A 57671-nucleotide genomic window follows, 5' to 3' on the forward strand; every position below is an offset into this window, starting at 1 on the left:
AAGCCTACTATAAACGGATTTTCAACTATATCGGCTATCGTGTGAGTAGCATTCATACGGTCGAGGATCTGACGAGTGTGGTATTTGAAAAGATATTAAGCAAGCTGGAGACGTATTCGCAGAATAAAGCTCCTTTTGAAGTATGGATGTTCGCCATCGCCAGAAATGTAGTGAATGACTACTACAGAAGGCAAAAAAGACAGCAGTTCTTCTCGCTGGAAGCAATCAAGGAGCTGGTATCAAGCAAAAAAGACCCGGAAAGCCTAATCCTGCGGGAAGAGCAGAGCGACAAACTGATTGGTGCGCTTAACAAACTGGATGAAAGAGAGCGGAATCTGGTGGCGCTAAAATTCGGAGCCTGTCTCCGGAACACGGAAATTGCCCAGATTACCGGGTTGTCCGAAAGCAATATCGGAGTGATTCTCTACCGTGCCATGAAAAAACTGAAAGCTGAACTTGGGAGTGTGGATCAGTTATGAAAGTCAAAGGCAATAACGATAAGTTTTTGCGCGATATAGAGGCTTGTGAGCACGGTGCGGCTCCGGGGGGGCTGGCCGGTACAGAGGAAAACCGTGAACTGCTGGAGCTCGGCCAAGCGCTGTCCGGCAAAGATTTCAGCCAATATTCCAACCGCAGCGCCGTGCTGTTTAAAGTACGGGCCATGAACAATAAACAGGAGGCAAACACAATGAAAAATAAACGCGGATTCAAACGTCCTGCCATCGCGCTGAGCGCTGTACTGGCTGGCGGAGTGCTGAGCATAACCATTGCCCAGCCTTCCTTTGCACAGGATATAGTAGATAAAGTGCTGGCTTCGTTCAATCTGGGACATATTGAGGTGGCGCAGATAGAACCTCAGGCTCAACCGACGGAATCAACGGGCAAGCAGTCTTACAAAGCTGCCAAAGAGGGAGAGCAGTCTTACATAGCTGCCAAAGAGGGAGAGCAGGACCCGGACATCGCGGAGCATATACTCAGCATAAAGGACACAACAAAGCTGGCCGACTATGCCGACTTTCCGGTAAAGCTCCCGCAGTATTTGCCAGAGGGATACGCCTTTGACAGAGCGGAATTCTATCGTGACGTGGAGGAGGTAAGCGGCAAATATGTCAATCTCCATTTTACAAACAAGGAGACAAAAGGCAGTATCTACATGCAGCAGCGGCTACCTGATGAAGAGAGTGCGTTCGAAACGGGTACAGACGGCAAGATTGAGGAATTGCAGTTGAACGGTGTTAAAGCGATCCTGATGGATGACAGAACGCTGCTTTGGGAAACCAAGGACGCACTGTATTCCCTCTCCAGTGGTAGTGTGAACAGAAGTGAAATCATCCGCATTGCCGAGTCGATCCGCTAATTGTAAGATTCGCGGTATACTATCTTATATTTCTACGAGAAACGGGAGCCGTCTGTAAAGGACGGCTTTGCCGTTTCTTTTTGCGTCCAGCCCATTTCAGCCTCGTAAGGGAACTGCTTCAAAAGAAGGCGGAATATACCAGTAAAAGGGGGCGATGAGTATATCTAAACTCTATTTGTTTTCTTATAAACCTAAAAATGAAGGATGGACTGAGGAGTGTATAAACTTTCATCTTGATAATCTATTTGAGGTCAAACATCTTCATGACAGAGTGTATTTAATTAAAACAGCCGATGATATTGATTTGTTAGATAAGTACCTTCTTGAGTGCCTACGTACGCGATCGTTAAAATCTTTCTGAAATGCATTTGCGATTATAGCAAATGCAAAGGTATGCGGCAGCACTGAAATATGAGATAAACTCCTGATCTAAAACAAATTGGTGAAGTGGTCAAGACGCCGGAGAGTAGCATATTACTTAAAATTAGACAGACACAGTTAATACCTAGTCACTTGACTGGGTATTTTTTGTTTGATTAACGAACATATATTTGAGGGGCCTGAGAGAAATCGGATAGAAGCGGTTTTCGTTATAGTAAAGAGCTTTTGTACATAATATAGAATTTAACATTTAGGGGATGGGTGGCAATGGAACTGTCGAGGGACAAGAACATGGTCCCTTTAAAGTCGCTATTTTAGCGGCTTTTTTATTTTATCGGTACAAGTTCTTGTCCCAAGCCAAGGACAAGAACTTGTACCGATTACCGTAATGGACAAGAACATCGTCCGATTGCCGATTAGATGTGTACTTAAGTAAAAAGTACATAAGCCCTCATTAGTACCAAATAATTTTATATAAGAACATTCACATTAAAATATATTACTTATGTAACATTTCTCAAAGAAAGACTTTTAAATTATAGTTCTCTTTTTTGTCTCAGACTCTCAATAAAAACAGGTAGTTATCTGGATAAGCTTAATTGAGCGAGTAAATGAAATAATAATTGCTTCTCGATCGTGTATGCGATATATTGCATATAAGAATAATTGTAATGAGGATGAAAACAATGCCAATACCTAAAGATTTTTCCTTACCAGTCCGTATGTCCGCAAAAGAAAGAGCGTTTTCTCAGATTCAGCGATGGATCATTGATGGAACACTGCAACCAGGTGAAAAGCTTATTGATGCGGAAATGGCTGAATCGCTTGGAGTCAGCCGGACACCGATTCGGGAGGCATTTCAGTTACTCGAAGTTCAAGGCCTCGTGTCCATGCATCCAGGAAAAGAAACAAAAGTAACGAATATTGAGAAAAACGATATTTTTAAGATGTATTCAACGATGGCTGCTCTTCAGGCCTTAGCTGCTGAAATCACCGCCCAAACTATTGTTCCAGAACAGATCGAGAAACTAAGATCCATAAATTTGGAATTCGCAAGTTCTATTAAAAATGGACAAGTTTATCAGGCTATGGAGGTGGACGAGCAATTTCATAATTATATTGTGGAGCTCTCAGATAATCCTTATGTAGCTACATTTAATACATCTCTTCAGATTCACATTAGGCGATTTAAATACGTATTTTTAAAACAACCTATTACGGCTACACTAGCTTCAGTTGAAGAACATGATCAGATTATTAAAGCTTTTGAAGGCAAAAATAGCAACGATGCCCATAATTTAATGAAACAAAATTTTATTCGACCGATGCAGGAACTGAACGAAATACTTTGAAATGAGGGAAGAAACATGGAAAATAAAAAAGATCTTCGCATTCGTAGCAAGGTAATCAGTGAAGGTGCTAACCGGGTACCGAACAGAGCGATGCTGCGTGCAGTTGGATTTCAAGATGAGGATTTTAAAAAGCCAATGATCGGAATAGCAAGTACGTGGAGTGAAGTAACACCGTGTAATATGCACATCAATGATTTAGCGGTGCAAGCTAAGCGGGGAGCACGTAATAACGGCGGTGCTCCACTAATTTTTAATACGATTACCGTTTCTGATGGGATCTCGATGGGGCATGGCGGGATGTTGTTCTCGCTACCAAGTCGGGAAGCTATAGCTGATTCGATTGAAATTGTGACCGGAGCCGAGCGTTTTGACGGCGTTGTTGCAATCGGTGGGTGTGACAAGAATACGCCTGCATGTTTGATGGCTATTGGACGGATGAATATTCCTTCTGTTTATGTATATGGAGGAACCATTCAACCTGGTAATCTCGACGGTAAAAAAGTGGATATCGTTTCAGCTTTTGAAGCCGTTGGGCAATATCAAGATGGAAAAATAACAGATGAACAATTGCATAAGGTCGAATGCAGTGTTTGTCCAGGTCCAGGGGCTTGTGGGGGGATGTATACCGCTAATACGATGGCCGCAGCTGCAGAAGCAATGGGTATGTGTTTGCCTGGTTCTTCTTCGACATCAGCTATCTCAGCGGATAAAGCATTGGAATGCGAAGCAGCCGGTAAGCAGGTCATCTCACTTCTTGAACAGGAAATCTACCCAAGAGACATTATGACGAAGAAAGCATTTGAGAATGCGATCACCGTTGTTATGGCTCTAGGGGGATCAACCAACGCATTTCTCCATCTGCTAGCTATTGCGCACTCCGTAGAAGTGGATTTAACCTTGGATGATTTTGAACGAATTCGCTTGCGTGTTCCTCATTTGGCAGATCTGAGGCCAAGTGGTCAGTATGTCATGCAGGATTTGAATGATATTGGTGGTGTTTCCGGGGTAATGAAGCTATTGCTCGCTGAGGGATTACTTCATGGGGATTGCCTCACCGTAACTGGTAAAACGTTGGCGGAGAATTTAGCGGAAGCTGCTCCACTCCAGAATGATCAAGAGATTATACGTCCACTCAATAATCCGCTTAAACCAAATGGACCACTGGTTGTGCTTCGAGGAAACCTAGCTCCTGAAGGCGCTGTTGCCAAAATGTCAGGCATGAAGATACAACAGTTTTCCGGACCGACAAAGGTGTACGATAGCGAAGATGAAGCGACAGAAGCGATCATGAATGATGAAATTCAAGAAGGGGACGTATTGGTCATACGCTATTGTGGACCGAAGGGTGGACCAGGTATGCCTGAGATGCTTTCCGTTACAGCACTCATTGTAGGAAAAGGTCTCGGGGGAAAAGTTGCTCTCATAACAGATGGTAGGTTCTCGGGTGGCTCGCATGGATTTGTAGTCGGCCATGTATCCCCTGAGGCACAAGTAGGTGGACCGATCTCTTTGCTCCAAAATGGAGATATTATCACCATTGATAGCGACATTCAGGAAATTAAGGTTGAAGTGCCAGAAGAAGAGTTGGCCGCTCGAGCGCAAGCTTGGGTACAACCGCCACTGAAAGTGAAATCCGGTGTACTTGCCAAATATGCTAAATTAGTTTCCTCTGCTTCAAGAGGTGCAGTAACAGATTTGATGGAATAGACAATTAAACATTGATGCTACATATAAAATGGGAGGGGAGAAGCTACTACAACGAATGCATGAAGCGTGCTAAACAAAAAAAACGCCAGCTTTAGAGATCAAGAATGTCGCAAGAAAAAGATGAAGAATTTAATTTCATCATTTGAAAATGAAGTGCACCCCCTAGAATAGACATTGGAAAAACCCCTGAGTTTAGCCGATGAAATTCTAGGGGGTGTATTTTTGCTTGTACCGTTTCTCGACTTTCATTAATTGGGGGTTCGCTACGAATAGCAGGCAGGTTCCGGCTAGTGCAGGAATGTTTGGATGGTCTAAATCTCGAATGAGTAAATATTGCCAATGCAAGTCGCTAGCCCGTTGTCGAGGGACAAGAACATGGTCCCATTGAAGTCGCTATTTTAGCGGCTTTTTTATTTATTCGGTACAAGTTCTTGTCCCGAGCCAAGGACAAGAACTTGTACCGATTGCCGAGAGGGACATGAACAAACGACTCATTCCCACGCCGATAGGTGACCAATGGAGAGAGTTGTACTTTGTTTACCTAGATAAAGATCTTAATCCAGCGGAAGCTTGGAAAATCAAACCTACTTATAGGGCTGCTTTTTTAACCTACCTTAGTGGAGTCACAAGTAGGAAAATCACAATCCAAGAACCAGGTAAGAAGCAATCAGGAACACGGGAATTGCTTGTAAATAAAGTTCGATATGCAACAGATATTACTACCGAGCTTCTAAAGTTAATGTAAGTGGAGTGAGTTAGAGAACCACAAGAAGGGGCTGTCTTAAACAGGTAGCCGTATTTTTATTTTCACCGAGCGTGGTTCTTGTCGGTTCTTGCTTTCGGGGCAGGAGTTAAGTCCCTCTCTGGTGAATATTTAAATATGCTATTGCATGTGAATTCAACGTATGGAGTGATCGTATGACATCGAAGATTAATTGTCCGCTTTGCGGTAATGAAGCAGGACAAATGAGAGACAGGTCAGATGTTTACCTGATAAACTGCCCGAATTGTGGTGACTTCCAGATCACCCACGAGTGCTTAGAGGATTTGCCTGCTGAACGAAAACTTCTACCACAGTTGATGAGGGTATCAGCATTCACTCGATACCGCACAATCAACAAAGAGCCGGTAGCAACACTATTCATCGGTAATCCTAACGGCTATACAGAGGGGTATACGATTCATCAAATCGTTGATCAGTTCCCTTCAGTACCGGAACGTAAATTAAAAGCTCTGCAGAACCTTAAGGCTCTTTCGAAATATTGGGGTGATGCAGTGGCGATTGAGCGCAAGGACTACTCCATATTCTTCCCTGAGGTAAACGAAGAACAGCCGAGCTTGATGATGATGCGTACTTTGGTCGAAGAAGGCTTAGTCACAGGTGAGGTGAAGTTCCCGACACAGCTTACGGTATTGGAAAAGGGCTATTCGTTCTTGAGGGATCAAGCAGCTCCTGCAGCATCTGCAGCTCCATCGCCAGCACCTCAAGCTCCTGTAATCGAGGAACCGACTCCAGTCGCAGCTCAACCAAGTAAGTTGGATGGTTTGCATCCGAGAGTATTGGGGGTCGCCCAAAAGCTTTTCGAAGATGGGCATTATCGTTCGGCTGTCCTCGATACTTATGTAGCGTTGGATAATGATGTTCGGCGCAAAAGTAGGCTACAACATGATGGGACAGAGCTAATGCAAAAAGCTTTTACAATTAATAATAAGAAGGGGACTACTGAGAGGGCAACTATTCTTAAGGTAGCTGGCGGTGATGACCCACAACAAGGAGCCATGTGGTTATTCTCTGGCGCAGTGATGGGGGTTCGAAACGTCTTAGCACATGACCATTCGATACATCCAACAGAGCAGGAAGCGCTAGAACAACTTTACTTTGCATCGATGTTGTTCAGTAGACTCGATAAGGCTGTGAATGTTGAAGCGGAGCAACTCATTGCTGAGATTACTCAGCTGAGTTTCAAGCTTGACGGAAATAAGTCCTACTCCTACAAATCACAATTAAGCGAATACCTTGCTTCTTCGAGAGATTATGTTGATGCTGAACTGCACAGGGTCTGTTTCGGTAAGATCCTTGAACTCATTAAAAGCAGCTATTTCAATGACCAAAATGCGGGTATCGATTTGTTATCGGAGTTGGATCCATCAATCTTTGAGCATATTACTTTTGAAGACCATATCGAGTTGATCTGCGCCATTTATTCGACAATTTGTGGCTCATATAAGTCTAACTCTGCAGTAGATTTAATTAAGGCTGGATTTAAGCCTATAACAAGGAGTCTTAAACTGTTTCAGGATCATCTGCTTTCTAGCGCTGAAGCGTTTCAAAGTGTATTAAAAAAGATTTCGTGTAAGGATGACTTTTTCAGGACAATTGTGCACAATTCTGATTTAGAGTTTATGGTCGCATTCCTCAACAAGGTAGTCGATAATGAGTTCGTGTTGAGAAGGAATGACTTGAATACTCTCAGTTATGAATTGAATCGCTTAGGAAGAAAAGGTCTTGAAGACTTGACCGAAAAAATCTACACGATGAACGAGGAACTTTATAAATAGCACAAAACCGCCAGTACATTCTTACTGGCGGTTTTACTTTGCGTTTTTTTTAATCAGGTCATTGCCGTTTATGTCCAAAAGAAAGGAGATAACTTTCAAAAAACACGGCCTTTCTCTTGGAGAAAGTCGTGTTTTTTTCTGAAGTGTTCCGACTTACCTGCGCGTGATAATATCGTACGCCAGCTTGCTTAACGGCCGATCGCTTAGCTTGTCTTCGTGCAGCACATGCCCGTAGAGGAACAGCTGGATTTCTTGCTCGCTCAATTGCATATTGTCAAACAGAGCGGTAAGATCCTTATTATAGGCGTCCTTGTACACGTATTGTTTATGAAGCAGTTCTCTTACGTATTCCTTATGGCTCTGATACACTTCTTGTAGCTGAAAAAGCCGAATGCTACCCTCCAAATGATCGGCTCGATGGCCCGTATGGGTCTGATGCAGCTTAATATTAAAATACGTATTTCCACCGATCAAAGAATCGCTGTTCGAAGAGGAGGTAAGCGCGACATCAAAATAAGTATCCTGGTCAAAGCCGTACTCGTATGGATATAAGATCTCAGTCCCTTTTGCAAGCTTGAAGCGGGAGTTACATATCTGACAAGAAGGCACGAAATTGTGCAGCGACAAGGAAAACAGTTTAAAAACGGAATTAGGATAAAAGTGGTCCAGATCAGCTGTCGCTTTTTTTGCTCTGCGGTCTATGTAATTCGTTATATACTGTCGGTTGCAATAGGGACAAACTTCTACGCCGATCAGGTGCAGTAGCTCATGCCGTAATTCGCTGCTTATGTTCGAATAGTCGATCATTTGAGTGATGAAATCGTTTAATTTATCCATATCGGTTCTGACATCGCGAACAAAGACAAAGGGCATAAATGCATGAAAGTAGGGTACTTTGTGTCGCGGTGTAAATGTCGAGGGACAAGAACATGGTCCCATTGAAGTCGCTATTATAGCGGCTTTTTTATTTAATCGGTACAAGTTCTTGTCCCAAGCCAAGGACAAGAACTTGTACCGATTACCGTACTGGACAAGAACATATTCCTGTTTCCGATTAGACGTATATCTAATCGTTATTTTGCCCGTTAATCCATTCAACTAACGGGCAGTTTAGCTCAATAAGAATTAAAGTGTTATATTGTTTTATATGAGAAAAGAAAATGAAGCGTTTCATACTTTTCGAGTTTCCTGAAAATTATGGGAGGATATAAATACTGTGAACACGGTTTGTTTAGAACTTAAATGACCTTATAATAAAAAAGAGCGAGCTAAATTAAATTGAAAGGTGCAAAAACATGATTACAAATCAACAATTAGTAATAAACAATTTTGAAGAAAAATTAAAAGTATTTACTCATGCAGTTAGTGGAGAACTTACAAGTGAAGAAGATTTCGTCATAGCGAATACGGGGCTACCTACTGATACATTCAATGTACTGCTGTCGAAATCTCCAAATATCAAAAATGCAGTGAAGATTAGACAAGAAATGACTAATCTAACGTTAAAAAAGCATCCCTTTTGTGCTTGGATGGACGCTCAATTTGTCAGTGATGACTGGATAAATCTTATGCAAGAATATGATCTAATGGAAGCAGAACGTAATATCATGATGAAACTTGATAATACATTGAATGTTGGTCAATATTCTCAACAGATGATGATTACGCAAGTGAGAAGTAATGAAGAACTCCTAAAGTACGAAGAGGTTTTTCTTAGTCTATTTGAAGGTACACAAGAAAAATTAGCGTTAGAAAGTTACTTTAATCGATTTTCATATGAACAATTAAGTTCAGCAATGAGAATGTTTATTGGCTGCATAGATGGAACGACTGTATCTACTGGCTTATTAATCGAAAGTAAAGATAGTTATGGTATATATGACGTGATGACAAAAGCAACATTCAGAGGTAAAGGATATGGCAGTGAAATGTTTCAATTCCTTCTAAATCAAACACAGGATAAACAAAAACCAGTTGTATTACAGGCTTCAGATGATGGGAAAAATATCTATAAGCGATTTGGATTTATTGATATCGGAGAAATGGTTGTATTTGAATAAGAATTTTTCTTATTAAGCTAAAGGGAAACAATAGCTCAATAATACAAAGAAAGCAGCGGATCAACTCGATCTGCTGCTTTTGTTCAACTAACGGGCAGGTTAGTTTAATGAAGTTATCGAATTCTTGGTTCAACCAGATTATGAAGGTTTGTACATATTTCGATACCCCTGAGGAGAGGTTTCGGTGGTTTCTCTAAAAACTTTAATAAAATAACTGGTGCTTGAGAATCCAACATTTTCAGCTATCTCATATATAGGTAAATCAGTAGTAACCAGTAGGTTCTTTGCCGCAGATATTCTGCTTACTTTAACATACTCATTCGGTTTTAACCCCATAATCTTCTGAAATAGCCGTATGAAATGATATAGACTGTACCCTGAAAGTTCCGCCATATGTTCCGAGGTCCAATGAAAACCAGGTTTGTTGTGAATTTTATCTGCAATTCCGTGGATAACTTCTTTCTGATCAAGTGTGTTATTGTGCTTTAGCGACTCAGAATTTTTAAGTAGGAATAACAGCAGTTCGTACACTAATGCGGATAAGCGTGGTTCATTCGCCGTTTTGAAGCTATCAATTAATTCGAACATTGCTGAGAAAATGCGTTGTACCTGCTTGATTCCTGCGAATCTAAAGATTGTTATGTCATCAAGCTTCCACATCGATAGTAGTGGGGCCACAGCAGTAAAATGTACAAAACAAATCTCCCAAGGATCTTCCTCATCGGCCCCATATTGTTGCTCCGCTCCTGGAGGATACAAAAACCCACAACCCCCGGTTAATTCAATCTGCTCGCCTTCAGAAATAATATATCCCTTTCCCCGAAGCACAAGGTGAAGATTATACTCTGCTAAAAAACCACTCTCTCTCTTCTCACGATGGGTAGGAAAATCGTAATAATGGCCAATACCTACTGGGTACAAAAGATGATATTTATACGTAGGCGGCGGAATAAATATATTTCGTCTCATATATAGCCCCTTGAGCAATTTTTTTATATATTATAAAGCAAATATGTATTATATACAATAACACAAAGGTTTTATAGAATGATGGTGTAAAGCTTATATAGCAAATAATTGATATAACAAGAAAGCAGGAGGAGCTAATGAATCTTTTGGACACCGCTGGTTTACCAAGGCTGGATAAGCTTAAGGACGCTTACAGACTAATTGTTAATGATAAACCATTTATATCGCTTGCTGGAGAAGTTCACAATTCAAGTGCATCAAGTCTTGAGTATATGGATAAGAATGTCTGGGAACGTCTGGTTTACTTTAACTGTAACACTGCTGTGGTTCCTGTTAGCTGGGAACTCATTGAACCGGAAGAAGGTATTTTTGATTTCACGCTTGTACATGGTTTGATTGAAGGAGCACGGAAACATAACTTGAAACTAGTATTGATTTGGTTCGGAATGTGGAAGAATTCCCATTCGACCTATGTTCCTGCTTGGGTCAAGCGCGACACTCTCCGCTTTCCACGGGTTCAGTCCGCAAGTGGAAAAAAATTACCAATCATATCTTGTCATTCTGAAGAGGCACTGCAGGCGGATAGTAAAGCATTTGCTGAATTAATGCGCTACGTTCGTCAGGTTGATAGTGTTGAACAGACAGTTATTATGGTTCAAGTGGAGAATGAAGTCGGGTTCCTTGGTACGGCACGTGACTACTCATCCCAAGCAGACAAATTATTTAAAGCAAATGTACCTATTGAGTTGATTCAGTATCTCAAAGATCACTCTGAAGAATTAAGTCCATTTATTAAAAAGCATTGGAAAAGGGAGAGTGCAGATCTTCTTGGGTGGACACAAATTTTTGGATCAGCAGCTGAGGAAATTTTTACAGCCTGGCATATGTCCCGTTTTATTGATCAGGTTGTTGAATCAGGGAAAGAAGAATATCCTCTTCCAATGTTCGTTAATGTGTGGTTGAAGCAATATGAAGAACAAGAACCAGGGCAGTACCCTACGGGGGGGCCAAACCAAAACGTAATCGATGTATGGAAAGCAGGTGGCCCACATGTTGATATCATCGCACCGGACATCTATCTGAACGAATTTGCACAAATTTGTGAAATCTATAACCGTCCTGATAATCCACTATTTATACCTGAAACACGTCGAGATAGCGTTACTGTTGCCAATGTTTTTTATGCAATTGGAGAGCATCAGGCATTAGGTTATACGCCTTTTGGCATTGAGACAATGGATAACGGGGTTGATCCATGGAGCGCAGGTTTTTTGCCACCCAATCATTTCATGGTCATGGAAAGCGCGGGAGTGGGGCCTCTGTTGTCAAAAGCTTATGATTTGCTGCATCACATGACACCGGTGATTACACAATATTACGGAACCAAACAAATGCGGGGCATTCTGCAGGACAAAGCCTATCCATCAGCTATTCGCCTTGGGGAGTATCGTCTTCAATTACGCTTTAAAAATGGTTTGCACAGTGAAGCTCCACCAGCTGGTGGTTTAATTATTGCAGTTTCTGATCATGAATTCCTTATTGCGGGGCACGGATTCACTGTAGAATTTACATCTTTAGAACCTCGAAAGACAGCGGATTTTATTTCTATCGATGAAGGTTGGTATCACGAAGGGAACTGGGTACCCGGAAGAAGACTTAACGGGGATGAATATCGCGTTTCTTTAGGCAACGAACCTCAGGTATTAAAAGTATCCTTATACACGCATTAAATTAGTAACGGCGCGCTTCAACAGGCGCGCTTTATAAGATTTTTTAAGGAGAGGTCGAAATGAACACAAAAGCGTTGGCTGATAACATCGTTGAACAAGTTGGTGGGGAAAGTAACATAGTTAGTTTATCCCACTGTGCCACTCGTCTTCGCTTCCGATTAATAGATGAGAAAAATACCAATAAAGAAGAAATCAAAAAAATGCAAGGCATTTTGAGTGTTGTTGAAAGTGGTGGTGAGTTCCAAGTTGTGGTTGGTAACCATGTTGAGGAAGTCTATAAGGAGATTATCTCAAATACGTCAATCAACCGAAGCAGCCAAGAATCTACTGAAAAGACAAAAACGAGACCATTAGATGGTGTTTTTAATCTGATTTCGGGAACGTTCACTCCGTTACTGCCGGCAATTGTGGGTTCCGGTATGTTGAAAGCGCTTGTTATCATTCTGACCAATCTGGGTTGGCTAACGGATAAAGATGGTGCCTATTCTATTTTGAGTGCTGCTGGAAACGCTATCTTTTACTTCTTACCTATTCTTATTGCTGTATCCTTAGCAGTTAAACTGAAAGCCAATCCATATGTTTCTGCCGTTATCGGAGCAGCATTGATGGAACCGAATTTCACGGCATTAAGTCAGGCGGGAAACCAGAGCGACTTTTTTGGGATTCCAGTCATGCTTGTGACATATTCCTCGCAGGTTTTTCCAGCCTTTATTTCCATTATTGTCTTCTCTTATGTTGAACGCTGGTTGAAGAAGGTTATTCACAAAAATTTGAGCTTGTTTTTGGTTCCAATGCTTTCGATTGGCATTTTAGTTCCAGTTACCGCACTTGTTTTTGGACCGTTTGGTGTTTATGTAGGTAATGGTATCGCCTGGCTTATCAACTTCTTGATGGACACAAGCGGATGGTTGAGCGGAGCCGTCATCGGTGCCGGCTTTACCTTTATAGTTGTCCTAGGATTGCATTGGGCACTGTTCCCGATCGTAATGGCAAACTTCGCAGCAAATGGTTACGATACGATTTTCGCGATGTCTGCTGCAGCAAATATGGCACAAATCGGACTTGCCATTGGAGTTTATTTGAAATCCAAAAATCGTGAACTGAAACAAGCAGCAGGACCAGCTGCACTTTCCGGTATTTTAGCTGGCGTTACGGAGCCAATTGTTTACGGTATTATTCTTCGTTACAAGCGAACTATTCCATATATTATTATTGCTGGTGCAGTAGGCGGAGCAATTAATGGATTCCTTGGAGCCAGAATAAACGGTTCCGTGCTTACCAACATTTTCTCTTTGTCCGTGTTTTCTCCAACCATTCCAGTCATCATTTCGTTTCTGATTACTATAATTTTGGCAGCTGTCCTTGTATTGGCTTTCGGTTATGAGAGCAAGGAAAATCATTCGGAGAACGATAATACTCTTCCCGAGACGAAAACAGAAGAGCAAATCGTTAGTCCGATAAAAGGCGATTTGGTGCCTTTATCAGAAGTGCCTGATGAGGCATTTGCAACTGAAGCAATGGGTAAAGGGATTGCCATTCAACCAACCGAAGGGAAATTATACTCACCGGTTAAAGGTGTGGTCAGCCGGCTGTTTCCTACGCTTCACGCAGTTATAATCACAACCGAATCCGGGGCTGAATTGCTGATTCACGTAGGTTTGAATACGGTCAAATTAAAAGGGCAGTATTTTAAAGCAGCTGTGCAGGAACAAGCGGAAGTACAACCTGGTGACTTATTGTTGGATTTTGATATTAATGCTATTGAAGAAGCTGGTTATTCGGTTGTGACTCCTATTGTGATTACGAATTCATTTGACTTTAGCGAAATTAACCTCTTAAAAGAAGACGGGCATACCGACAAAGGAACTCCTGTACTTCACATCCGCCGTTAGAGATTTTCTAAAGTAGGCTTGATGAAGTAATAAGAGTTAGCCGATCATAGGTAAACATAATTCTATTCGTTGAAAGAATATGCAGTTTAGAAAGCTTGCCTATTTGTAAACGTGCTGTGACCTTGTCGGTATCCAAACAACATAGTAGAGGAGTTATTGTATTGCGATTTACCAATCCAGTTATCCCAGGTTTTTACCCTGATCCGAGTATTTGTAGAGCAGGAGAAGATTACTATTTGGTAACCAGCTCTTTTCATTATTTCCCGGCTGTCCCCATCTTTCACAGCCGGGATTTAGTTCACTGGAAACAAATTGGACATTGCCTAGACCGAGACAGTCAAGTGGATTTATCCCAAGTACCAAGTTCATTAGGAATATTTGCGCCTACTTTGCGATACATTAACGGCTACTTTTATATGATTACCACGAACGTAAAAGCAAAAAGTGGCACATTCGGAGAGAATTTTTTCGTTCGAGCTACTCATCCGTCAGGTCCTTGGTCAGATCCTATCCGATTAGATTGGCCTGGAATTGATCCTTCACTCTATTGTCACACAGACGGAAGAGTTTATATTACGGGAACCAGTGACTTCTTATATGAAGAAGTAGGCATATATCAGGCAGAAATCAATCTGGACAGCGGGAAGTTGCTGACACCTCGTCGTTTGGTTTGGAAAGGGACTGGAGGAATGTCTCCAGAAGGGCCGCACTTATATGGCATTCACGGACAATATTACTTAATGATCTCTGAAGGTGGAACGGAGTACGGCCACATGGTGACGATTGCCCGTAGTCAAAACCCTTTCGGCCCTTTCGAGTCCAATCCGGATAACCCTATTCTAAGTCATCGTAGTATGGATAGCGCGATACAAGCAACCGGACATGCTGATCTTGTGCAGTTTCATGATGGAAGCTGGTGGGCAGTGTGTCTAGGAATACGATCAGTGTCCAGAAAGCATAACTTGGGGCGCGAGACTTTTCTTGCCCCTGTTTCATGGTCGAAGGATGGATGGCCAGTAATAGGATCCAATGGCCAAATTGGTATACAAATGACCGGACCCTCTTTCAATACAGATCAGCTATCCCAAACGCCAGAGTATTGTGATAATTTTCTTGATCACAAGCTCGATGATACTTGGAATTTTCTTCGTAACCCATATCAAACAGACTGGTCGCTTTCAGAACGACCTGGTTGGGTGACACTTCATGGCTCTCCAATAACGCTCAATGATTGCGCTTCTCCCGCGTTTATTGGACGCAGACAACAACATATGGAGTGTACGGTTTCTTCTATACTGGAATTTGAACCAGTCCAAGAAGGCGAAGAAGCGGGGATGACGGTATTTATGGATGAACGATTCCACTATGAGATTGCTCTAACCTTAATAGAGGGAAGGAAAACGGTATTCCTTCGTAAAAGGGTAGGGTCATTGTCCGTTATAGAGGGTCAAACTGAATATCAAGGGACGACAATTAAACTCGAGATAGAAGCTGATACTCAATGGTACACTTTTTCGTTTTATGATCTGCATGGTGAAACAATTAGACTTGGACGTGGAGAACGCGGGCTGCTTTCCAGTGAAGTAGCGGGTGGATTTACAGGAGTATACTTCGGATTATATGCGACTGGAAACGGCAGGTCATCTACAAGCCCAGCATATTTTAATTTATTTAACTATAGCATTTATAACAGGGAGGTATAAAATATGTGTCTTTATTTTCCGAAAGGATTTTTGTGGGGAGGTGCGGTGTCCGCCAATCAGGTGGAGGGAGCTTACCAGGAAGACGGTAAAGGCTGGTCTATTCAGGATGTAATGCCAAATGGAATCAAAGGCAAGCCAACGAATACACCTACCGAAGATAACATGAAATTAATTGGAATCGACTTCTACCATCGTTATAAGGATGACATCAAGCTGTTTGCCGAAATGGGGTTTAAAGTATTCCGTACATCGATCGCCTGGTCACGGATATTTCCGAAAGGGGATGAATTGGAGCCGAATGAAGCGGGGCTCAAATTCTACGACGACTTGTTTGATGAGTGCCTTAAATATGGTATTGAGCCGCTCGTGACAATCTCTCATTACGAGACACCATTGCACTTGGCAAGAGAATATGATGGCTGGGTGAATAGGAAGCTTGTGGGTTTTTATGAGCGTTATGTGAGATCGATTTTTACCCGTTATAAGGATAAGGTGAGATACTGGCTGACCTTTAATGAGATCAATTCTATTCTGGAATTCCCTTTCATGAGTGGTGGAATCAACACACCTAAAGAGAAACTGTCCAAGAAGGACTTATATCAGGCAATTCATCATGAACTGGTAGCTAGTGCCTCCGCTGTAAAAATTGGACATGACATTAATCCGGATTTCCAAATCGGCTGTATGGTGCTGAGTATGCCGATCTATCCGCTCACGCCGCATCCTGATGACGTTATTGAAACGATGAAAAAAGATCATGACAATACTTTTTTTGCTGATGTTCATGTCCGTGGATCTTATCCGGGATATATGAAGCGCTACTTTAAAGAGGAAAAGATCGAGATTCACTTTGAGCCGGGCGATGAAGAGATTTTGAAGAATACCGTCGATTTTATTTCCTTCAGCTATTATTCAAGTATTTGCGAAACCGCTGATCCCGCGAAAAAACATGGGGGGGAAGGTAATCTTCTTACCGGAATACCGAATCCTTATCTCAACTCCAGCGATTGGGGCTGGCAGATCGATCCGCAAGGCTTGCGTTATACACTTAACATGCTGTATGACCGCTATCAAAAGCCTCTCTTTATCGTAGAAAACGGACTTGGCGCCGTCGATCAGTTGGTCGTTAATGAGCAGGGCGAGAAGTTAGTAGAAGACAACTACCGGATTGACTACTTGAAAGAGCATCTGATCCAGGTTGCGGAGGCAATTGAAGACGGAGTAGAACTGATCGGATATACGACTTGGGGTTGCATCGACCTGGTAAGTGCATCAACAGCTCAACTCAAAAAACGTTACGGCTTCATCTATGTCGACCGCAACGACGACGGTTCAGGTACCTTGGAACGATACCGGAAAAAATCTTTTCATTGGTACAAAGAAGTTATTGCTAGTAATGGACAAAGCTTGTTTATCCAAAAGTGAATAAATGTGAACGCCCCTTAGAAATAAGGGGTGTATTTGAAGTCTCGATGGTCTTCGAAAAACCTTTAACGCTGATTTGAATATAAGTATGGAGAGACGAATCCCGATAGGGAGGAATTTGCGGAGGAAGTCTTCAAACTTGTAGTATTAGATGGCAAGCTTGAAGAAGGTATTGTTACTATTTCTGGTGATATTGACCTTAAAGAGGTTAAAACTTGTAAAGAAATTTTAAATGAACTAGTGGAAGATATAAAAGCCAAGTTCTTGTCCTCAAACATAACTAAAGAGGTCACAAATAAATACAGGAATAGGGTTCTTGGGACATATAAATTTCTTTAAACTAACGGGAAACGTTAGCTTAATGAACAAAGAAGATGACAATAGGGATCGTTGCAGAGATGCTAACGATCCTTTTTTTGTATACCTTTTAGGACAGTATCGAATGGAAAAATTATATTAGACTGATGACCTCATTAAGCTAACGGGCAGGATAGTTTAAAAAGAGACTTTACATGTCTAGTACCTCACTATACAATGTACTTAATTATAAAATGCTGAGGGGTACTTCATGGAAATTGACAAAGAGTTATTGAAGGGCCACATAGACACCATACTACTCAGCCTTCTGAGGGAAAAGCCGGTGTATGGGTATGAGTTAGCAAGGTCCGCTTTAGACCGTAGCGGAGGCGCATTTAAGCTAAAAGAAGCAACACTTTATTTATCTCTTAAACGGTTGGAAAAGAATGAATTGGTTATATCGTTCTGGGGGGATTCAGATAGTGGCGGTGGCAGAAGGAAGTATTATGAGTTAACAGAGGCAGGGAGACTGCGCTTGAAAGAAAAAAAGGCTGAATGGTTTTTTTTAAGAACGATAATAAATCAATTTATGGAGGGAATTGAAGAATGAGTGAAAAGTCTCTGGAGCCCAAGAATCAAAAGCTTATTCTTAAGTATATAAATAGACTGTGTAAGAAAATGAATGAGTCTCCCCAAGAAGTTGAAGAATTTCGTGAAGAGATGATTAACAACCTTACGAGTAGCGTGAAATATTGGGAGTCTAAAGGCTTAGGTGAATCTGAAGCAGTTAGTAAGGCTTTAGACAGCTTTGGTGAACCGCAAGAAATTGAAACAGAGTTGAAAACACTTTACAGAATTAAGAAGGTTTTTTCAGGTAATATAATAATAAGTCCATCGCTATGTTACTTTCCGGGATTACTATTTTGGGGTGTTTTTTCTACTGGAATGAAGTCCATATTTATGATGTTGCAGACGAAGCTTTTGAAATTGTACATCAGAGGGTAGGAACATCCGAAAATCCAATTAGTGACACAATGATTAAAGAGTTGGAGCAGTACATTAATAAAAGTACAAGCATTACAGGAGTTGTGCTACGTATACAAGAGGATAGGGGCGCCGCTCCTCAAGATTATCCTGTTCACCATAAGTATCCAGAAAATCTAAAGTTAGATAAACTTAATAACATTCCTAACACTGAATACATCTTTACATACATTGTTACTAATGGAGCCAATATTCTTATCCCAAACACGAACAAAGCAATAAGTATTTACCTGGGCATACATTTGTTCAATGATACGACATTCATGATAGGTGTTACCTTGTTGTTTGGGTATTGGATATTATTCGCAGTTTGGGCAAGTATGAACATTTACTATAAGGGTCATGGTAGAGCGTTATGGGTAGTACTGTTTCTGCTACTAAATGCCATTGGATACGTTCTTTACTTATTAGGAGTAAAATTAATCGGTGGTTGGAGAGTAAATTGGAAGCATAAGCTAACATAAAAAAGGAGCTGATATATTGTTTATTAAGCTAACGGGAAACGTTAGTTAAAACATTAAGGAGCAGTTTTCCGGTTGGCGGCTGCTCCTTTATTAAGCCTAAAAGGCAGTGAAGGGAAGACTCGGCAAAGTAGGGTTAGGCGATAAGCTCAGACAATAAATCCTGATACTTCAGAGTCGCATAAAAATGATACATATGTACAAAATACGAGTTTTGTGAAACAGTACTAATGTTTTTAAAAGGCTGCACATGTACCCAAAGTTAACACATACACAAGTCCAGCCACAACAACTCGCATTAGCATCGTACCAATTTTTGGCGGTTCGTGTGTATCGTATTGGCGGATTCGAATTCCACATATACGTTTTCCGATGGTTCGACCATACCAGTAAACTGGTAATAAAATTGAGTATAACGCACTAAGTAGTCTGGCAATCGGCTCATCCGCATCAAAGTTACCCGTAAGCACACCTGCAATAATTACTAATGGAATTGAAATAATAAGACTATCCAACACACTTGCTGCTAATCTAATCCAAAAACCTGCTTTATACAAAATGCTTTCCTCCAAACTACAATTTTAAACTAAACGGCTAAATTACTTCATGAACTCCCTTCATAAAATATCTAACTTTATGTATACAACTCAGATAGTATAACAGAAAATTTCACCTATTTTACGATATAACTTCTTTTCACTCGCACCCTTTGTGAATTTTATAACAAACTCTCGAATTATCTTAACCGTTGTTGTTCATGTTTACATACATACTCTACTTAATCCCTTTTTATTAATTTGGCTTCTGCCTCAATCATTCAACACAATAATAATTATGTAAACAAAAAGGCTACTCAACTTTTGTTAAGTAACCTTCTGTTCATTCTGCATCTGCCCTCTTCGCCACACCTTATTATCCACGATGGCATAGACTAAACCGGCGACTGCAAAGATCCAGACGCAAGTCATTCGGTTAAGATGATATCCATTTACGAAATAAGGACTGTACATGAGATCAAAAACCCACAGCCCTCCCCATCCAAAACCTACATATTTCCGCAACAGCCATGAGATCGGGCTTAGAATAACAACATAAAAAGCGAGTAAATAGTGACCGAATCCCAGGATGAGCGACAATATATATATCAGTCCCCCTAGATTACGTAAGCCGTAATACTCTGTCGTTGTAATTTGGTATCCTTCAATCCTTTCAAGAACGAGGAATGCCGTTACACTTATTCCGATAAACATAAGTCCTAATACCATGTACCGTTGAACCGCGTTCACCAACATTAGATCACCCCAATGTCTAAACGCAGCCAGAACCGCTTAAGTTACATGATTTCGAACAATTACACATTTACACATAGCCGGCCTTTAAGGTTCTGTTAGCGGTAATTTATAGTGAATGCTCTAATCCAACTACTTTTGTCCTTCCAAAATCATCGTACCCAGACGGTCCATAAGCTCCATTCTTCCCATGGCTGTGTAGGAATAGTTGTAGTTATCGACATTGGAAATTTTGTAGATCTTGCCATTCTTCACGGCGTTCATGTTATTCCACACCTTGCTGTCTACCATCTTATTCTCACTATTCTCCATCAACAGCAAACGATCCGGATTAACGGTAACTAGAGCCTCCAGGGCGATCTCTTTGCCTCCCCAGCCCTCTGGATCAGGGATACCTTCTGTGCGCTTCAGACCCCATTCACCGTACAACATCTCGGCTGCACCTTTATTCGAATAGATGACCAGATTGTTTGGATATGTTTCGATCACGGAAAATGATTCACCATTTACAGCCGAAGCCAGTTTTTGTTTCCACTCTGCAGATTTCGCATCATATTGGGCCAAGTAGTCATCTTTCTTGCTTTCTTCTTCAAACGTATCTGCCAGGAATGTCAATCTTTCTCTCCAATCATAGTATGAGTAAGGCAATGCAATCGTAGGCGCAATTTTAGATAAGGTTTCATACTGATCCGTGTTAAAATCCTTACCCAGAATAATCAGGTCCGGATTAGCCCCCGCTATAGCTTCAATGCTGAACGGGAAACCATACCAGCCCAAATTAACGGTATCTGCACTCAGTTGATCCTTAATGGTTGGCGTGATCTTCTCCGGATTACCATAGTCAGCGCTCATCGTCGCTACAGGCGTTTTACCAAGGATCAATAGCTCTTCTGTCGAGCCGGATAGATCGACAATGCGCTCCGGGCTAAGGGGAATTGTAATCTCTTCTCCATTTGGATTGGTAATCACTTTGGTCGTTGCTTTTACCGCTCCCTCGGCGGGGCTGTTCACTTCGCTGGTCGTCTGGGTTGTTCCACAGGCCGCCAAGGTGAGCATACAGCACAGTGCAATCCATACAGGAATTCGTTTAAGCATGGTTGTCATTCTCCTTTTATATCAGTTCATTTAGCCATATTAGGTTTATTTACTTCTGTTACTTCAGTTCTTTATCTATCTCATCGGCCACATTATCCGTTAACTTTTACCTGCCAGCCTTCCGCATCCTGTTGTAATTGCCACAGACGAGCGTAGATGCCCGAGTAACCTAGCAATTGCGCATGCGTTCCCTGTTCTACGAGATGACCTTGGTCCAATACAATAATCTGATCGGCATTTTGAATGGTTTTTAACCGGTGTGCAATCAAAATGACCGTCTTGTCGGCCACAAGCTCATTAATCGCTTGCTGCACCGCGGCTTCGTTCTCCGGATCAAGTGAAGCGGTGGCTTCGTCAAGCAATACGATGGATGCATTTTTCAACAAGGCACGTGCAATGGAAATACGCTGTTTCTCCCCACCAGATAACGTCGATCCACCCTCGCCAACAAGCGTATCGTATCCCTGAGGCAGACTGGAGATAAACGCATGACAACAAGCTCTCCGTGCTGCCTCCTCAATCTCGAATTGCGTAGCGTCTTTCTTTCCTACACGAATGTTGTTACCGATTGTATCCTGGAACAGATACACGTCCTGGAAGACCACAGAGATATCCTGCAACAGCTTCTCGGGGTCCATCTGATCAACGGGTCTGCCGCCAATGCGAATGGTTCCTTGCTGTACATCCCAGAAGCGGGCAATGAGACGTGTGACTGTACTCTTACCACTACCGGATGGGCCAACCAGAGCAGTAATGGTGTGCGGCTCAATTGTAAACGACAAGTCTTTCAACACCGGCTGCTGGTCATCATATCCAAAGGTCACCTGGTCGAACGAAATGGCTTGATTAGGCTGTATAGCTCCCTTTCCTGCCATCGGTGCTTCCTGCTGCACATCCATAATGCGCCTTGCACTATATGCGGAGTACCGCATCTCCCCATAACTCATCAGTACAACCGTTAACGGTTCAAATACCTTCGTGCCTACCAGCAAAAACAACAGAAATACCGGTAAGGACAACTCACCGCCTGCAAGCAAATAACTGCCCACTAGAATCATCCACGTCATCCCCGATCGTGCAAGCAACATTGCCCCCATGATCATCGGTCCCATGATGCCTTCCAACCGAATGGAAGCTGATTTCAATTCGTCAAATGAACGACGCAGCCGTTCAAAACGTTTGCCCCCCATGTTGTGGGCCTTAATCTCGCGAATACCGCTCAGATATTCCTGCAGCCGACTAGCGGCTTCGTTTTTGGCTCGAACATGGTTCTCACTCAGTCGTGCCTGAATGGAATCCGTAAGCCATAACAGAGCCACACCTAAGGGAACCGCAATAAACATAGCTACGGCCATTCTCCAATCCACCAACAGAAGTCCGACAAAAGCAAGCACCGGAAGCACAATCGCGCTGATTAGCTGTGACAGATTGTGAGAGATCGTGTGCTCAACCTGGCCATAATCACTTAGAATCAGGTTCGTCAGATCCCCAGGATCACGTTTTCCGAAAAATCCTAGCGACAGATGGCGAATATGTTCCGCTAATTTCAACCGTCCTGAGGCCGCAAGGCTGTATGCTGCCCGATAGGTCTTGTCATAGAGTGAAGCGTAAGCCGCATATTCCACCAGAAGCCAGGCAAACAGGATGCAGCAGACAATCCACATACGATTAATATCCAGTCCTTTGTCCGGTTCAGCGAAAGATTTATAGATCGTATTGAATATGTCCACAAGCAGCGCCGCAGGAATGATCTTCGCAATCCCGTCCAGAATCGCTGCCATCACCGACGGGAGCAGACTACGAGGGTTACCGCCAGAAATATTGTATAGATAATTCTTCACCGCACTGCACCTCCAAGCTTCCATGAAGCTGCACTGATATGGGCCTGCCACATGTGCTCATAGACTCCGCCCAATGCACGCAATTGATCATGTGTCCCACGCTCGGCAATCGTCCCTTGCCGGATGACGAGAATCTGCTCTGCTGCACGGATCGTTGTTAGACGATGAGCAATAATCAGTACCGTTTTGCCTTGAACCAATTGGGCCAATCCTTGCTGGATCTTGTGCTCATTCTCTGCATCCGCGTAAGCTGTCGCCTCATCCAGGACCAGAATGGGAGCATTTTTGAGCAACGCCCGTGCAATTGCGATTCGCTGTGCTTCACCGCCGGACAGGTATGTGCCGCCTTCTCCAATTTTGGTGTCATAACCGGCATCCATTTTCTCTATAAACTCATGACAACAGGCAGTTCGAGCCGCAGCTATAACGTCCTGTCGTGAGGCCGATGTGTTGCCCATCCGAATATTTTCTTCAATCGTGTCGTAGAACAGATGTACATCCTGGAATACAAAGGACACCGTATCCATCAGCTTCTCCGTCCCCATCTCCTGAATCGGAATCCCGCCAATCGTAATCTCACCTTCCTGCACATCCCAGAAACGAAGCAATAGATTCGCAATGGTTGACTTCCCCCCACCCGAAGGTCCGACAAGTGCGGTCATCTCTCCTGCGTTGGCTACAAAATCAATCTGTTCAAGTACCGGTTTATACGCTTCGCTCTCCTTGTGTTCATAAGCAAAAGATACCTGACGAAAAGCAACCTCATATGTATCGGGAACTTTGGGCAACTCAGGTTCATGTACAACTGGCTCGGCAAACACCGATTCAATCCGTTTCTGTCCTTCCACAATCTCTCGCATCCCACTACCCAGATACATTAACTTCAATAACGGAGCAGATAGACTCGGGGTAATGATCAGAAACAGAATAAACGTGATCGCAAACGACTGATTGCCCGCATTTCCACTCGCCAGCAGAATACCCACCGGAACAATGAAGGTAAATAACGAGATCATGATCACAAAAAACAGCCCGTAAGATGTTTTACACAAATCTGTTATTCTCAATGAAATATCCCGATAACGCGTCACCGCCTGTTTGAACGTCAGAAACGAATCGGCTGTAATCCCAAATACTTTCACCGCAGGCATACCCCTTACGTATTCAACACCCGTCGCATTCATCTCTTCAATGGCAAGCTGAAAATCACGATAAGCCTGACGGCCTCGTTCGCTGCGGAAGAGACGACTTTGCAGCCAGAAACCGATCCCAATCGGAACCAACAGTGCTAGCGCCATGCGATAATCGAGCCAGAACAGATATCCCAGCAGCATCAGCGGAATGACGATCGCACTCACCAGATCCGGCAACTGATGGGCGATAAACTTCTCAATTTTCTCCACACTGACTTCGATGATCTTCTTCAGCTCACCGGTTGCCGTCCGAGTGTGATAGCCCATGGGTACTTTGGCAACATGTTCAGCAAGTCTCACTCTGAGCTGGTACAAAATGTTGAACGCAGCGATGTGTGAGCACATCCCCCCGATATAGAGCGCAATTAACCCTGCGATCAGTGCTACGAACGCGACGATCCCCCAATAGATCAACAGATCTCTGTCCATGGCAGAGGGTTGCCCCGCATGAGTTAGCAGTTCCTCGACGATCTTGTACACCCCGATAAAAGGAACAATCTGCAACAGACTCGACAGGGTCGAGAAGATACTTGCTATAAGCAGCAGACCTTTGCGCTCCCTCGTTACTTGCATTAGTCCGGACACTTCAGACGTGTTGTTCATCTCACCCCTCCTGATATTAATAATCATTCTCAATATAGCGCAGTGCTATATACGCACATTAATATCTCACAGGGCCCCCGGCTACCGCTACCCCAATCCGGAGCAAAAACACCTCAATACGGATTATAGTGAAAGTTACGAGAAGGTTTGATTAAAATAAGTGGAGGGTGTCCTACCGTATTTGCGTTTGAATTGAGCGGAAAAGTGACTCGTTTTATTGAAACCAACCGTTAATGCCGCTGTTGTCACATTCATCTGTCTGGTCTCCAGCAGGTAATAGGCTGCCTCTAGCCTTTGCTCAATAACATACGCATGTACAGGTAGGCCGAACAATTGCTTAAATCCTTTTTTCAGCTTGAATTCATTCAAACACACTTGTCTGGAGAGCTCTTCAAGGCTTGGCGGATGTGCCAGATTCGCATCGAGAATGTGCTTCGCCTGTTGCAAACTGGTCAGATCCGTCCGGGACAAGCCACTATGATTCGCAGGAAACGCTCGTTCCAGAACACATTCACTGAAGTATACCGCGAGCAATTCGAGTGCTTTTCCGTTTAAATACAGCTGTTTCAGTTCTCCCGAATACGGGCATTGTGTCATTTCATTAACCATTCGAATCATCGCTGGTGTCATCTTCGCATTATAGAAACCTCCCCCACTTCCGGAGATGGCTGTCATGAGTTGCTGTATGGGAAGATGCTGCATGATCCCACTTTGAGCTGCCTGATCCAGCTTCAACGTGAATCCCTTGAAATGCTGCTGTAGAGCAAATTCACACGTACTGCTCGTAGATCGGCTGCCATATGCAGAACTCTCCTGGGTATGTACATGGAATTCCCCCAGCTTGCCATCAATGTTCCACGAAATGCTCTCACCAATGCAGAAGCTTAACTTGATACAGTCATCCTGCTCCAAGCTGCTCAATGCGGTGGGTCGATGGAATATCGCATCACTATACACGAGTTCCATGGAAGGATGAATTCGATTCAGCTGCCAGTAGCCCTGACCAATCTCTTCAGGAATATGAATGATACGCTCGGCAGAGCTGCTTTGGTAAAATGTATTTAATCTCGCTGCCAATGCACAGCGCTGATCTTCTTTATTTTGAATCGCGTACCATGTCTCTGAACCATTGGATTGCATGTGACTTCCCCTCTCGTTGCCTGTTGTTCAGCTAATTATATAAGAAAGAAGCCATATTGGACATATGGCCTCATACGCTGAATCTGGTGAATAGTGAAAAGACACTCACTCATGGAAAGCTTTCCAGAATGAACCTTCTGTATTAATAATGTCCTTGATCTGCACAAAAGGAATCGTAAAGGTTGGAAATCCTGCCGCATAGGGAGCGATATCATATGGATTGAAGTAGAGATGCAGAGCATCCGCTGTAACAAAAAACGGCTGATCTGCACTGATACCCTTATAAGTGTCCGGAAACACATACGAGTATTGAGGATCATTTTTAATCTGATCCCCTACAATCTGGCTTAACACTTTTACATAGTCACTATTCGGCTTAAATAGATCCTTCAACTCATACAACTGACCATTCGTCAGATTAATGATCGCATAGATCATCGTAGGCATACCATGCGCTGCACCCGCCGGGTAGTTATAACCTGTAAGTTGAAGTTGCAGCAGTTGCTGCTGATAAAACGTAATATCAAAATCCCCTGTATACGTGTAATCCAGCTGCTGATCGGCAGGAATCGGCTTCACCTGCGAGAGTTGCTTCAATTTGGCGTTTAGCGCAAGTTGCTCCGCTTGGTTCGTCAATCCCTCCACCTGCGGATAATATACGAGGTAATCCCTGTTCGGTTTGTACTTCTCTTCGCGTACACGGTACGGTGGATGAAGCGGAACGATCGTATTTTGCCGCCAGATGATCTGTCCAGCCCGATTCACATACGATAAGCGCTGGTCTACATACGCCTTAATCAGATCTGGTGCCACGACTTCTAGCGTACCCGAACCTTCTACATGAGGATACCCTGAAGCAGGTCTTCCACTCAGATCCAGCAGATAAGTCTGTCTTCCATCTGATGCGGACGCGAGACCATTCTTGTAATTGCCCACATCACGATATACGAACTCAGTAAGTCTTCGACCACTAGTGTCAGCAATCGCGTACACAGAGCCAATATAAGGCTGCTCCGGATTAATTGCTTGCCCCAGCGCATAACGTTGCTCTCCTAGTTCGCGAATGTCATTGTAGGCGGGTTGAATGATGAATGAACCCTGCGTATTAATGACGCCGTAGGTGGACTTGTAATCCTCCGCTGTATTGACAATCGCTTGCCCGTCGTTAAAAGGAAATGCCGATGAAAACTTGGGCTGAATGCGAATATTCCCCCGCTCGTCGATATACCCATATTTGCCCGATGCCTCTTTTTGAAAAGCAAGCAGTCCATCGCCAAGCGGCCCCACATAGGCATATAGATATGTCGCAATCCGCTGCCCGTTCCGATTGATGAGCGCGTATTCATTATCCTTGATCTGCACAACCGCCTTGCCATCTTGAAAATCGCTCGCTGACGTAAACTGTGCCGGAATCACCTCATTGCCTGAGGCATCCAGATAACCATATAGACTCACCGAACCATCTGCCTGACCAGGATTAGAATCGTAAAATAACGCTCGGCCGTCGTTCATATTCGAGATATACGGGTATGCTCGTTTGGTCAGGACCGTACCTTGTTCATTAATCATCTTAAATCCTTGAGCATCGATCACCATCGCCCGTTCTTCGGAAAAGGGGTTGATGGAATCGTATACAGGTTGAACCACATATTGACCATTCAAATTAATAGCGCCGGCACGACCATCCTTGACCACAACAGCCAATCCATTTGGCTGAAACTCATGGGCGTCATCCAGAACCGGTTCAAGCCGAACATGTCCCTGTGCATCCATATAACCCCAGCGGGTGCCGCTTGTTGTTCGAACGGAGATCGGATATAACCATGTCGCTACCCGAGCATGGCTTATCGGGACCATCGCCTGCTTGATTTTCTTCTCCAACTCAAGGAGTACCTCTCTGGAAGGATAAGCTTCCGGGAAGCTGAGTGCTTTTTGAACTGAAGCGAGTGCTGCCGGGTACTGACCCGCATGATACTGAGCATCCGCAAGGTAATACCAGTAAAAGATATAATCAGGATAATGCTGGGTTAGTTGCTCGTAATATTGCACCACTTTTGGATAATAGGCTGCATATACGTCCGATGCAGGAACCCATTTCCCATTCTGCCATCGGATAATCTCCACGCGATAGGCTTCCCCTGTATCGTGAATCCACAGTGCAATTTCCACCTTGCCATCTCGGCCATGCGGACCGGGCATATCTATAATCTCTGCATAGCTATAGTATTGATCGTCAGGTGCCAGATCTTTGAGTCCAGATTCAGTCCACTCATATACGGCAAGCTTAGACCAGATCGCACCAATCCGCCACCCGATGATGAGATTATTCCTTGCCGTTGAAGTTACTGGGGCTGCAGTCATTAGAGTCACCCCGTACCCCAATCCCTTAATTAGAGCCATTTTGATCCATTGTCCTTGGTAGAATTTTAGAATAAGCAAGTATAGCTCACCATTCAACTGGTAGACAGTAGCAATCTCCGGCATACCATCACCGGTAAGGTCTGCCGCGTAGATCGCTGGATGTTTGACAGGCTTATCAATAGTGACGACCGTTGCACCAGCCGGAATATGTTGATTCACAATTTGTGTTAATAGCGGTTCGCTCATGGACATCTCAGTTTCCTCCCTTATGACCGCATTCGCCTAATGGTATGCGTCATAAATCGGGATATGTCATCAGAACAAATATAACTGATAACATTGGAATTCTCATCCTTGTTCTAAACGAATATCAAATGAAGATATTTTCGATCTATAAATGGATTAAACTTTAGAATGAGCAAAAAAGATTTGCAGCGACCTCTACGGCCTTCTGCAAATCTTCTTATATTTTATATACATCTTATCTAATAAATCTTATTGCTCTCATACACAATGGGTTCTTCCACTAACCCATGCTATGCCTCTTCTTGTACACTGAGCTGTACATATTGGGTGAGACGACAATACTGAAATAACAGCAGTTCTTCATCACCTTGACCAAGAGCCACGCTACGCCCTTCCTCGATAACGTGATTCAGCAATTCATGAAGGAAGCTCATCTGCAAACGTAAGGATTCCGCTGCGAGCTGCTCAAGTAACTCAATATCTCGGACCGTAAACTGGGATAACCCGCGCAGCAATAACTCTTCTGACCAGGCGTTGATCTTCTGCATGAACTGATTATATTCTTCCAAGTCTCCCCATCCTTCCATTGGCGATATCCAGTTTCAGACTGAGCATCGTTTGACCCTTCAGGAAACTAACCGGGCAGACCCGTTTGGGTTCCACACGAACAAAGGCATAAAAGTGTTCAAGCGATTGGGAACCATATCCTGACTCCAGTCTTTGGATCATCGTCTGCCAGTCCGTTGAATACGGGAGAGTGAGTGCCAATCGTTCTCCGTTAGAATTCTCGACTGTCAGGACAAGATCCTGCGTTTGTTTGACAAAACGATGATCCACGATGCGAGCAACTTTGATCATGGCCAGTCGTTCTATAGGAGCAGCAAACAAGTCAAACGACCGTGATTCCTCAAGAAGTATAGACGAGACATCTTGCATGTACTTGTTCATATTCAACGTTTCTACACCCGTTCGTGCCAATATCTCAAGCTTTGCACCTTCCCCGGAAGATATCCGTCGTTCTTCATTCACTTTCACCGAATGGAATTGAACTTCTTCCCCTGCGAACTGGCGAAAGGTCAGATGTGGCAACCACGGTGTGAATGCACCATAATGTTCTGTATACGAGAACTGCTGATCGTCATAATACACAGCACGCACATCGCTATACGTGTAGATTTCCTCATCATCAAAACAATAAAAGTAGTATGTGATTCCGCGGAACCCGGACCGTGTCTCCCACGCATCAGCCCCTAGTCCATATAGATGGAGTGAAGGAACAGCGAAATATTTACTGCGAAAACTGCCAATGAGCTGGCTCTGCTGAATGGCAGACACCTTTTTCTCTTCAAGAACCTGGAGCGCAAGATACAGCTTACTCACCCGACCCAGCATGGATTGCATGGAGAAACGTACATGTCTGTTAAAAAATAACTGTAGTTCTCCTTGAATCCCTCGTAAATTGCGTTCTATATCAGGCAGATTACCACTATGAGCTGCGATTGCCAAAGTCTCCAGTTGTGCCATATAGGACTGAGGAATACGGGCCAGTCCCGTCTTCAACAATCCTGCCAGCATAACGCGACATTCCTGCACCGTCTGAAGAGAGAACTTGGCTTCGTATACCCGTCCACTTAATGCATCCGTATCATCCAGGCCTTTTAGGTTCCGGTACCGTAATAAGGCTTCAAGCTTGGCCATTTTCCCAGCTGTCTGCTGCACCTTACATAGTGCTTTTGCAAGGTTCGGTTCCTCCGTAAAAGACACTTCGATATTCTGATTGGTCAGATGCACCGTAAGAAGTGAATCTTCAATGATTTTAATTTCTTCTGGGTACCTTAATCGGAACACGACTTCCTCAACCATGGAAGAACTATACGATTTAATTAACACTGTAAGATCAGACTCCGTCATCCAGCGAAAACGAGACTCGATCTCACGAGACACTGAATGCGGAACTTCGCTTGGATCGTCCACGTTTGATACTAAGTTTGACACTGAGTCTGTTACGGATACATCTTTCGGTACGTCCAACGGATCATTATCCGATATCCCTGAGTCCTTATCCAGCGCATGCTTCTCGTCCGCACTCATCGAATCCTCTGATGAATGTTCCCGTTGATCGTATAGTATGGCAATCAGTACATGCTTGCAGATATGGTCTGACGGACAGGAACAATCCCAATGATCCAGCGTATTTTTGAGCGTACAGTGTGTCCCGTCACTGAGCTGGCAACTCACGGATGATTCGTTCCATGTGTACGTTACACTCACACCGTTGTCCAACTCTTTCAAAGACCTTTTGTACAACCCCTTATTGGCATAACGAATCAGATAATCCTCTGTACACAGCTTCGAAAAACTTCGAAATCTCTCCTTAAATCCACTCACTTCATCAACGCCCCGTTGCTCTCAGAATGTCGTAGATCGTTTCACTGAACACCCGACCTGGAACGTTGCCCAGAGCAATGGATTTGTTGTCACCATAGTAATAATATTGCTTGTTACTCGGTTTGAAGAAATGCAGGGAGTCCAGTGTAATGTCATCCAATCCCTCGTAATACGTGATGCTCGTACCGCTGAATTGCAATTCTGCAACAAGATCTCCGTACTCTTTATAAAATTCATGATACCAGCCGCCATCTTGTGCCGGTCCTTTGATCCAACCGTATTTCTCCAGTGCTTTAGGGAATGCCGTTGGCGAGAAATCAGACTCGGGCAGACGATCATATTCGTTCTTCATTTTATCTTCGTCTTCAGGCTGATGAATCTCGCGATTCAGTTGTTCGAATGGCTGCTTGATCTCGTAATCCTCCAACTGCGTTGCCCAGCCTTCGAGTGTGGACTGATCCAGTTCCAGCGGGTGTACGAGTCCAACCTGCGTATCTGAAGGCAGATCAACCTCGTCTTCATCCACGGTATTGAATGTACCATCCTCCATATAACGGAACGTGCTGATCAGAACGCCATTCTCATACGTTCCCCAGATCAGACCGACAGCGAATTTTTGCATAATTACATTTTGTACAAACAGGGCTTTCCACTCATCGGCAGACCATAGACGTTGTTTGGACAATGACTCTTCCAGACGTTGTGCCTGAATGCTAACCATGGATTTGAGATCTTTTTTCAGTTGCGTGAAACGCGCCTTGGACTGGGCTGCCAATTCAGCATCATCTTTCTGTGCAGGAGCAGGCAGACTCTTCACGGATTTTCCCGTTTCTTCATTCAAGACAACGACTTGCAAGTCTCCATTCACCTTAATCAGGAAGGTACGCTCACCATAGCTAAGCTGCATGGTTCCTTTTTCATCAAAACCAAGCGTGGTGACCAGGCGATCTTCCAGTTGTTCCGAGGTAAGTCCCATATTATCCGCGGCAAGCTGCAACGCTTCTTCTGCTGCACCTTTCACCTGGCGGTTCTTCACGCCACGTTTGATCTTGTCAATCGCCATAAGAGCAGATGGGTCTTTCAGATAAGCGAGTACTTTCACAGCATCTGCTGCGATAGCCCCACGACTATTTTCCGTCCACTCCTTAATTTGCGGAGCCAATATATTAACAATCTGAATATCGCCAAAAAGTGCTGAAACATACATCACCCACTTTTCTTTCGCGGGGGCACCTTCTTGAATCCATACCTGGAGCAGTTCACTTGCAAAACGAGCAAGCGAGGCCTCACTTACGTAATCCCGTAATTCATTCAATCGTTCATTAGGACCAGAGGTATGATCCAACGATTGGACCAAAGCATACTGCTTAATCCGATCATCCAAAGGCTGATTGTCTTCAATACGTTTTAGGGAAGGAAGATCTTTCAAGGACAACCAGCTCAGTCTCGACAGCTTTTTGGCATCTGCCTGATCAGCGAGTGCAGCGTGGGCATACTCCGGACTTAGATCTGCGGTATCCAGCAGAATTTGGATCAGGCTCTTCCACTCGTCGGACTTCTCATCCTTCAAAAGATCACGGTACAGTTCCTTGCTGTTCTCGAGACTGCGGATAGCAGTCAGAGCCATCTCTTTGATACCCACCTTTTTCTCCGAGCGGTAAATGAGCGAGTATAACTCTTCATCAGGAATCCGGTTAAATTCAGCAAGCGCCACACCGTTGGCCTTCTTCGACGAATCCTGCAATCCGGCACGAATCGCTTCAGATAACTGTTTTTTGGGCAGTTCCTGACGCTGCTCAAAGGTGATTTCCAATACGAGAACACGAGTGTCCGTTGGAAGTTTTTTATACTGTTTCAGCGCATATTCAAGATTCTGCTGAATGATACGGCGATACTCATCCTTGGGCATTGAATTGTATCTATAATCCGTCATGCCGTTTAGTGAGATGAGACTGGTCAACAGTTTCTCATGCTGTACCTCAGGGTCTTGACCATAACGTTGAAGAAGCTTTTCACCACTAAATGCATAGGATCGATACATGTCTGAGACGATATCCATGGTCCAGTCAGGATAAGTAGCCATAACGACGAACCGGCGCATTGCCTCTGAATCCTCAGGAAGGAAGCTGATAGCAATTAAACTCTGAATACGTTTTTTGTCACGATTCAGGTTATTGAAGAGACCGCGGCTGTTTGGATCGTTCCAGTATTCCTCCAACGAAATTTTACCTTCCAGATACCGTGCGATAGCCAGACCACTGCGTCCACCATCCAATGGCTCTCTTAGTACAGCATAAACGGCTTCTTCAATCGTTCCTTCAGCTTCAGGAAGCTCGAGTCCACGATCCCCCATGATCTTGTGTATCATAAGCTTGAGATATGGGTTTTTGAGCAGCTTATATGCTCGTCTTGATCGATCAGGCTCACTTGCAACAGCTAACTGCAGGTTAGGCCACGATATAGTGTACATATTAAGTTCGTAATTCAGTAGCTCGATCAACTGGTATGGTTCATCGATCGGAAGAAGACCCGTAAACAGGTTGTCTACATTCTTGGCTCTGGAGTCCAAACTCAGTAGGTACATGCGCACTTCGAAAGGATAGATTTCATGCAATTGATTGATTACTTCCAGTAAAACTTGTCCCGTTTCCCCTTTGTTCTCAAGGAATCGTTCTTTGCCGCCATTGATATTAATCAAATATAATAACGAACTGCTTAGCAATATCATCGTTTGGTGAAACACATTTTGCGACAACTGATCCTTTTTATTTAATGATGTATTCGGATATTGCTCTGCAATCAGTTGATCCCGTTTTTGTTGAAGGAATTCGGGATCCAGATCACGAACAGACTGCATAGAACGGCTCTGGACAGAGCATACAACCAGTGGTTCTATAAGCTTATGTAACGTTGGACGAAGCTGTTCTGCATCGTCAACGAGTACAAGTTGAAGTACCTCGTGCAGGTTTTGACTGAGTAATTGTACTTGTTCAGCCTGTGGGTTCATGCCTTCCAATTTGGAATACAGGTTCAGAAGTAACAAAGCGTCAATAATTTCCCCCTGGTGGTTTCCATACCCATTTCCTTTTTTGGATTCAATAAAGGTCTTAACGAGACCTAGCCTGCTTTTTAATTCCTCCACGATTTCTTTCTCGCCGGCAAACTGACGAATTTTCTCCAAGCGGAACAGTAAATCACCCATTCGATCCCGGCTTTTGCTCTTTCCGCTTAATCCGTAAACTGCTGATTCAGGTCCGATACAGATCGTGAAACCATCTGTTCTCCACGAATTACGTCTGGAATACTGAGATTCCAGATGAATGACAATAGCTCCTGCCCGGAAAAATATATCTCCATCATCTTTCTTGGCAAGCTTCATAAGTGCTTCCGTCGTATAGTAGACATAATGAGTGGAATTACCCATCATTTCAGGAAACTTGTCCGTTGTTCCGAGGACATAATCAATGATTTCCTGACTCCGATCCGTTTTAAGCGAGTAATCGTTCGAGCACATTTCAGCAAATTTCTCCACTAAAGTCTCTATTCCACGGTCTGCGGTAAGCATTACACATTCCTCCTTGAATTTAAGTGATGATCTCGCCAATCCAATCGGCGAGTTCGTTAGGCGTAATCGCTGCTACATGCGCTCCCATATTCGTTAACGTCTGTGCTGCGTGTTTGTTATAGACGGAATCCCCGTTAAAATCGAGTGCCGTGAGAACCAGCAGCTTGCATCCTGCATCGATGATATCTTTACAAGCTTTGTACATCTGCGCAATCGGGTACCCTTCCTCCAGATCACTGACCAGAATAAAGATGGTTTTGCCCGGATTATCGATTAGCGTCTCGCCGTATCGCAACGCTTTGGTAATATGTGTCCCCCCGCCCAGCTGTACATTCATAAGTACATCTACAGGGTCTTCCAGTCTGTCGCTCAGATCAACAACCTGCGTATCAAATATGAATAATTGGGTGCGCAACGCATTCAAACGGTAGAAGATACTGGCCATCACCGAACTGTAGATGACTGAATCCAGCATACTGCCACTTTCGTCCACACCAATGATGATGTTCCACTTGTTATGCGGCTGTATATTCCCATCGAAATACAGACGATCAATTACAAATCTGCGCTTGTTTTTATCGTAATTCTTAAGGTTCTTGGTGATGGTTCGTTTGAAATTCAGATTGCGCAAGGAACGCACTGAACTGGAGGTATAGCGACTGCGCTTGCCCATGATGCTGGCTCGGGTCTGAGACTCCAGCTTGCTGCGGAGCTCTTCAACCACAGTTCGCACGATCTCCTTGGCACTCTTTAACACATCACCTTTCATCCGACCTTTGAACTGCATAATGTTCTTGAGCAGATTCATGTTGGGTTCAAGGGATTCGAGCAGCTTTTTGTCCGTTAATAATTCTGTCAGCCCATAGCGGTCAAGCGCCTGCTTCTCCAATATTTCTACCGTTGGTTTCGGGAATAGGTCCCTGACCTTGTGCAACCATTTCGGTACAGTCAGGTTAGACGCACCGCGTCCGCCCTCTTTTCGGTAACCTTGTTCTTCACCGTATTCACGGTTATACAGATAACCCAGAATCTCATCCATTTCCGTATATTGAAATTCATCCGACGTATATTGGTCTGTATTGCACAATCCTTCTTCAGCAGATTCACCCAGAATCAGACGCCACCGATTCAAGGTTTCAACAGACTGTCGAGACTCTTGGTTGCTTCCATCCGGATTGGAAATCTCGTCCGTTTCTCTGGTTTCTTCCGTTATCCGATTCGCTTTATTCATATTAGCTTCCATGCGGCGAACTCCTTTCGAAGCGCTTCATCCCATGCTTTGGATTGAATGAGCATCTGCTCATCTACCGCAGGCCTTAACATCTCCTCCGGTTCAACCTGATGCAGACTTGCCACACGCTCAGCAATTAAACCCGTCTCCATTGGTGTAAAGTAGGTAAATGCCAGCCGCAATTCCGGTACCATACTGATGAAGTCGTCATATGAGAGCTGTTCAATCAGATAGTTCAACTCGGATAACAGCTGATCTTCATATAAAAAAGCGTCACGTGCTACAGAGAACACTCCCTGTAAAAAAAGTGCCGTTTGACGGGTCTGATCCGGTGTTCCACGGATATACCCGCTTGCGCGATCAACAATCTCTTCCCTGGGCCTGTCACCGAGTCCTGAGGAGATGGCCACACACACACCCTCCAGTTGAGCCGGAAGCTGGTGATCAGACAGAAGTTCGCTCAGGTGAATTCGGAATGTCTCATTCTGAAAACGCTCCTCTGATGACTCCGCGAGCATGGCTAGCAGCTTCAGCCCCTGAATAATGGCTTCATGTTCATCCGGATTGGCTCTGGAGAGCTGTAGCAGTTTGTCTACAGCGTTCCTGTAAGCTTCGGATACCAGATCAGGGAGATGTTTCTCGTCAGACAAACCCAAAAGTCTCTGGTGTTGATGAATTCGGTTCAAGACATGCAGACTGTTACATAAGGATAGAAAATTCCCGTCGGTTCTCAGCGCTGAGCGGACCTGTTCATAGAGTTTCATCGCGGTATCTTGAAGTCCCATAAGCAGCGCTTGAAGCATGAGTCGGGCAAGTTCACCACTGTGATGATCCGGTATTTCCTGCATCTGTTCTTCCATTTTGCGTGTAGCCGCTCCGGCAAGCGTTCCGCCATAGAGAGAGTTCTCTATCAATCTGGCTTCAATGCGGGATGAGTACATATACACCCAGGTTTCGCGTACGAGATTCATGTCACGCTCTGCAATCCAGTCCGGCCCGGATTGTCGTTTGGCGAATTCCGGAACCAGATACATCATGCATTGAAACAATTGGCTTATTTGGCGGTGTTCCGGTTTCGCATACAGATCCAGTACTTTCTTGTGTTGTCCTGTTGTGCGAATCTGCAGTTTGTACCCTGTACAACGCGCCTTGAAATCCTCTACGATCGGAATACTGAATGAATTCGGAGCCACGCTTCCAATGACGTCTCCTGTCAATAACTGCTGTAACTCTTGCAGAGGTTTATCGGTCGCCAAGGTAAGCTCCCCCTTCACAAAGGAAGAGAGTGCTGCATCCATCAACTCGTAGACGCCACCTTCCCGTTTACCCCGAAGTCCCGCAAGACCCTGAATCATGCTGTACGCCTCAATCGCATCGCTGGTTGATACATGTTCGTGACCGTCCCGTAATTGGCGCATCAGTCGGGATAACAAGTCCAGAGCCGTTAGATTATACGGTGTACTCTTCTTGCGAGTGAGCTGGTTCCAGATCTGATCGTAATAATTCACATAAGGCATGCCGCTCGCATAACCATTGAGCCGATCTGCTTCAGCAAAGGTATAGACCATCGGGTACATCTGTTGATGAACCGCAGTTGGATCATCCGTATCTTTTGGATACGTCTCTTGTTCAACCAGAGGTTGATCCACCTGTTGTTTATCCATCTTCAGCCGTTCCAAGTCCGATTCATTTTTTTCAGACATCAACAGTCCATACGTATGAAATCCACCGGTAATGACCAGCACACGGTCATGTTCCTGTACCGCTTGTTTAATACGTTGTCTCATATGCGCTTCCCTTGCCAGATCACCTGTAGATTGTAATCGTTCCGTGGAATAGCACATTCGGGATAACGTACAATACGTGAATACACCCTGTACGAACTCCTGAGTGGATTTCTCCAGACCACCAATCTCAAACACTTTTTCCCACAATTCATCAAAACTGCGGCAGTTTGTTTTTTGGCACAACCGGCTAATGAACTCAGACCCTGCTAGCAAGGTTTCATCCTGGATGGAAATCTCCTTTTGGTCTGTCTGCCCGGACTTGGAAGCACGACTGGAGAAATGATGATAGTCCAGGTCAATAAACTTTGCCGGAATGTCCAGACGCGCTGCTTCTTTCAACGCGACATATTCAGGAGAATAACGAAGCATCGGATAATAGCAGGCTTCTCTCTCCATTTTACTCTCATAGGTATAGTACAGGCTGACAGGAGGTATGGTTGCCTCATCACTGAGCACTGAAATTAATGGATTACCGCTCTCCGGTCCTTCAATCAAAATGATATCCGGCTTGTACTCCCCAATTAATCGTAACAAGTGATACGAACATGCAGGGCTATGGTGTCTTATTGGATAATAGACGGTAGGGTTACTCAAGTTATATACCTGGGTCTCGAACAAGGACTGTAACTGATTCACATCAGCGTCTATTACTGCTGTTAACCGATCCATTTTCTCTCCTCATAATAGTCCTTCCACATTCCCTCTTCCCTGGAACGCTCTTTTACGACCTTGGAGAAGTAGGTTTTGAGAATGGACAGATCCTTGTCGTTTTCCTTTGCGATAGTCCCCAGCATGTTCTGCACCAACCGATCCAGCGCAATAGCCTTATCTTCGTAATAATAAGAAGTCATCGCACTCTGGACATAGACAGACACTGCCTCTGCCGTGCTCATCGATGCTTGAGGAGTATCCAGCTTATAACCTTCCCGTGTCATGCCGGTGCGCAGTTCCATGAATGTCGTAGCCAACAATTCAACCACATCCGAGTTAATGTCAATCTCAATTCCACTATGTAATAACAGGTTTCGTGCCTGGGATTCAATAATTTCGGCTTCCATCTTGACGTTATGAATGGGCTTGATCGTTTCGAAATTGAACCGACGTTTCAACGCACCACTCATTTCATTTACACCTTTATCCCGAATATTGGCTGTAGCAATCACGTTAAACCCCGGTTGGGCAAACAGTACACCGCCGTCCAATTCAGGAATGCTCATGACCTTGTCACTGAGAATACTGATCAGACTATCCTGAGCTTCAGCGGGACAACGTGTAATCTCTTCAAAACGGGTAAGAATGCCTTTCTTCATTCCGTTATATAACGGCGATGGTACAAGCGCAGCTTCCGAAGGGCCTTTGTCGAGCAGCATGGCATAATTCCATGAGTACTTGATCATATCTTCCGTTGTGCCTGCCGTACCTTGAATCGTATTCAGACTGGTTCCGGAGATCGCTGCGGTCAGCAGTTCACTAAGCATGGTTTTGGCTGTCCCGGGTTCTCCCACAAGCATTAAACCCCGATTGCCTGCCAGAGTGACCACTGCACGTTCAATCAGCACATCATTGCCATAAAATTTGCGGGTAATTGGGATCTCTTCTCCATTCAAAATGGCAGGCTTATCCCTGCCAATAATGAAATCGCGCACATAGGCGGGAGATAACAGCCAGTTGGGGGGCCGTTTCCCCTGATCCTCCTCTCGCAGTGCACGTAATTCTGCCTCGTATAATATCTCGGCGGGTGGTTTAAGCATCTCCATCGTCAAGGTGTCTCCTCTCACATAAACAGATCGTATGTTCTTATTCCTATCATTTTATCACAGCACTCCAACAACTACCCGGTAAAACGGTAAAAATGGTTGAAACGTCCTTCTTATCAGCACTTTTCCTAAGTCCATGGACATAGCCTCTAGCACAAATATGAAGGTGAAATATTGATAGAGTCGTGCCCACACTCTGGTTTCGGCACCGAATAAGTACGCTTATTGCAAATGTGTTCGTATTGTAGGCCATATGACCTTATGATTCATTACACTTCCCGTATTGTGTTTCAACCAAATGAAGCCGAACATTACAAAGAAGACACAGGCCAGCAACCTGTGTCTTCTTATATGCTTAACTTACGGCCAACTTTCTAAGAATTGTGATCGGATATAACTCATCTCTCAGATGTCCCTGATTACATTCTGCGCCCACATGAAGCCGAATACAGTTCATACCACTCATATCGGGTAAGCTCAACCTTCGTCGCATCACGACATGCAAGAATACGTTCTGGCCGAATCGAACCAATCACGGGTTGAATGCCTGCCGGATGCTTCATTAACCAAGCCAGTACGATGGATTCGGATGTAACACCACGTTCCTTGGCCATTCGATCAACCAATTGAGCCGTAAGCTCAATCTCCGGACGTTGTCCCTCTACGATCCTGCCAGTAAATCTACCTTGCGCAAGTGGACCCCAAGCTTGAAGTTGAATATGTTCTGCCTGACAATATTCCATCGTGCCATAAGGGAATACGTTGTCTCTGGCTTGAGGTCGATTCACCGTCAGTCCAGCTTCTACGAATCCGATTTTGTCCAAACTCATCTCCAACTGATTCACAATCAGAGGTACTCTACTATGGAGCTGAAGAAGGCGAATCTGTTCAGAACCCATGTTGGACACACCAAAATGACGCACTTTACCGGATTGATGAAGCTCAGCCAGTGCTTCCCCAATCTCTTGCGGATGGGCGAGCGGATCAGGACGGTGTAGCAGCAAAATATCCAGATAATCGATGCCGAGCCGTTCCAAGATACCGTCCACACTCGCCAGGATATGTGCACCTGAGGTGTCATAACGTTGTGGTCCTTCATCATCACCCACAAGACGTATACCACACTTCGACTGTATAATGATCTGTTCCCGCAAACCTGAAGTTTCGGATAAAACTCGGCCCAATACATGCTCTGCCTTACCACGTGTGTATATATCCGCCAGGTCAAAGTGATTAATGCCTATTTCGATCGCTGCTTCTACCGCCCGATGACCCTCCGTCACAAGATCTGAAGTTATGGGCAGGCCGTCCCATTCACCCCCAAACCGCATACAGCCAAGAACAATTCGACTTGCGGGAATCTGGTGATGATGCAAGGGAAGTTGTGCGTATGACATGTCAGTATTCACCTCGTTTTCATATTAATCCAAGCGCATTTTAGAATTCTTCCTGTTATTTTCTTGGATCTTCCTGTGTTTTCCTGCTTTTGTTGGCAATTCATAAATACACCCGCATCATGACGCAAGCCCATCTCCAAATCAAAACAAGGTTTCAAAGCGATACGTATTGAATATATAGAGGGTGCAAGTATTATGCAGGAATATGAGAGGAGATTTTGCATTTGAACCCGAATGAACCCAACGAGTCCTCAAAGCCAGCGTTTTTCACGAAAGAATTCACACACAACCCTTACCCGGTATATGAAAAGTTAAGAAACGAGGAGCCTGTTTTCAGAGTCATGTTTCCTCACGGGGAGTTTGGCTGGATCATTACCCGATACGAGGATGCAGTCCAGATCCTGAAAGATCCTCGCTTCACTAAGGATATCGCCAAACGTTATGGACCAGAAAATCAAAGTATCTTTGTCAATAACATGCTGTTTTCCGATCCACCAGATCATCGCCGTCTGCGCGGACTTGTACAGAAAGCGTTCACCCCTAAGATGATTGCAGACATGAGAAGCCATATTCAAGAAATCGCGGATAATCTACTGGACAACCTTGCGTCCCAAGAGAAAATGAATCTGATTGACGACTTTGCTTTTCCATTGCCGATCATCGTCATTAGTGAGATACTCGGCGTGCCGCTGGAAGATCAGGACAAGTTCCGCATGTGGTCCAATTCCATCATTGATGCATCCAGCTCGGAACATGCCGAGATGTTTGAACAGCATGCCAGGGAATTCACCGAATACCTCAATGCCTGGTTCGCCAAAGTACGCAAAAATCCGGGGAACGACCTGATCAGTCAGCTCGTAACAGCAGAAGATTCCGGGCAACAACTGTCTGAAAATGAATTGCTTGGCGTAGTCTCCTTGTTAATCATCGCGGGCCACGAAACGACGGTTAATCTCATCGGCAATGGAATTCTTGCCCTGCTGGAGCATCCGGAGCAACGCGAACTGCTCATTAAGCAGCCCGAACTTATTCACAACGCCATTGAGGAGATGCTGCGATACAACGGACCAGTGGAGTTTAGCACTTCTCGTTGGGCTTTGGAAGATATCGAATTCCGTGGACAGCATATTGCTCAAGGTGAACTTGTTATCGTTGCGCTTGACTCCGCTAACCGGGATGAGGAGCAGTTCAAAGATCCTGATGTCTTTGATATTACCCGCGAGAAGAGTTCGCATCTGGCATTTGGCACAGGCATTCATCTCTGCCTCGGAGCGCCGCTTGCTCGTCTGGAAGGTGAGATTGCGGTCAGCACACTGCTGAATCGTTTTCCAAATATGCAGCTACAGGCTGACGTAAATGAACTCGAATGGAGACCAGGCATGATAGTTCGTGGTGTCAAGGAAATCCCGGTTCAACTTAAATAATGGCTATGAATAATTGAAAGTGAGGCACATTACATCATGGAAATGAACACCTTGGTATGGATCGTTTTTTTGCTTCTAATCCTTGTGTTACTGTTCAGAGTCACGAGCCTGCAACGTCAACTGAATGAATTGAAAAGAGATGTGGAGCGTCTGGAGAATGGTTCAACTGCAAGCGCACGCTCCGACTTCAAGTACACCTTGTCGCCGAAGGAAGCATCCCCTTCCTACGCAAGTCCAACAGAGCCTTCTGATCTCGATCAGGAGCTGCTTGCACTTATACAACAAGGGAAAAAAATTATGGCGATCAAACGACTGCGTGAAGCCCGAGGTCTCTCGTTGAAGGAAGCCAAAGACTATGTTGATTCTCTGGATCGGTAATATACAACTCACATAACTCTCGGGGGAAGTTACTCCAGACTTTCGGCTGTTAACCAAAGGCAGTAGAAAGTATGGAATTTCCGTCCGAGAGTTTACTTTTCAAACGACATATGCTACTCTTATTTCCATATTACTAGAAATAAGAAATAAAGACGAAAGGACAGATCATCATGCAATCAAACTCGAATGAGATTGAACAAGTCGTCAAAATTCATAAAGCACTGGGCGAGCAAACACGCTACAAAATCATTCAGATTCTATCGGGCGAAAGCAACCTGTGTCCTGCCGATCTGGAGAGCCGCCTTGTTACGGTTGCCCTATCGACTCTGTCTCATCACCTGAAACAGCTGTCCGATTGCGGCCTGCTCACATCGCAGAAGAAGGGTACGTATATCTACTACAGCCTAAACACGGAGACCGCACAAAAGTTTGTTCCCTATCTGCTAAATAAATAAAAAATTTGAGTTATATTTCTATATAATTAGAAATATTGAAACAGCACTCAACATTTATTGATAGAACTAGTTCACGTAAGTTTACGCTTAAACCAATATTCATTATCGGTTGTAACATCACTGTTTGCAGATTGGTTGCATTCACAGTATGCATGTCTTGTTCTCTTGTCTTTATTTCTATATTTCTAAAAATATAATAATTATAATCAGAAAGAGGTTATGTTTCTATGTCTTCTACGCTCAAAATCTATGTTCTTGCCTTGGTCAGCTTCCTTGTAGGAACGTCCGAATATGTCATTGCCGGCATTTTGGATCGCATTGCAGATACCATGAATATCTCTTTAATCGCTGCCGGACAGCTCATTACGATTTTTTCACTCGTATATGCGCTCGGTACACCTGTTATTATTGCGCTGACATCACGCTGGGATCGACGCAAGTTGTTGCTATACTTCCTCGGTCTATTCGTTGTAGCTAATGTTCTTGCCTATCTGTTGCCAGGTTATGGTTTGTTCGTCGCAGCACGTGTCTTGATGGCTTTAGGCGCGGGCGTTGTTGTTGTCACGGCATTAACGGTCGCTTCCCAAATAGCGGCTGAGGGCAAACAAGCTAGTGCAATCGCCACAGTAATCACTGGATTTACGGCTTCTTTGATCGTTGGCGTTCCGCTCGGAAGGCTTGTGGCTGCATCTTGGGATTGGAAGCTTGTTTTTGCCGGCATAGCCGTTCTTGGCGTTCTCGCCATGCTGGTGATCGCGGCCGCCATTCCGCCTTCCAAAGCAGAAGCACCTGTTCCATTGAAGAAACAACTGTCTTTGCTCAAACAGCCACGAATTGTACTGGCACTGCTGGTGACATTTTTCTGGTTAGGTGGGTATTCCATTGCCTACACATATATTTCACCTTACCTTGTATCCGTTTCAGGAATGAGCGAAGCACTACTCAGTTCAGCTTTACTCGCATTTGGCATAGCAAGTCTGATCGGTTCGAAAGTTGGAGGATTCAGTGCTGACAGATTGGGTGTCAAACGAACGCTAATCACAGGCATGACATTGCATATCGTGAGTCTGGTCCTGTTGAATATAACGGCAAGCTCTCATCTTGCAATCTTCCTTGTTCTGATTTTGTGGTCTTTTGCCGCGTGGTCCTCAGGTCCAACTCAGCAATATAATCTGGTCACCATGGCTCCGGAATCCTCTGGCATTATGCTAAGCCTGAACAGTTCGGTGATGCAACTGGCGATGGCTGCCGGAGCAGGTATTGGCGGAATCGCGGTCAGCAGCGTTTCATTGTCGTCCATTACCTGGATTGGAGCTGTCGGTGTCGCTGTTGCCATCATCATCGTTATAAGCTCGTATCGTTCAGCATCTGCGAAAAGTACACAAACCGATACATCGCTAACGCTGCCTGATATGAGTTCGTAGTACAAAAAAACCAAAAAGAGAGGTCACTGTACGTATACAGTGACCTCTCTTTAAACATTTTAACAGCTATTCTATTGCCGATAAGCTGAACTCTTATTGGGCTGTAACTGCGCCATCGATCGGATATACTGCACCATTAATATATGGCGCTTCATCTCCCAGAAGGAAGGAAACGAGGTTCGCGATCTCTTCGGGTCTGCCCAAACGTCCAGATGGAATGCTGTCAACGGTTGCCTTGAACACTTCAGGGTTGTCTTTACCGAACTGAACGACCATCGGTGTCTCAATTGTACCTGGCGCAATCGCATTTACACGAATGTTGTCCTTGCCATATTCAATTGCAGCTGTACGCGTCAAACCGACCACGCCATGTTTGGTTGCTGCGTAAGGTGCAACCGCCGGTACACCAACAATACCAGCAGTGGAAGCTGTGTTCAGAATGGAACCTCCGCCGGTTTTGAGCATTTCCGTAATCACGTACTTCAACCCGTAAAACACACTTCTCAGGTTGATATCAATAATCTGGTCAAACTGCTCAATCGTATGTTCGATCAACTTGATCCCAGGACCCGCAATGCCTGCATTATTAAAGAACATGTCGATTCGTCCAAACTCTTCGACTGCTTTTTTCACGTAATTCTCAACTTCAGGTGCTTTACTCACATCTGCTTGTACAAAAATTGCTTTACTTCCCAGCTTCTCAATCTTCTTAACCGTTTCAAGACCTGTCTCTTCGACAAGATCCACGACAACAATAGATGCGCCCTTTTCAGCCAATTTCAATGCCGCTGCTTGGCCTAATCCACTTCCTGCTCCAGTAATAATAGCTACTTTTCCTGCGTGACTCATGTTGATCTCCTCCATGTGTGTGTGTCATCTTGTGATTGGATCGATGAATACGATATGAAACGTTCGTACATGTAACAATACAATATGTAGGTCAATAATGTCATAAAACCTTCCTGACTTTACCTATTCTAATAGACTTTCGATATAAAAACAAATCATATAATATGGATTCATACTATATCATTTGTCACACATTCAGCATTATATTGAATGAGCATGCACCATGATGTCGTGTTGCATGCTCATCTCTTTAAACATATAACGCTATAGGATCGATATTCTCAACCTCTTCAAGAAGCATATAATCGCCTATCGTAGCAAGTTGGTTTTAGCTAATTCAATCAGCTCATCCCCACGTCCGTTAAGCACGGCTTTCATCATCCATAGGGTGAATCCTTCCGCCTGTTTGATATCAATCTTCGGAGGTAAGGACAATTCCTGACGGTTCACCACCACGTCGATCAGCACAGGACCCTCATGCTGAAGCGCGCGTTGCACAGCCCCTTCCAATTCAGCGGGATCTTCAACCCGAATCCCCTCCATGCCCATGGCTTGAGCAACCATCGCAAAGTTGGGATTTACAAGCTCTGTTCCCGATTCCAGGAATCCGGCAGCTTTCATCTCCAGCTCAACAAAACCGAGTGCTCCATTATTAAATACCACAACTTTGATCGGCAGATTATGCTGTTTCAGTGTCAACAGATCACCCATCAACATCGTAATACCACCATCACCCGACAAAGAGATGACTTGTCTGCCCGGATCAGCGACCTGAGCGCCAATTGCCTGTGGCAAAGCGTTTGCCATCGTACCATGACTGAATGAACCGAGCAGCCTGCGATTACGAGACATCTCGATATAACGGGCCGCCCATACTGTCGGAGTACCGACATCACAGGTGAAGATGGCATTTTCGGCTGCGGCATCACTAATGATCTTGGTTAAGTACTGTGGATGAATAGGCTTTTTACCTGGTTTCCCAACCGCAAGCTCTTCCAGATCTTTGCGTACTTTCACATAACGATCCACACTTTTACGCAGATGTTTGTCACTGTGTTCTTCTGTCAGATAAGGAAGCAAAGTTTCAATGGTCGCTTTCACATCCCCACATACGCCGTAATCCAGCTTCGTGCGCCGACCCAGATGGGAAGATTGAATGTCGACCTGAAGCACAGTCGCATCTTCAGGATAGAATTGACGATATGGGAAATCCGTTCCCAGCATCAAGAGTACATCACAGTCCATCATGGCATGATAACCGGATGAATACCCAATTAGACCCGTAAGACCCACGGAATAGGGGTTGTCATACTCCAAATATTCCTTGCCTCGTAGCGCAATAACCATCGGGGATTTCAAACGATCACAGAGCTGCATAAGGGGTTCCCGAGCGCCCGCGCAGCCTGCACCACACAACAACGTGATTTTTTTACCTTGATTCAGATATTCGGCCAGTTTCATCAGTTCCGGTTCAGAAGGATGTACCACTGGATGGGTCGCATGATACACATGCTCAGGTACAGGCAGATCCGCCGCTTCCAATCCAGCTACATCTCCCGGCAATACAACAACAGACACGCCAGAACGAGCAACTGCTGTCTGAATAGCCATCGTCAGGGAACGCGGCATCTGTTTGGCTGTCGTAATGACTTCACAATAATCACTGCATTCCTGGAACAGATACTCCGGATGGGTCGCCTGAAAATATTCACTACCAATCTCGTCACTTGGGATATGTGCGGCAATGGCGAGTACAGGAACACGATTGCGGTGACAGTCATACAGACCGTTAATCAGATGCATATTACCCGGTCCACTACTTCCTGCGCAGACAGCGATACTTCCACTGACCTCAGCGTCTGCCCCAGCAGCAAATGCTGCCACTTCTTCATGTCGTACATGAATCCATTCAATCTTGCCCGAACGACGGATCGAGTCGAGTACCGCATTCAAAGAATCTCCAACAATGCCATATATGCGTTTGATGCCAGCGTTCAACAAGGCTTCAACCAGAAGGTCTGCAACTGTTTTTTTCATGAGGGATGGGTCTCCTTTAATTGCTCATTTTGATTATGTTTCCACTCTGTTAATATACCTATTCTTATACCCCAATCTTCTAAAAACCGAACCAAATCATATGTATTTCTAGATATATGAAACGAAAAACCTGCCCCTTAAATCATTATTTCAGTGTTAACAAAATGCCAAAAAATCCGCTTGTCGAATGACAAACGGATTACGGTTAAATTATATTGATTCGTATTTATATGCATTCGCGAATCCAAAGGGTAACTAGATGGCAGGCATCACATTGCCGCCACTTACCGGGATATAGGCACCCGTGATAAATGAGGACAGGTCCGACGCGAGAAAAGCCACCGCATTGGCGATTTCCTGATCTTCACCCCTGCGCTTCAGCGGCACGGTACGCGTATATGCCTCATCATGTCCGGGCTCACTGGAGCGATCACGTTCACTAATCGTCCATCCAGGGGCAACCTGATTTACGGTAATCTGATACTCGCCAACTTCCTTGGCCAGCACGCGATATATGCCATCCATTCCACGCTTACCAGCGGTGTAGGCTGACTGATGAGCGAAATTTTGCATCGCACATTCTGTATTGATGCCAATGAAGCGACCGGCTTTGACCGATTGCATATGCGGAATGAAAGCTTTGGCAAGATACACACTCTGCATGACACAAGATTCGAACTGGCTCAAATAATCTTCAGGAGATTGCTCCAACACCGTGGTCCATTCATACTGAATGACTGCATTGGCAACAACAATATCCACTCCGCCCAGAACAGCCTGGATCTCATCACGCATCCGGAATGCCGTGTCTTGCTTCGTAATGTCTCCCTGTACAATGACAGCCTGACGCCCCAATGCCTCAATCTCACCTTGAAGCTCCCGTGCTTTCGTATCATTATTGATGTAATGTAGGGCCAGATTGGCGCCACAGGCTGCCAACGTGCGGGCGATCACTCTCCCCAGTTGTCCGGTTGCGCCTGTAACAAGAGCCGTTTTTCCTGTGAGATCCAATTGCATAACAACGAAAGCCTCCTTAAATTCATTTTGTCGAAAACGATTTCGTGAAGTGTTATAATTTTCATCAAATCAACTTCATTCAGAGAGATATACAGTATTGTTAAATGCTGTATATTGTATATGGCAGTTCAGCTTTATTTCAATATGTGTGGGGATTATTGATGATTATGTTGAATGAGATCAATTTCCTGGAAGCGACTAACTTCCTTTTCCCAACGCTCTTCTACATATTGACGGTGAACCGGGTGGTTGTTGTATGCATCGTACGCAGCCTGATCCGCAAAGACCATGGAGAAGCTGTAGTCAAACTCATTCTTCTCACTTACCTGTCTCAGAACCTGAAACTGCTCTACCCCAGGAATGACTGCAAGTACATCTGAACTTTCCTTCAAAAAGGCTTCCGCCTCCGGTGTATCTTTACCTGCGTATAGTGTAAACGTTACCATATGTGTGATGCTGCTCATCTCTATTTCCTCCTCCAATATGTTCTAACTCTGTTTTCTAGTGTACATCCGATTGTGTTGTAAGCGCAATAATTGGTTGAATTAATTTTTAATGAAAATGGATATTTCTGGTTACAAATAACGATTTGAAGTATCACTCACAAGGTTTCCCCCTAGTTATGTACACAAAAAAACCTCAGGACGAATCCCGAGGTTTTTTTGTAATGTATGGACAAACTATTTGTTGATGTTGTATTTACGGTTAAATTTATCAACACGGCCACCGATATCCACGTTTCTTTGTTTACCAGTGAAGAACGGGTGGGATGCGGAGCTAGTGTCCACACGGATTACTGGGTAAGAGTTACCGTCTTCCCATTCCATAGTTTCGTTAGAGAACTTCGTGGAAGAACTCAGGAATTTGAAATCAGCACTTGCATCGTAAAAAATTACGAGTTGTGTCTTTGGATGGATGTCAACTTTTGGCATAATCTATTTACACTCCTTTAATATGGGTACTTCTTTAGAATCAAACTAAATTTTATTATACTCTTTTTTTGTACAAAGTACCAGCAGGATTTGAGGAATAGCTAAAAAAATTATGATTTCTATGATTTTGCACCTCATCAGGTGTTACGCCGTCCCTTTCTCCAGTACATTCAGCATGTACTCCAAAGCCTCCAGTTCATCCCTGCCTCTTGTCTGCAATCTGACAACACTACCATATCGAATGGGGAGTAACGCCATCCCTAGCAGGCTTTTGACATCTACTCGATGCTCATGCTCAGACTCCATATACGACAAGATAATATCCGAGGTAAAACGTGATGCTTGAGAAGATACCGACATCAGATCATCCCGATGAAAATCAGCGTGAATCATAAATTCATGTACTCTCACAACCTTCAGTTCCTTTCGCTAAGTACGTATTCACCTATATGGTGTGTATCATTTTATATATTAAAATCATCATGAATTATACCATGTTTTGGGAGCTTGTCTATTCCTTTATTTTGCAAAAAAACAAAAAAAGAGTCCTGAAGTTCAGGACTCTTTCAGTACGAGCTTATATCCCGTTCGGATATACCATAACCTTCAGGCTGCCGCTCTTATTGTGTAATGCACGTTCCATCGCCTGCTGTGTCTCTTCCAGTGAATAACGATCTGTAATCAGAGACATCACGTCATGTTGGCCAGAGCTCAGGAATTCAATCCCTGCAGGATACGTGTTGGCATATCGGAATATCCCATAGATATCAACTTCATTGTCTGCGATAAATGGAACATTCAGTGCAATTTCGTCCTGTGCAGGCAGGCCCACAATAGCAAGTTTGCCTCCACGTCGAAGTGAATACAGAGCCGTTTGCAACGCCTTCGGATTCCCGGCAGTTTCCCATGCGGTATCCACACCGACACCACGGGTTAACTCACGAATCACGGCCAGTGCATCTTCATTACGCACGTTAATGGTATGCGTGGCACCCATACGGCGAGCCGCTTCCAACCGCACTTCCTCCAGATCCGTAACAATGATCTTCTCTACGCCAAATGATTTTGCAGCCGCAACAGCCATCAGTCCAACGGGCCCCATCCCCATAATCGCAAGCGTTGTACCCGGAGCCAGCTTGCTCCGGCGAGCCGCGTGAATCCCAACGGAGAATGGCTCGTTCATAGCCGCTTCCTCATAGGACAGATGGTCGGGAATCGGGAATACCATATCTTCGCGCATCGTCATGTATTGTACAAATGCCCCGTCCACCGGAGGGGTCGCCAGAAACTGTACATCCGGACACAGGTTATAGCGACCTTCCTTGCATGCTGTGCAACGTCCACAGGTGACCCCAGGCTCAATGGCAACCCGATCTCCTATTTTCAGACGGGATACTTTCTCGCCAACTGCAGCAATCATACCCGCACACTCGTGTCCCAGGATGATCGGTTTCTCCACCACGAACCTGCCGATGCGCCCATGTTCAAAATAATGCACATCCGATCCGCACACGCCTACGGCCATCACCTGAATAAGAACCTCATCCGCAGCCGGTTGGGGAACAGGTTGTTCCTCAATAATGATGTGTCCTGGCTCTGTCATGACAGCCGCCTTCATGGTCTTGGGCAGTTGATGTTGTCCCATACGCATTCTCCTCCTCAGGTATGTCCATGCTGTCTATTTTACATCAAAGAAAACAAGGTATGTTCTTTATTCACATCACCAATCAATAGATTGTTCGTCCCTGTTCATCCGCAATTCCGCTCTTGCGGTAGAAGTACGTATTGATCATATCCCGCCATTCCTTCGCATGTTCGGCCTGATTGTCCTGTAATGAAGCAACTTTGCTGAAGATAACGGGGTCCACTTTTCCATCCAGCTGTCTCCATGTCTGCGCTAACGCCTCAGCCTGCGCAGCGCCTTCAAAGTGTGTATCATAAATATGCTGAATGACTGTCTTACCCGAATGCAGAACATGGGTGTACGGCACGTGATGGAAAAACAAGATCAACTCATCCGGACAGGTGTCCAAGGACTCATAACGTTCAGCATTCTCAGGGTGATACTGTGAGGTATACCCGGTCCCGCTCTTCACGGTTCGATCTACTCCAATGCCGTGACAATCGGCGAAGTGATACGTTCCCCATTTGGAATACTCATACCCATCTACATTCGGCCCATAATGATGCTCCGGATTAACCATCCAGCCTACACCGAGAGGTGCCGTATAATTTTCATAGATACCTAGTGAATTCAAAAGCATACCCGTAACCTGCTGCACGACTTCGTCCTCATGTCCAAATGTCAATCTGACCCACTCATCGGCAATCTCTTCCGCCGACAGCTCCGGATTCCACGCAAGTCGTCCGTATCCATACAAATTAGCCTGTGCAAGTGGATGTCCTGTCCAACAGGCATCTGCGCCGATATTGGATACAGCGGCGAAGCCACTATAAGGTCGGTTATAAAGAGAACCATTCGCGATTCGTTTGATCTCTGAGCCTTTTCCTTTGGCGTACGTGTCAAAGTCCAGCACTTCTTTCCATTGGGGAACCAGATAACACAGATGACGCTGCTGCCCGGTATACTCCTGGGTAATCTGGAACTCAATCACCTGATTCGTATTCTCCATGGCGCCGAACAGCGGGGATACCGCTTCCCTCACCTGAAAATCCATCGGTCCGTTCTTGATCTGTAAAATGACATTGTCGGCAAAACGCCCATCCAGTGGCGTAAAGTGATCATAGGCTGCCCGTGCACGGTCTGTGGAACGATCCCGCCAGTCCTGCTTGCAGTTATATACGAAGCAACGCCAGATCACCAAGCCACCAAAGGGACGAAGGGCTTCAGCCAGCATGTTCGCACCATCGGCATGATCACGGTTATACGTGAACGGTCCCGGACGATTCTCGGAGTCTGCCTTGATCAGGTAACCTCCAAAATCCGGAATAGCTGCGTACACCTTCGCCGTTTGAATGTTCCACCATTCCCGTACCTGCGCATCCAGCGGATCAGCTGTACGTAATCCACCAATCTCGATTGGACTTGCGTAGTTAGCACTCAGGAACAGTCGAATGCCATAGGCTCTGAATTCAGCGGCAACCTTCGCCACATCACCCAAGTAACGCTCTGTCAGGAACAGGCTCTCACGCCGATGGACGTTAACGTTGTTGATCGATATGGCATTGATGCCCGTGGAAGCGAGTAAACGTGCGTAATCCCGGATGCGTTCCAAGTCCAGCGTGAATTCGCCGTTATCATAGAAAATGGAGTCTCCTGCGTAGCCACGCTCAATACTACCATCCACGTTATCCCACTGATTAATCATCCGTAGTGCATTGGTTGGCTGCTCGGTAATAAAACTCCACTTGTCCACAGCTTCATCCGTTTCGCTTGCACTTTCCTGATCCAGTGTCATCTCTCGAAGCAGATGGAATATACCATACAGCACACCTTGGGGGGTCTCTGATCCAATGACAAGTACTCCTTCTGCCTCGTCCTTGCGAATGATATACCCTTCCCCTTGCACTGCAGAACGCTCGGTTTCGCTAAACGCTTCCGCCACAGAATCACTTCCAGCCCAAGTGCCGATCCGTATTGCTGGAGCATGCTCATCTCGCTCACTAGCCTGAGAAGCAACCTGCTGACTGACCGTTGGTTTCACTCCATACAACTTCTCCAATCCCTGTGAAAGTTCGGTCAGAGCTGTCGTAATGATCTGATGATTTTCTTCGGCCAAAATCAGCCTGCTCCAGAGCGGAGCCGTCTTCTTGGCCAACCCATTCGCTCCTGACAATGTGGAGTGGTATCCCAGCCATGCATCGTATTGTGGACCTGATAGACCAGATCGAACGACGGATTGGCTCATTGTACCGCCTCCTTACTGGCATAGATCTGTGCTAGGCGATTGCCTTTGCCTTCGAGCAACCACAGGATGGACGTTACACCACGCGGATAGTACTTGCTACCAACTGCTACACCAGACAGGATCTGGTCACTCCAGCACCAGTAGGATTCCTCCGGATGCAGCAGCCAGTTGACGTGAGCGGCGTCTGCTGCCTTCCCAGTCTCATCCCATTCCACACCCAACAGTTCTCTGGTGATAAATTGGGACAGATAGATTTTGCTCAGCCACGAGTTATTGCTTGTCGAGGAAAGTTTCCATCCTCCATCTTCGAACAGGCATGTTCCGGGTACAAGAACCGTCTTCAGATGGGTTTGGAGTGCCTTCAAGTAAGGTCCAAAACGTCCGTTGATATCCAGCGCTGCTTCACAGCCAGTAAAGTAAGGGAATACAAGACCTTCAATCGCCGGAATGATCCGAGAATCATTATTTTCCGCGATTACAGCCGGAATGTAGCCACCATCTGTCATCTGTGCAGCGATACTGGCAGCACAGCGATCTGCCTGGCGCCCTGCCTGATGGGACAGATCAGCCAGCTTCTCAGCAGCGAACAGCTTCTCCAATGCAACGTAGACCGCCCAGCACTTCCCAGCCAGATAGATGTTGTTTCGAGACTGACCAAGTGATACATCCAGGCTATCGTAGGTTGTAATCTCTGCCCCACCTTGTGTGCGGCTGCTATCCAGACCCATCAGACCGTTACGTTGCTCTGCGTCGGGATGGTCCCGATTAAGCATACTTTCGAAACAATCCTGAATAACAGGTAACATGTCTTTTACAAAAGCCTGATCCTGTGTCTGTTCAATGTACACCGTCGCGCAGCAGAGCCAGTTTACCAGTTCCTCGTGGCTCATTTGTGAGAAACAGTCATCAATGCCAACTAGCTCATATGCCGAGTGTCCGGGACGTGAGAATACATTGGCTACACCGATATCATGGGTAAAGGTAATCCCGCCAGGATATAACTTCTCTTCCCCCGGGAAACGTACTTGGTCCGTATAACTGTACCGTTTTACAAACCACTCCAGCTCGTTCCGCACCGTCCAGGGATTCAAGGCAAGCTCGAAATACAGCTGATCTGCTGTCAGATCAAGTGTGTTCATCATTCGATACTCCCCTTCATTCACCACCCAGAGTGGCTCTCCATCGGCATCCAGCAGTTGAGTGCTGGCATAGTAGCTGTGAATGGAATGAGCAAGCATGAAGGATTGATCCTCTGTCAGCGCAGCTGTCCCAAGGCGTTGTTCAACCTCTGCACAGGAAGCGGTCAGCTCACTGAAACGTTGCAGTGCATACTCTCCTGCCGCCTGGATGTCTGCAAAATACCGCGTATACCAATACGTCGTATCCATTCCAGTCGTCACAATGCCCCCACGATAGAAACATACTGCGAATTGATATGTGCGTTTCTCTCCGGCCGGTACTTCCATCAGTAATGCTGCAGTTCCGCCAAGTCCAAAAGCCAGATTCTCCCGATGCTTCTCCTGTAACAGCTTCTCCAACGTAAACCCGCGCGCAGGCCACATTCCGTCGTCTGCCGACATAATGGCTGTTAGCCGACCTTGTCCAACACCTGTGATGGAGCCACCTTCCGGTCCTCCAATCAGACGCATCGCAGCGTACGGATCATTGCCCTGATAGCCAAAGTAGGCTTTCCGTGGTTGTTGACCTTGCGTGTTGTCAATCGTCATCTCTACCAATACGGCAGGTACGAGTGCATCCATTAAGGCTTCACGATCTCCACTCGTTGGATCTGGTACGGGTCGTACAGGCGAATAGATGCGGAACGTCAGATCTCCCGCAGTCCACGTATCCGTTCCCGAGGTGAATTCGCGAGTAATCTCTTCATCACGAAAAGCAGAAATAAGAGGTTGTTGAGCTTTTGTCTGTGTCGTGGGCGGAGCCGTGTCACCATTCTCCAATTTCTCTACATCATAACGGCTGCTCTCATCTTCCGTAGCTTCATAAAAAGGAAGCGCCTGATAATTCTCTCCATCGCGAGACTGTAGTCCAATATATACGTTCTGGTCTGCCGGCTTGCCGAGTTCCAGACCCAGCCCGCCCTTGGCGCCTTTGTATCCAAGTGTGAAACTGGCAAAAGCACCGATCGGTGCGTGATGTGCATTATAAAAGATGGATTTGGATGTACTCATGAATCATAACCCCTCTCAGAATGGTATGCATACGTTTTCATTAGCCCCATCCTACCACGTGGTTTCACCCCAGGCCATGATCAAATCAATCTGATATTTACCCAAATCAAGCTGATAGACTATAATAATTAAAGCGGTTACACAAAAATGATTTATAATTGACCTCATAAGTTAACCCAGCATTTCATTAGTTATAAGGGGGATCTTCTATGTCTTCAACTTACTTGCCTCCCGCTTTGGGAGAAAGTGTACATGAAGTTTTTTACCCAGATGTGCAAACAACGGTCAATCTATTCGCCATTCATCTGAGAAGTGTCGGCACGGATTGGGATTATCCAGCGCATGAACACCCTCAATATGAATTGAATTATGTTACGGAAGGCGAGCAACGCATGATGGTGAACGGTACCCTGTATATTCAAAAGGCTGGCGAGCTGCTCCTGATTCCTCCGGGAAGTATTCATTCCAGCCAGAGCCATAACGGCAAAGGATTCACCTATTTTTGCATGCATTTTGACATCGATGATCAGTTGTTCCTATCGTTGCTTGCGCGCATCAAACAAGTACGATTCAGTGCAGATAGCCCGGTTACGCAGCAGATCGAGCCTGTTTTGCGCAAGTTGATGTCATCTGCGGATGATGAAGTAGCAAGTACAATGGTGCAGCGCATGCAGTTGCAATCTGCGGTATTTGAACTATTCGGCCATCTATGGGAGGCGGTCTCTCAGGAGGCAGCGCAATGGTTTACCGATGGATACGAGAAGGTTGAACTCGCACACCAGATTCGCAATCGATTGCAAGGCCTGATGAGTCAACAATTCAAACAGGGACATGAATCCGACAGTCATTATGGCATTGATGATATTGCAGCAGAGCTGGGCATCAGTTCTTCTCACTGTAATCGCGTCTTTAAACAGGTATTTGGTCAGTCTCCTCGCGCGGTGTTATCCCAGTTGGTTCTGCATGAAGCAAAGCTTCTTCTGGGTAATCCGAAGCTGTCCGTTCAGAATATTGCGGTCATGCTTGGGTACAAGGACATTGCCCACTTCAGTCGCCAATTCAAGCGCTGGTCCGGCATGTCGCCATCCCGTTACCGACAGGAACAGCCCGCTCCGGAATGAAATCCAGTAGCAGGCTGTTCACCTTTCTTATTTTTAGTAAAGCAACATTTTACTTCAACAAACGTTTAATTAACTTCAGCTTATTATCATATGGTGGATACAGAATCGGCAGATTCAACTTGGTGCTTTTTTTCAGTACACTTTTGAGATGGGAGAAGGTCTCGAAGCTATACTGCCCATGATACGAGCCAACACCTGAATGACCAACACCGCCAAAAGGCAGACGCGGATTCGCTACGTGCGTGATGGTATCGTTAATGCACCCGCCACCAAATGAAACTTCGCGCAGCACTTTGTCCTGAATCTGGGTGTCGGAAGTAAACAGGTACAAGGCCAGCGGTTTCGGCCGCTTTACAATTTCTACAATAGCTTCATCCAAGTTACGGTAGCTGATGATCGGCAGAATCGGTCCAAAAATCTCATCTTCCATCGTCGCTGCATCCCAGGACTCCGCATCAATCAGCGTAGGTTCAATAAAGCGATCTTCCTCATCCGATGCTCCCCCATATATCACTTTGGCCTGATCTCTTTCGATCAGAGTCGTCAAACGCTTAAAATGTCCCTTGTTCACGATTCGACCATAGTTCTTGTTGTGCTGGATATCTGAACCAAAGAAAGACACGATCGCTGCTTTCATCTCCGCAACTAACTGTTCCTTCACGCGTTCATGCACGAGTAAATAATCGGGTGCGATGCAGGTCTGTCCTGTATTGAGCAGTTTGCCCCATATGATGCGCTCCGCAGCTACTTTGATATCCGCCTGTTCATCGACGATGACCGGACTTTTACCGCCCAGTTCCAACGTAACGGGAACCAGATTTTTGGCAGCTGCCTCCATCACAATTTTGCCAACCGGTACACTGCCTGTAAAAAAGATATAGTCAAACGGCGCGTTGATTAGCGCTGTCGTTGTATCTTTGGCACCGTCAAGTACCTGAACGTATGCCGGTTCGAATACCGTCGCAATCATTTCACGTACTACAGCGGACACCGCAGGTGTATTCTCTGACGCTTTGAGCACGGCTGTGTTACCTGCCGCGATAGCGCCTACCAATGGCTCGATCAAGAGTTGAAATGGATAATTGAAAGGTCCGATGATCAGTACTGACCCATAGGGTTCGGGTATGATATAACTTTTCGAACCAA

45 protein-coding genes (2 of these 45 running past the window's edge) are annotated in these 57671 nt (G+C 44.9%); 19 read left to right on the plus strand and 26 right to left on the minus strand.

The features are described 5' to 3' along the window. The 6 genes from FS628_RS10720 to FS628_RS10740 all read left to right on the plus strand — a co-directional run. Positions 1 to 479: the 3' portion of a sigma-70 family RNA polymerase sigma factor gene (locus FS628_RS10720; RefSeq protein ID WP_145324069.1), read on the plus strand. Its footprint begins 88 nt before the window's first position; only the last 479 of its 567 coding nucleotides appear in the window; the start codon falls outside the window, past its left edge; the stop codon is at positions 477 to 479. After that, the gene (locus FS628_RS10725; protein ID WP_145321767.1) at positions 476 to 1357 is read left to right on the plus strand and encodes a DUF4367 domain-containing protein; all 882 of its coding nucleotides are present in this window, start codon (positions 476 to 478) and stop codon (positions 1355 to 1357) included. Before FS628_RS10720 ends, FS628_RS10725 begins: the two co-directional genes overlap by 4 nt. Before the next feature lie 1067 nt (positions 1358 to 2424). After that, on the plus strand, positions 2425 to 3090 hold the full coding sequence (locus tag FS628_RS10730) for a GntR family transcriptional regulator (protein ID WP_100527506.1): 666 nt from the start codon (positions 2425 to 2427) through the stop codon (positions 3088 to 3090). A 15-nt stretch (positions 3091 to 3105) separates the two neighbouring features. Continuing rightward, positions 3106 to 4797 carry a dihydroxy-acid dehydratase gene (gene ilvD, locus FS628_RS10735; protein ID WP_145321769.1) on the plus strand — a complete coding sequence of 564 codons (1692 nt, stop codon included), beginning with the start codon at positions 3106 to 3108 and terminating at the stop codon, positions 4795 to 4797. Positions 4798 to 5275: 478 nt separating this feature from the next. After that, positions 5276 to 5542: a hypothetical protein gene (locus FS628_RS31980; RefSeq protein ID WP_222125223.1), complete on the plus strand. Its 267-nt coding sequence runs from the start codon at positions 5276 to 5278 to the stop codon at positions 5540 to 5542. 173 nt (positions 5543 to 5715) lie between these two features. Then, a complete protein-coding gene (locus FS628_RS10740) occupies positions 5716 to 7356 on the plus strand; it encodes a TIGR02391 family protein (protein ID WP_145321771.1) in 1641 nt (546 codons plus the stop codon). A gap of 153 nt (positions 7357 to 7509) precedes the next feature. On the opposite strand, the gene FS628_RS10745 is transcribed toward FS628_RS10740, so the two are convergent. Continuing rightward, positions 7510 to 8163, minus strand: a complete 654-nt coding sequence (locus FS628_RS10745) for a hypothetical protein (protein ID WP_222125224.1) — start codon at positions 8161 to 8163, stop codon at positions 7510 to 7512. A 488-nt stretch (positions 8164 to 8651) separates the two neighbouring features. On the opposite strand from FS628_RS10745, the gene FS628_RS10750 reads away from it, so the two are divergent. Next, complete coding sequence (locus FS628_RS10750) at positions 8652 to 9416, plus strand: GNAT family N-acetyltransferase (protein WP_145321773.1); 765 nt, start codon at positions 8652 to 8654, stop codon at positions 9414 to 9416. 138 nt (positions 9417 to 9554) lie between these two features. Here the strand turns inward: FS628_RS10750 and FS628_RS10755 are convergent, their stop codons facing one another. Next, complete coding sequence (locus tag FS628_RS10755; protein ID WP_145321774.1) at positions 9555 to 10385, minus strand: AraC family transcriptional regulator; 831 nt, start codon at positions 10383 to 10385, stop codon at positions 9555 to 9557. A 137-nt stretch (positions 10386 to 10522) separates the two neighbouring features. On the opposite strand from FS628_RS10755, the gene FS628_RS10760 reads away from it, so the two are divergent. From FS628_RS10760 to FS628_RS31985, 7 genes are all read left to right on the plus strand, one after another. Continuing rightward, positions 10523 to 12115, plus strand: a complete 1593-nt coding sequence (locus tag FS628_RS10760; RefSeq protein WP_145321776.1) for a GH35 family beta-galactosidase — start codon at positions 10523 to 10525, stop codon at positions 12113 to 12115. 59 nt (positions 12116 to 12174) lie between these two features. After that, positions 12175 to 14007, plus strand: a complete 1833-nt coding sequence (locus FS628_RS10765; RefSeq protein WP_145321778.1) for a beta-glucoside-specific PTS transporter subunit IIABC — start codon at positions 12175 to 12177, stop codon at positions 14005 to 14007. A gap of 161 nt (positions 14008 to 14168) precedes the next feature. Beyond that, positions 14169 to 15710: a glycoside hydrolase family 43 protein gene (locus FS628_RS10770; protein WP_145321780.1), complete on the plus strand. Its 1542-nt coding sequence runs from the start codon at positions 14169 to 14171 to the stop codon at positions 15708 to 15710. Positions 15711 to 15713: 3 nt separating this feature from the next. After that, entirely contained in the window at positions 15714 to 17135 is a 1422-nt protein-coding gene (locus tag FS628_RS10775; RefSeq protein WP_145321782.1) for a glycoside hydrolase family 1 protein, read from the plus strand. A 568-nt stretch (positions 17136 to 17703) separates the two neighbouring features. Continuing rightward, positions 17704 to 18042, plus strand: coding sequence for a PadR family transcriptional regulator (locus tag FS628_RS10780; protein ID WP_145321784.1), 339 nt, complete (start codon positions 17704 to 17706; stop codon positions 18040 to 18042). Further along, entirely contained in the window at positions 18039 to 18437 is a 399-nt protein-coding gene (locus FS628_RS10785; protein WP_145321786.1) for a permease prefix domain 1-containing protein, read from the plus strand. The genes FS628_RS10780 and FS628_RS10785 overlap by 4 nt, the downstream gene beginning before the upstream one ends. Before the next feature lie 29 nt (positions 18438 to 18466). After that, complete coding sequence (locus FS628_RS31985; RefSeq protein WP_222125225.1) at positions 18467 to 18940, plus strand: hypothetical protein; 474 nt, start codon at positions 18467 to 18469, stop codon at positions 18938 to 18940. A 233-nt stretch (positions 18941 to 19173) separates the two neighbouring features. Here FS628_RS31985 and FS628_RS10790 read toward each other — a convergent pair whose 3' ends face one another. From FS628_RS10790 to FS628_RS10855, 14 genes are all read right to left on the minus strand, one after another. After that, positions 19174 to 19494: an RDD family protein gene (locus FS628_RS10790; RefSeq protein WP_260871004.1), complete on the minus strand. Its 321-nt coding sequence runs from the start codon at positions 19492 to 19494 to the stop codon at positions 19174 to 19176. Between the two features lie 306 nt (positions 19495 to 19800). Beyond that, complete coding sequence (locus tag FS628_RS10795) at positions 19801 to 20229, minus strand: hypothetical protein (protein WP_145321788.1); 429 nt, start codon at positions 20227 to 20229, stop codon at positions 19801 to 19803. A gap of 129 nt (positions 20230 to 20358) precedes the next feature. Continuing rightward, positions 20359 to 21321 (minus strand): ABC transporter substrate-binding protein, encoded by a 963-nt coding sequence (locus FS628_RS10800; RefSeq protein WP_260871005.1) that lies wholly within the window; start codon positions 21319 to 21321, stop codon positions 20359 to 20361. A gap of 92 nt (positions 21322 to 21413) precedes the next feature. After that, positions 21414 to 23162: an ABC transporter ATP-binding protein gene (locus FS628_RS10805; RefSeq protein WP_145321790.1), complete on the minus strand. Its 1749-nt coding sequence runs from the start codon at positions 23160 to 23162 to the stop codon at positions 21414 to 21416. Next, the gene (locus FS628_RS10810) at positions 23159 to 24958 is read right to left on the minus strand and encodes an ABC transporter ATP-binding protein (protein ID WP_145321792.1); all 1800 of its coding nucleotides are present in this window, start codon (positions 24956 to 24958) and stop codon (positions 23159 to 23161) included. The genes FS628_RS10805 and FS628_RS10810 overlap by 4 nt, the downstream gene beginning before the upstream one ends. 135 nt (positions 24959 to 25093) lie before the next feature. Beyond that, entirely contained in the window at positions 25094 to 26098 is a 1005-nt protein-coding gene (locus FS628_RS32610) for a helix-turn-helix transcriptional regulator (RefSeq protein WP_260871006.1), read from the minus strand. Positions 26099 to 26203: 105 nt separating this feature from the next. Then, on the minus strand, positions 26204 to 28711 hold the full coding sequence (locus tag FS628_RS10820; RefSeq protein ID WP_145321794.1) for a WG repeat-containing protein: 2508 nt from the start codon (positions 28709 to 28711) through the stop codon (positions 26204 to 26206). Positions 28712 to 28995: 284 nt separating this feature from the next. Beyond that, on the minus strand, positions 28996 to 29274 hold the full coding sequence (locus FS628_RS10825) for a hypothetical protein (protein WP_145321796.1): 279 nt from the start codon (positions 29272 to 29274) through the stop codon (positions 28996 to 28998). Continuing rightward, complete coding sequence (locus FS628_RS10830; protein ID WP_145321798.1) at positions 29261 to 31093, minus strand: hypothetical protein; 1833 nt, start codon at positions 31091 to 31093, stop codon at positions 29261 to 29263. Before FS628_RS10830 ends, FS628_RS10825 begins: the two co-directional genes overlap by 14 nt. Before the next feature lie 4 nt (positions 31094 to 31097). Continuing rightward, complete coding sequence (locus FS628_RS10835; protein ID WP_145321800.1) at positions 31098 to 34658, minus strand: DUF4132 domain-containing protein; 3561 nt, start codon at positions 34656 to 34658, stop codon at positions 31098 to 31100. A 19-nt stretch (positions 34659 to 34677) separates the two neighbouring features. Beyond that, entirely contained in the window at positions 34678 to 35901 is a 1224-nt protein-coding gene (locus FS628_RS10840) for a VWA domain-containing protein (RefSeq protein WP_260871007.1), read from the minus strand. Next, the gene (locus tag FS628_RS10845) at positions 35886 to 38345 is read right to left on the minus strand and encodes a DUF5682 family protein (protein ID WP_145321802.1); all 2460 of its coding nucleotides are present in this window, start codon (positions 38343 to 38345) and stop codon (positions 35886 to 35888) included. The genes FS628_RS10840 and FS628_RS10845 overlap by 16 nt, the downstream gene beginning before the upstream one ends. Then, on the minus strand, positions 38333 to 39433 hold the full coding sequence (locus FS628_RS10850) for an ATP-binding protein (RefSeq protein ID WP_145321804.1): 1101 nt from the start codon (positions 39431 to 39433) through the stop codon (positions 38333 to 38335). The genes FS628_RS10845 and FS628_RS10850 overlap by 13 nt, the downstream gene beginning before the upstream one ends. A 419-nt stretch (positions 39434 to 39852) precedes the next feature. Continuing rightward, a complete protein-coding gene (locus tag FS628_RS10855; RefSeq protein ID WP_145321806.1) occupies positions 39853 to 40830 on the minus strand; it encodes an aldo/keto reductase in 978 nt (325 codons plus the stop codon). A 224-nt stretch (positions 40831 to 41054) separates the two neighbouring features. Here FS628_RS10855 and FS628_RS10860 point away from each other — a divergent pair, with 224 nt between their 5' ends. From FS628_RS10860 to FS628_RS10875, 4 genes are all read left to right on the plus strand, one after another. Further along, positions 41055 to 42254, plus strand: a complete 1200-nt coding sequence (locus FS628_RS10860) for a cytochrome P450 family protein (RefSeq protein ID WP_145321808.1) — start codon at positions 41055 to 41057, stop codon at positions 42252 to 42254. Positions 42255 to 42290: 36 nt separating this feature from the next. Further along, on the plus strand, positions 42291 to 42632 hold the full coding sequence (locus FS628_RS10865) for a ribosomal protein L7/L12 (RefSeq protein WP_145321811.1): 342 nt from the start codon (positions 42291 to 42293) through the stop codon (positions 42630 to 42632). Between the two features lie 170 nt (positions 42633 to 42802). Beyond that, a complete protein-coding gene (locus FS628_RS10870; RefSeq protein ID WP_036613842.1) occupies positions 42803 to 43087 on the plus strand; it encodes an ArsR/SmtB family transcription factor in 285 nt (94 codons plus the stop codon). A 227-nt stretch (positions 43088 to 43314) separates the two neighbouring features. Next, positions 43315 to 44511: an MFS transporter gene (locus tag FS628_RS10875; RefSeq protein ID WP_145321813.1), complete on the plus strand. Its 1197-nt coding sequence runs from the start codon at positions 43315 to 43317 to the stop codon at positions 44509 to 44511. Positions 44512 to 44604: 93 nt separating this feature from the next. Here the strand turns inward: FS628_RS10875 and FS628_RS10880 are convergent, their stop codons facing one another. The 9 genes from FS628_RS10880 to FS628_RS10920 all read right to left on the minus strand — a co-directional run bounded on the left by FS628_RS10880 (position 44605) and on the right by FS628_RS10920 (position 55404). Further along, a complete protein-coding gene (locus tag FS628_RS10880; protein ID WP_145321815.1) occupies positions 44605 to 45360 on the minus strand; it encodes an SDR family NAD(P)-dependent oxidoreductase in 756 nt (251 codons plus the stop codon). Between the two features lie 309 nt (positions 45361 to 45669). Continuing rightward, positions 45670 to 47397 (minus strand): ubiquinone-dependent pyruvate dehydrogenase, encoded by a 1728-nt coding sequence (poxB, locus tag FS628_RS10885; protein WP_145321817.1) that lies wholly within the window; start codon positions 47395 to 47397, stop codon positions 45670 to 45672. A gap of 255 nt (positions 47398 to 47652) precedes the next feature. After that, positions 47653 to 48414, minus strand: coding sequence for an SDR family NAD(P)-dependent oxidoreductase (locus tag FS628_RS10890; RefSeq protein ID WP_145321819.1), 762 nt, complete (start codon positions 48412 to 48414; stop codon positions 47653 to 47655). 155 nt (positions 48415 to 48569) lie between these two features. Beyond that, on the minus strand, positions 48570 to 48878 hold the full coding sequence (locus FS628_RS10895; protein ID WP_186327793.1) for a Dabb family protein: 309 nt from the start codon (positions 48876 to 48878) through the stop codon (positions 48570 to 48572). A gap of 216 nt (positions 48879 to 49094) precedes the next feature. Next, positions 49095 to 49346, minus strand: coding sequence for a type B 50S ribosomal protein L31 (locus tag FS628_RS10900; protein WP_062834756.1), 252 nt, complete (start codon positions 49344 to 49346; stop codon positions 49095 to 49097). A gap of 144 nt (positions 49347 to 49490) precedes the next feature. After that, positions 49491 to 49757, minus strand: a complete 267-nt coding sequence (locus tag FS628_RS10905; RefSeq protein ID WP_260871008.1) for an HPr family phosphocarrier protein — start codon at positions 49755 to 49757, stop codon at positions 49491 to 49493. Positions 49758 to 49923: 166 nt separating this feature from the next. Continuing rightward, complete coding sequence (locus FS628_RS10910; protein ID WP_440131275.1) at positions 49924 to 50997, minus strand: NAD(P)-dependent alcohol dehydrogenase; 1074 nt, start codon at positions 50995 to 50997, stop codon at positions 49924 to 49926. Between the two features lie 76 nt (positions 50998 to 51073). Beyond that, positions 51074 to 53215 (minus strand): alpha-glucuronidase family glycosyl hydrolase, encoded by a 2142-nt coding sequence (locus FS628_RS10915; RefSeq protein ID WP_145321823.1) that lies wholly within the window; start codon positions 53213 to 53215, stop codon positions 51074 to 51076. Continuing rightward, positions 53212 to 55404: a glycoside hydrolase family 52 protein gene (locus tag FS628_RS10920; protein ID WP_145321825.1), complete on the minus strand. Its 2193-nt coding sequence runs from the start codon at positions 55402 to 55404 to the stop codon at positions 53212 to 53214. Before FS628_RS10920 ends, FS628_RS10915 begins: the two co-directional genes overlap by 4 nt. Positions 55405 to 55613: 209 nt before the next feature. Between FS628_RS10920 and FS628_RS10925 the strand changes: the two genes are divergently transcribed. After that, positions 55614 to 56525, plus strand: a complete 912-nt coding sequence (locus FS628_RS10925; protein ID WP_145321828.1) for an AraC family transcriptional regulator — start codon at positions 55614 to 55616, stop codon at positions 56523 to 56525. A gap of 49 nt (positions 56526 to 56574) precedes the next feature. Here the strand turns inward: FS628_RS10925 and FS628_RS10930 are convergent, their stop codons facing one another. Next, positions 56575 to 57671: the 3' portion of an aldehyde dehydrogenase gene (locus tag FS628_RS10930; RefSeq protein WP_145321830.1), read on the minus strand. 307 nt of this gene lie beyond the right edge of the window; 1097 of the gene's 1404 nt are visible here — the last part of the coding sequence; the start codon falls outside the window, past its right edge; its stop codon occupies positions 56575 to 56577.

It is taken from the genome of Paenibacillus xylanexedens, assembly GCF_007676705.1.
Taxonomy (GTDB): Bacteria; Bacillota; Bacilli; order Paenibacillales; family Paenibacillaceae; genus Paenibacillus; species Paenibacillus xylanexedens_C.

Coding starts and splice junctions, on each gene's coding strand:
- FS628_RS10845 (WP_145321802.1), bottom strand. CDS start 38,345: ATGGATCGGTTAACAGCAGTAATAGACGCTGATGTGAATCAGTTACAG.
- FS628_RS10925 (WP_145321828.1), top strand. CDS start 55,614: ATGTCTTCAACTTACTTGCCTCCCGCTTTGGGAGAAAGTGTACATGAA.
- FS628_RS10865 (WP_145321811.1), top strand. CDS start 42,291: ATGGAAATGAACACCTTGGTATGGATCGTTTTTTTGCTTCTAATCCTT.
- FS628_RS10875 (WP_145321813.1), top strand. CDS start 43,315: ATGTCTTCTACGCTCAAAATCTATGTTCTTGCCTTGGTCAGCTTCCTT.
- FS628_RS10750 (WP_145321773.1), top strand. CDS start 8,652: ATGATTACAAATCAACAATTAGTAATAAACAATTTTGAAGAAAAATTA.
- FS628_RS31985 (WP_222125225.1), top strand. CDS start 18,467: ATGATTAAAGAGTTGGAGCAGTACATTAATAAAAGTACAAGCATTACA.
- FS628_RS10920 (WP_145321825.1), bottom strand. CDS start 55,404: ATGAGTACATCCAAATCCATCTTTTATAATGCACATCACGCACCGATC.
- FS628_RS32610 (WP_260871006.1), bottom strand. CDS start 26,098: ATGCAATCCAATGGTTCAGAGACATGGTACGCGATTCAAAATAAAGAA.
- FS628_RS31980 (WP_222125223.1), top strand. CDS start 5,276: ATGAACAAACGACTCATTCCCACGCCGATAGGTGACCAATGGAGAGAG.
- FS628_RS10870 (WP_036613842.1), top strand. CDS start 42,803: ATGCAATCAAACTCGAATGAGATTGAACAAGTCGTCAAAATTCATAAA.
- FS628_RS10780 (WP_145321784.1), top strand. CDS start 17,704: ATGGAAATTGACAAAGAGTTATTGAAGGGCCACATAGACACCATACTA.
- FS628_RS10740 (WP_145321771.1), top strand. CDS start 5,716: ATGACATCGAAGATTAATTGTCCGCTTTGCGGTAATGAAGCAGGACAA.
- FS628_RS10820 (WP_145321794.1), bottom strand. CDS start 28,711: ATGTCCATGAGCGAACCGCTATTAACACAAATTGTGAATCAACATATT.
- FS628_RS10730 (WP_100527506.1), top strand. CDS start 2,425: ATGCCAATACCTAAAGATTTTTCCTTACCAGTCCGTATGTCCGCAAAA.
- FS628_RS10755 (WP_145321774.1), bottom strand. CDS start 10,385: ATGAGACGAAATATATTTATTCCGCCGCCTACGTATAAATATCATCTT.
- ilvD (WP_145321769.1), top strand. CDS start 3,106: ATGGAAAATAAAAAAGATCTTCGCATTCGTAGCAAGGTAATCAGTGAA.
- FS628_RS10910 (WP_440131275.1), bottom strand. CDS start 50,997: ATGCGTATGGGACAACATCAACTGCCCAAGACCATGAAGGCGGCTGTC.
- FS628_RS10800 (WP_260871005.1), bottom strand. CDS start 21,321: ATGCTTAAACGAATTCCTGTATGGATTGCACTGTGCTGTATGCTCACC.
- FS628_RS10900 (WP_062834756.1), bottom strand. CDS start 49,346: ATGCCAAAAGTTGACATCCATCCAAAGACACAACTCGTAATTTTTTAC.
- FS628_RS10880 (WP_145321815.1), bottom strand. CDS start 45,360: ATGAGTCACGCAGGAAAAGTAGCTATTATTACTGGAGCAGGAAGTGGA.
- poxB (WP_145321817.1), bottom strand. CDS start 47,397: ATGAAAAAAACAGTTGCAGACCTTCTGGTTGAAGCCTTGTTGAACGCT.
- FS628_RS10810 (WP_145321792.1), bottom strand. CDS start 24,958: ATGAACAACACGTCTGAAGTGTCCGGACTAATGCAAGTAACGAGGGAG.
- FS628_RS10895 (WP_186327793.1), bottom strand. CDS start 48,878: ATGAGCAGCATCACACATATGGTAACGTTTACACTATACGCAGGTAAA.
- FS628_RS10765 (WP_145321778.1), top strand. CDS start 12,175: ATGAACACAAAAGCGTTGGCTGATAACATCGTTGAACAAGTTGGTGGG.
- FS628_RS10785 (WP_145321786.1), top strand. CDS start 18,039: ATGAGTGAAAAGTCTCTGGAGCCCAAGAATCAAAAGCTTATTCTTAAG.
- FS628_RS10745 (WP_222125224.1), bottom strand. CDS start 8,163: ATGATCGACTATTCGAACATAAGCAGCGAATTACGGCATGAGCTACTG.
- FS628_RS10850 (WP_145321804.1), bottom strand. CDS start 39,433: ATGGAGATGCTTAAACCACCCGCCGAGATATTATACGAGGCAGAATTA.
- FS628_RS10840 (WP_260871007.1), bottom strand. CDS start 35,901: ATGGAAGCTAATATGAATAAAGCGAATCGGATAACGGAAGAAACCAGA.
- FS628_RS10775 (WP_145321782.1), top strand. CDS start 15,714: ATGTGTCTTTATTTTCCGAAAGGATTTTTGTGGGGAGGTGCGGTGTCC.
- FS628_RS10855 (WP_145321806.1), bottom strand. CDS start 40,830: ATGTCATACGCACAACTTCCCTTGCATCATCACCAGATTCCCGCAAGT.
- FS628_RS10760 (WP_145321776.1), top strand. CDS start 10,523: ATGAATCTTTTGGACACCGCTGGTTTACCAAGGCTGGATAAGCTTAAG.
- FS628_RS10725 (WP_145321767.1), top strand. CDS start 476: ATGAAAGTCAAAGGCAATAACGATAAGTTTTTGCGCGATATAGAGGCT.
- FS628_RS10795 (WP_145321788.1), bottom strand. CDS start 20,229: ATGTTGGTGAACGCGGTTCAACGGTACATGGTATTAGGACTTATGTTT.
- FS628_RS10890 (WP_145321819.1), bottom strand. CDS start 48,414: ATGCAATTGGATCTCACAGGAAAAACGGCTCTTGTTACAGGCGCAACC.
- FS628_RS10835 (WP_145321800.1), bottom strand. CDS start 34,658: ATGCTTACCGCAGACCGTGGAATAGAGACTTTAGTGGAGAAATTTGCT.
- FS628_RS10915 (WP_145321823.1), bottom strand. CDS start 53,215: ATGAGCCAATCCGTCGTTCGATCTGGTCTATCAGGTCCACAATACGAT.